General features: G+C 50.9%; 44 protein-coding genes. 37 read left to right on the top strand and 7 right to left on the bottom strand.

The window, feature by feature from the left end; genetic code table 11:
• Positions 1–196: 196 nt before the first annotated feature.
• The 4 genes from ACMP1L_RS11665 to ACMP1L_RS11650 form a co-directional block, all read right to left on the bottom strand.
• Positions 197–739 (bottom strand): NADH peroxidase, encoded by a 543-nt coding sequence (locus ACMP1L_RS11665; protein ID WP_118732595.1) that lies wholly within the window; start codon positions 737–739, stop codon positions 197–199.
• 104 nt (positions 740–843) lie between these two features.
• Complete coding sequence (locus ACMP1L_RS11660; RefSeq protein WP_118732594.1) at positions 844–1,239, bottom strand: Fur family transcriptional regulator; 396 nt, start codon at positions 1,237–1,239, stop codon at positions 844–846.
• Between the two features lie 106 nt (positions 1,240–1,345).
• Positions 1,346–2,284: a LysR family transcriptional regulator gene (locus tag ACMP1L_RS11655; RefSeq protein ID WP_118732593.1), complete on the bottom strand. Its 939-nt coding sequence runs from the start codon at positions 2,282–2,284 to the stop codon at positions 1,346–1,348.
• Positions 2,277–3,026 carry a phosphatase gene (locus ACMP1L_RS11650; RefSeq protein ID WP_475544545.1) on the bottom strand — a complete coding sequence of 250 codons (750 nt, stop codon included), beginning with the start codon at positions 3,024–3,026 and terminating at the stop codon, positions 2,277–2,279. The genes ACMP1L_RS11655 and ACMP1L_RS11650 overlap by 8 nt, the downstream gene beginning before the upstream one ends.
• 171 nt (positions 3,027–3,197) lie before the next feature.
• Between ACMP1L_RS11650 and ACMP1L_RS11645 the strand changes: the two genes are divergently transcribed.
• The 11 genes from ACMP1L_RS11645 (at position 3,198) to ACMP1L_RS11595 (ending at position 14,663) form a co-directional block, all read left to right on the top strand.
• Positions 3,198–3,923: a S1 RNA-binding domain-containing protein gene (locus tag ACMP1L_RS11645; protein ID WP_418453107.1), complete on the top strand. Its 726-nt coding sequence runs from the start codon at positions 3,198–3,200 to the stop codon at positions 3,921–3,923.
• 65 nt (positions 3,924–3,988) lie between these two features.
• Entirely contained in the window at positions 3,989–4,651 is a 663-nt protein-coding gene (locus ACMP1L_RS11640; protein WP_373242354.1) for a GTP pyrophosphokinase, read from the top strand.
• A gap of 3 nt (positions 4,652–4,654) precedes the next feature.
• Positions 4,655–6,457 carry a glycerophosphodiester phosphodiesterase family protein gene (locus ACMP1L_RS11635; RefSeq protein WP_418453106.1) on the top strand — a complete coding sequence of 601 codons (1,803 nt, stop codon included), beginning with the start codon at positions 4,655–4,657 and terminating at the stop codon, positions 6,455–6,457.
• Between the two features lie 27 nt (positions 6,458–6,484).
• Positions 6,485–6,943: a D-aminoacyl-tRNA deacylase gene (dtd, locus tag ACMP1L_RS11630; RefSeq protein WP_177303327.1), complete on the top strand. Its 459-nt coding sequence runs from the start codon at positions 6,485–6,487 to the stop codon at positions 6,941–6,943.
• A gap of 63 nt (positions 6,944–7,006) precedes the next feature.
• Positions 7,007–8,407 carry an aminopeptidase gene (locus tag ACMP1L_RS11625; RefSeq protein WP_177303328.1) on the top strand — a complete coding sequence of 467 codons (1,401 nt, stop codon included), beginning with the start codon at positions 7,007–7,009 and terminating at the stop codon, positions 8,405–8,407.
• A 107-nt stretch (positions 8,408–8,514) separates the two neighbouring features.
• On the top strand, positions 8,515–9,579 hold the full coding sequence (tig, locus tag ACMP1L_RS11620; RefSeq protein WP_418453105.1) for a trigger factor: 1,065 nt from the start codon (positions 8,515–8,517) through the stop codon (positions 9,577–9,579).
• Between the two features lie 49 nt (positions 9,580–9,628).
• Complete coding sequence (locus tag ACMP1L_RS11615) at positions 9,629–10,216, top strand: xanthine phosphoribosyltransferase (RefSeq protein WP_373242359.1); 588 nt, start codon at positions 9,629–9,631, stop codon at positions 10,214–10,216.
• Positions 10,213–11,013, top strand: coding sequence for an HAD hydrolase family protein (locus tag ACMP1L_RS11610; RefSeq protein WP_418453104.1), 801 nt, complete (start codon positions 10,213–10,215; stop codon positions 11,011–11,013). The genes ACMP1L_RS11615 and ACMP1L_RS11610 overlap by 4 nt, the downstream gene beginning before the upstream one ends.
• Positions 11,014–13,596, top strand: coding sequence for a hydroxymethylbilane synthase (gene hemC, locus ACMP1L_RS11605; RefSeq protein WP_418453103.1), 2,583 nt, complete (start codon positions 11,014–11,016; stop codon positions 13,594–13,596).
• Entirely contained in the window at positions 13,593–14,057 is a 465-nt protein-coding gene (locus ACMP1L_RS11600; RefSeq protein WP_418453102.1) for a precorrin-2 dehydrogenase/sirohydrochlorin ferrochelatase family protein, read from the top strand. The genes hemC and ACMP1L_RS11600 overlap by 4 nt, the downstream gene beginning before the upstream one ends.
• Before the next feature lie 12 nt (positions 14,058–14,069).
• A complete protein-coding gene (locus tag ACMP1L_RS11595; protein ID WP_177303333.1) occupies positions 14,070–14,663 on the top strand; it encodes a LysE family transporter in 594 nt (197 codons plus the stop codon).
• Between the two features lie 54 nt (positions 14,664–14,717).
• Here ACMP1L_RS11595 and ACMP1L_RS11590 read toward each other — a convergent pair whose 3' ends face one another.
• On the bottom strand, positions 14,718–16,127 hold the full coding sequence (locus ACMP1L_RS11590) for an alanine/glycine:cation symporter family protein (RefSeq protein ID WP_418453101.1): 1,410 nt from the start codon (positions 16,125–16,127) through the stop codon (positions 14,718–14,720).
• Positions 16,128–16,287: 160 nt separating this feature from the next.
• On the opposite strand from ACMP1L_RS11590, the gene ACMP1L_RS11585 reads away from it, so the two are divergent.
• From ACMP1L_RS11585 to ACMP1L_RS11575, 3 genes are all read left to right on the top strand, one after another.
• Complete coding sequence (locus ACMP1L_RS11585; protein ID WP_418453100.1) at positions 16,288–17,469, top strand: CCA tRNA nucleotidyltransferase; 1,182 nt, start codon at positions 16,288–16,290, stop codon at positions 17,467–17,469.
• Positions 17,470–17,569: 100 nt separating this feature from the next.
• A complete protein-coding gene (locus ACMP1L_RS11580) occupies positions 17,570–18,547 on the top strand; it encodes a spore coat protein CotS (protein WP_418453099.1) in 978 nt (325 codons plus the stop codon).
• 94 nt (positions 18,548–18,641) lie between these two features.
• Complete coding sequence (locus tag ACMP1L_RS11575; RefSeq protein ID WP_418453098.1) at positions 18,642–20,378, top strand: phospho-sugar mutase; 1,737 nt, start codon at positions 18,642–18,644, stop codon at positions 20,376–20,378.
• An 82-nt stretch (positions 20,379–20,460) separates the two neighbouring features.
• Here the strand turns inward: ACMP1L_RS11575 and ACMP1L_RS11570 are convergent, their stop codons facing one another.
• The gene (locus ACMP1L_RS11570) at positions 20,461–22,107 is read right to left on the bottom strand and encodes a L,D-transpeptidase family protein (RefSeq protein WP_418453097.1); all 1,647 of its coding nucleotides are present in this window, start codon (positions 22,105–22,107) and stop codon (positions 20,461–20,463) included.
• Between the two features lie 205 nt (positions 22,108–22,312).
• Here ACMP1L_RS11570 and ACMP1L_RS11565 point away from each other — a divergent pair, with 205 nt between their 5' ends.
• From ACMP1L_RS11565 to ACMP1L_RS11465, 21 genes are all read left to right on the top strand, one after another.
• Complete coding sequence (locus tag ACMP1L_RS11565) at positions 22,313–23,323, top strand: glycosyltransferase family 2 protein (RefSeq protein WP_118732663.1); 1,011 nt, start codon at positions 22,313–22,315, stop codon at positions 23,321–23,323.
• A 17-nt stretch (positions 23,324–23,340) separates the two neighbouring features.
• Positions 23,341–24,795, top strand: a complete 1,455-nt coding sequence (locus ACMP1L_RS11560; RefSeq protein ID WP_418453096.1) for a lipopolysaccharide biosynthesis protein — start codon at positions 23,341–23,343, stop codon at positions 24,793–24,795.
• The gene (locus tag ACMP1L_RS11555) at positions 24,792–25,880 is read left to right on the top strand and encodes an ATP-grasp domain-containing protein (protein ID WP_418453095.1); all 1,089 of its coding nucleotides are present in this window, start codon (positions 24,792–24,794) and stop codon (positions 25,878–25,880) included. The genes ACMP1L_RS11560 and ACMP1L_RS11555 overlap by 4 nt, the downstream gene beginning before the upstream one ends.
• Positions 25,877–27,001: a DegT/DnrJ/EryC1/StrS family aminotransferase gene (locus ACMP1L_RS11550; protein WP_118732574.1), complete on the top strand. Its 1,125-nt coding sequence runs from the start codon at positions 25,877–25,879 to the stop codon at positions 26,999–27,001. The genes ACMP1L_RS11555 and ACMP1L_RS11550 overlap by 4 nt, the downstream gene beginning before the upstream one ends.
• Complete coding sequence (locus tag ACMP1L_RS11545) at positions 26,998–27,720, top strand: glycosyltransferase family 2 protein (protein WP_118732573.1); 723 nt, start codon at positions 26,998–27,000, stop codon at positions 27,718–27,720. Before ACMP1L_RS11550 ends, ACMP1L_RS11545 begins: the two co-directional genes overlap by 4 nt.
• A 21-nt stretch (positions 27,721–27,741) precedes the next feature.
• Positions 27,742–29,040 carry a lipopolysaccharide biosynthesis protein gene (locus ACMP1L_RS11540; protein ID WP_418453094.1) on the top strand — a complete coding sequence of 433 codons (1,299 nt, stop codon included), beginning with the start codon at positions 27,742–27,744 and terminating at the stop codon, positions 29,038–29,040.
• On the top strand, positions 29,030–29,974 hold the full coding sequence (locus tag ACMP1L_RS11535) for a glycosyltransferase family 2 protein (protein WP_177303341.1): 945 nt from the start codon (positions 29,030–29,032) through the stop codon (positions 29,972–29,974). The genes ACMP1L_RS11540 and ACMP1L_RS11535 overlap by 11 nt, the downstream gene beginning before the upstream one ends.
• A complete protein-coding gene (locus ACMP1L_RS11530) occupies positions 29,971–30,321 on the top strand; it encodes a DUF2304 domain-containing protein (RefSeq protein WP_118732570.1) in 351 nt (116 codons plus the stop codon). Before ACMP1L_RS11535 ends, ACMP1L_RS11530 begins: the two co-directional genes overlap by 4 nt.
• Positions 30,302–31,966 (top strand): DUF2142 domain-containing protein, encoded by a 1,665-nt coding sequence (locus ACMP1L_RS11525; RefSeq protein WP_243025639.1) that lies wholly within the window; start codon positions 30,302–30,304, stop codon positions 31,964–31,966. The genes ACMP1L_RS11530 and ACMP1L_RS11525 overlap by 20 nt, the downstream gene beginning before the upstream one ends.
• 33 nt (positions 31,967–31,999) lie before the next feature.
• The gene (gene rfbC, locus ACMP1L_RS11520) at positions 32,000–32,566 is read left to right on the top strand and encodes a dTDP-4-dehydrorhamnose 3,5-epimerase (RefSeq protein ID WP_118732569.1); all 567 of its coding nucleotides are present in this window, start codon (positions 32,000–32,002) and stop codon (positions 32,564–32,566) included.
• A 3-nt stretch (positions 32,567–32,569) separates the two neighbouring features.
• Entirely contained in the window at positions 32,570–33,382 is an 813-nt protein-coding gene (locus ACMP1L_RS11515) for an ABC transporter permease (RefSeq protein WP_177303344.1), read from the top strand.
• 73 nt (positions 33,383–33,455) lie between these two features.
• Positions 33,456–34,490 (top strand): acyltransferase family protein, encoded by a 1,035-nt coding sequence (locus ACMP1L_RS11510; RefSeq protein ID WP_118732567.1) that lies wholly within the window; start codon positions 33,456–33,458, stop codon positions 34,488–34,490.
• Between the two features lie 89 nt (positions 34,491–34,579).
• Positions 34,580–35,191 carry an HAD family hydrolase gene (locus ACMP1L_RS11505; protein WP_418453093.1) on the top strand — a complete coding sequence of 204 codons (612 nt, stop codon included), beginning with the start codon at positions 34,580–34,582 and terminating at the stop codon, positions 35,189–35,191.
• The gene (locus tag ACMP1L_RS11500; protein ID WP_418453092.1) at positions 35,188–36,525 is read left to right on the top strand and encodes a M18 family aminopeptidase; all 1,338 of its coding nucleotides are present in this window, start codon (positions 35,188–35,190) and stop codon (positions 36,523–36,525) included. Before ACMP1L_RS11505 ends, ACMP1L_RS11500 begins: the two co-directional genes overlap by 4 nt.
• A gap of 36 nt (positions 36,526–36,561) precedes the next feature.
• Positions 36,562–38,022: a glutamate--tRNA ligase gene (gltX, locus tag ACMP1L_RS11495; protein WP_418453091.1), complete on the top strand. Its 1,461-nt coding sequence runs from the start codon at positions 36,562–36,564 to the stop codon at positions 38,020–38,022.
• 16 nt (positions 38,023–38,038) lie between these two features.
• Positions 38,039–39,970 (top strand): ATP-dependent helicase, encoded by a 1,932-nt coding sequence (locus ACMP1L_RS11490; protein WP_418453090.1) that lies wholly within the window; start codon positions 38,039–38,041, stop codon positions 39,968–39,970.
• Positions 39,970–40,506 carry a cob(I)yrinic acid a,c-diamide adenosyltransferase gene (locus tag ACMP1L_RS11485; RefSeq protein ID WP_418453089.1) on the top strand — a complete coding sequence of 179 codons (537 nt, stop codon included), beginning with the start codon at positions 39,970–39,972 and terminating at the stop codon, positions 40,504–40,506. The genes ACMP1L_RS11490 and ACMP1L_RS11485 overlap by 1 nt, the downstream gene beginning before the upstream one ends.
• 97 nt (positions 40,507–40,603) lie before the next feature.
• Positions 40,604–40,933 (top strand): DUF1292 domain-containing protein, encoded by a 330-nt coding sequence (locus ACMP1L_RS11480; RefSeq protein ID WP_118534011.1) that lies wholly within the window; start codon positions 40,604–40,606, stop codon positions 40,931–40,933.
• Positions 40,934–41,634: 701 nt separating this feature from the next.
• Entirely contained in the window at positions 41,635–43,674 is a 2,040-nt protein-coding gene (locus ACMP1L_RS11475) for a glucose PTS transporter subunit IIA (protein WP_418453088.1), read from the top strand.
• A gap of 25 nt (positions 43,675–43,699) precedes the next feature.
• Positions 43,700–44,971, top strand: a complete 1,272-nt coding sequence (locus tag ACMP1L_RS11470; protein WP_118534012.1) for a M20 family metallo-hydrolase — start codon at positions 43,700–43,702, stop codon at positions 44,969–44,971.
• Entirely contained in the window at positions 44,968–46,383 is a 1,416-nt protein-coding gene (locus ACMP1L_RS11465) for a M24 family metallopeptidase (RefSeq protein WP_418453087.1), read from the top strand. Before ACMP1L_RS11470 ends, ACMP1L_RS11465 begins: the two co-directional genes overlap by 4 nt.
• On the opposite strand, the gene ACMP1L_RS11460 is transcribed toward ACMP1L_RS11465, so the two are convergent.
• Complete coding sequence (locus tag ACMP1L_RS11460; protein ID WP_418453086.1) at positions 46,343–47,119, bottom strand: MurR/RpiR family transcriptional regulator; 777 nt, start codon at positions 47,117–47,119, stop codon at positions 46,343–46,345. The genes ACMP1L_RS11465 and ACMP1L_RS11460 overlap by 41 nt on opposite strands.
• A 168-nt stretch (positions 47,120–47,287) precedes the next feature.
• Here ACMP1L_RS11460 and ACMP1L_RS11455 point away from each other — a divergent pair, with 168 nt between their 5' ends.
• Both ACMP1L_RS11455 and iscB read left to right on the top strand, forming a co-directional pair.
• Positions 47,288–47,878: a PspC-like choline-binding domain-containing protein gene (locus tag ACMP1L_RS11455; RefSeq protein WP_178716699.1), complete on the top strand. Its 591-nt coding sequence runs from the start codon at positions 47,288–47,290 to the stop codon at positions 47,876–47,878.
• A 317-nt stretch (positions 47,879–48,195) separates the two neighbouring features.
• Positions 48,196–49,440: RNA-guided endonuclease IscB (gene iscB / locus ACMP1L_RS11450; RefSeq protein WP_418453085.1), on the top strand; the 1,245-nt coding region annotated here is incomplete at its 3' end.

Below are 49,440 nucleotides of genomic sequence, written 5' to 3'. Positions count from 1 at the left end.
GCTTTCCGGGATTTTCAGCATATCAGGTGTTTGCATCTTGAACACACGTGTACGAATGCAGCGGATGTAGTCCGATGCAGGCGAACGCGTGTTGTGAGAGCAAGCAAACAACGATATGTGAAAATAGAGGAAGGCGGTCTCATTCTCTTCCGGACCTTTATTAGTTCCGTCTAATTGCTATTTGGAAATCAGGCAATTAACCGAAGTATCTCTTTAACAGGCCCTCAAATGCCTTGCCGTGTCTTGCCTCGTCTCTTGCCATTTCATGAACGGTATCATGGATTGCGTCGAGATTTGCTGCTTTTGCGCGCTTAGCCAGGTCAAATTTACCCTCGGTTGCACCGTGCTCTGCGGCAACTCTCATCTCCAGGTTCTTCTTGGTGGAGTCGGTAACAACCTCACCTAACAGCTCTGCAAACTTTGCAGCGTGCTCAGCCTCTTCGTAAGCTGCCTTCTCCCAGTAAAGGCCGATCTCCGGATAGCCCTCTCTGTGAGCAACTCTTGCCATAGCCAGGTACATACCTACCTCGGAGCACTCACCCTCGAAGTTTGCTCTTAAATCTGCCAGGATATCTTCGCTGACGCCCTGAGCAACGCCTACAACGTGCTCTGCAGCCCATACCATTTCGCCTTCCTGCTCTTTAAACTTGGAAGCAGGTGCCTTACATACCGGGCAGAATTCCGGTGCAGCGTCTCCCTCGTAAACATAACCACATACTGTACAAACCCATTTCTTCATGACTTTTCTCCTTTACATGTGAATATTTGATATGGTTTTGGCCCGGATACCGGTACTGACCTGCCGGTATCTGTCCGTGATGCTCTGTGTAACCTGTGTGATACTTAATGGCCTTCCTTCTGAAAGCAGTTCGCGCAGCGTCCGAAAAAGAAGACAGTGTGGTCTTCAATCTGGTCTGCGGTACAGCTCTGTGCTTTCTGGTCGATGTCGGCAAGCGGTTCCATGGGAAGGTCTGTGACAGCACCGCAGCTTCTGCATACAAAGTGGTAATGCAGGCTGGTATCTGCGTCAAAGTGGTCCTTTCCATCTCCAAAGGCGAGCTTCTGTGCCTCTCCCAGTTCTACAAGAAGGTTTAAGTTTCGGTAAACCGTACCGAGACTGATGTTTGGGAACTCCTCGCGAATGCTTGCGTATACGGCGTCTGCGGTCGGATGATCCTTGCGGCTCATAAGACTTGCTTTGATGGATTCCCTCTGACGACTGTATTTTAATGTCTTCATGGCAGCTCCTTTTCATCAATAAATAATAGTAATAATTACTATGATTGAATTATAGCAAATGCGGAGCAGGATGTCAATCCTTTTCTCCGCATTTGCTATAAAAATTTTATATCATTTTCTTTGCCGTTTGTATGAATTCTTTGGTAGCCTGTGACATATAATGACCCTTGTGGTAACCGATGGCCAGAACGCCGTGAGCCTTTGGATGATCCAGGGAATAGAAGTTTAACGGACCCTGTCCGTTTTTCAGTTCCTCGATCTCAGCCTGTCCGGAGATGAACATGCGTGGATAGAAGGTGATGCCCATGCCTTTTTCAGCCAGGGCCAGCACCGTCTGGATATTCTCGGTTTCCAGCACGATATTCGGCGTGATCTGTGCTTCTTCGAACATTTCGTCTGCGATAGTACGGACGCGGTTTCCCTTGTTGATCAGAAGAAATGGGCAGCCGGCCAGAAGCTTTAAGTCCGTGTGTTCTGAAAGCTGTTGTTTTATCTCCTTTAAGCGGCCCGGGAACGCATGCTCCAGCACAATGTCAGGAACAGCCAGCAGGATTTCCTCTTCACAGATTGGTACGGTTTCGACATTTTCTACTTTAAAGGGAAGCATGTCAATGATCAGGTCAATATTTCCGTGGAGCAGGTCATTTGCCAGCTCGGAGGAATTGCCCTCCACCAGCTTCAGGTCGATATTCGGAAAGCGGTCCTTAAAGACCGGCAGGATTTCCGGCAGGATGACGCGACCTCTGGTGTGGGAAAGCCCCAGGGTGAGCTGACCCACAGAGAAGTCCTTGATATCGGAAAGCTCGCGGTAGGTCTCGTCCCGCAGCTCCAGCATTTGTCTGGCCTTAGCCTTCAGTGCCTGACCGGCATAGGTCAGGGTCAGGGGCGTGGTGCGGTTGAAGAGGATGACATCGAATTCTTTTTCCATATTGGAGATATGGTTGCTTAAGGATTGCTGGGAAATGAACAGCTTTTTGGCAGCCTTGGTAAAGTTCAGCTCTTCGGCGGCTACCAGAAAATATTCCAGGTTTAAAAAGTTAATCATGTGCCTGACCTCCCAGATAGAGTGGTTTATGTAAATACGGGATATACTCCGCAGCTTTTTCAATGGAGGTGTTTACGACCAGCTCCTCCGGGAAACCAATCTCATCTAAAAGTGCCTGTGCGCGGGTGTGGTTTCCAACGTCGGCATCGCTGTGCGCGTCACTGTCCATAATGACAGACACCTTGTACCTGTGGCACAGCTCCAGCATCGTGATATAATTCTCTCGTGCATTTAAACGATGGCATTCCGGGTGCAGGGAGCTGGAATTGACCTCAAGAAGCACATGGTGCTCTTTTGCGGCGCAGACTAGGGTTTCGTAGTCAATGGGGAAGCGGCCGTCATCCGGGTGGCCGATGATCTGGACCGCAGGATTCTTCATAACGCCGAGATAGGCAGCTGTGTTCTGTGCTGTGGTCCCGCTGTCATAGCAGGGTTCATGGATGCTGGCAACTGCATAGTCCAGGCCGGCAAGATAGCGCGGCTCAAGGTCGACATTGCCTTTGTAGTCGATGATGTTCAGCTCACAGCCAAGCATCAGCTTTACTCCGAACTGTTCCCGGGGAACAACCCTGAAATTGATGAAATAAAACGGATGGCAGGCGCCGGGAATGCGGGGGGCATGCTCGGTTATGCCAAGGAGCCTTACTCCCTTTTCGGAAGCGGAACGGATCATCTCCTGCATGGTGTTGTAGGCGTGACCGCTCATGATCGTATGGGTATGAAGATCTAAAATATCGTGGATCATAGTCATTTCTCCTGATAAAAATATCGTGTACAAACTAATAGAATTATAACACGCTTTCCGGCCAAAAACCAGAAAACTATAGCAAATCTATAGCAAATTCGCAGGAAATATGGTAAAGTTATTATTATGGAATCGTTCCATGCCGGAACGGGAAAAGGAGTAAACATTATGAGTGAAGTAAAAGAAACAATGGAAGATTTTGCCAGCGAGCTGGAAGCATCTTATAAGGAATATGACGCACGCCGCAATAACGCATATCAGGATCAGGAAGGTCCGGATGCTGAGAAGTGGGCAGAGCTTGCACAACAGATGGAAGACAAGACCGTTTTAAAGGTAAAGGTAAAAGAGGCAGTTAAGGGCGGTCTGGTCGCCTATGTTGATGATATTCAGGGCTTTATCCCTGCATCCCAGGCAGCAGATCATTACATCGAGAAGCTGGAGGATCTGGTCGGCCAGCATCTGGAGGTGGTTCCGATCACCGTTGACATGGAGAAGAAGAGACTGGTTCTCTCCGCAAGAGCCGTCCTTCAGGAGAAGAAGGCTGCTGAGCGTGCTGAGAAGCTGGCCGCTGTTGAGGTTGGCTCTGTTGTGAATGGTACGGTAGACAGCTTAAAGGATTACGGCGCATTCGTAAATCTGGAAAATGGTTTAAGCGGACTCCTGCATGTATCACAGATCAGCAATCAGCGTATCAAGCATCCGGGTGTTGTATTAAAAGAGGGCCAGAACGTGACGGTAAAGGTCACCGGCGTCAAAGACGGTAAGATCAGCCTCAGCATGAAGGCACTGACCGCAGAGGGAGAACCGGAAGAGCCGGTTGAGAAATTTGAGTACAAAGAGACCGGTGAAGCAACCACCGGACTGGGAGCACTGCTGAAGGGCCTGAAGTTCTAGAAATTTTCATCCGGCTGAAGTGCATCAATCGTTACTGTATATGGTAATCAAAGGAGGGATAGATATTGGTATATATCCCAAATGCCTACAGTCAGCTGGATCAGTGGAATTCTGTGATGTTTCTGTATGAATCAGCACTGAAGGCAATCAATACAAAAATCGAGATCTTAAACGAAGAGTTCATTCATATGTATGGGCACACGCCCATTGAACACATCAAATCCAGGGTGAAGACCCCGGACAGCATCGTCAAGAAAATGAAGCGCAATGGCTATGAGGTGACCATAGAAAACATGGTAGAAAAGCTCAGCGACATTGCAGGCATCCGCATCATCTGTTCCTTTAACCAGGACATTTACCAGATTGCGGATATGATCGCACGCCAGAAGGATGTTACGGTCCTCTATGTGAAGGACTATATCCGTAAGCCAAAGCCAAATGGCTATAAGAGCTATCATATGGTGGTGACCATTCCCATTTACCTGACGGAGGGTCCGGTAGAAACCAAGGTGGAGATCCAGATCCGAACTATTGCGCAGGATTTCTGGGCCAGCCTGGAGCATAAGATCTATTATAAGTTTGAAGGAAGCGGTCCGGACTCTCTGCAGGCTGAACTGAAGGCATGCGCCGATATGGTAGATATGCTGGACGCAAAGATGTTTTCTTTGAATCAGTCAATCCTGGAGACCCGAAAGGCCCAGGAGGATGAACTGGAACCGAAAGAGTAATTTATGAAGATACTGACAAAAGATACCTGGCAGATCATACGGCAAAACTGGAAAAATATTCTTTTGTTCGAATTTTTATACCGTGGAATCACGACACCGGTTTATATGCGGCTTGTCAGCCGCGGGATCCGGCTGGCGTTGCGGGCAGCAGGGTACAGCTATCTGACACCGGCTAATATCGGGAATTTTCTGATACAGCCGGTAACGCTGCTTGCCTTTGCAGCAGCGGCGTTTGTCGGGATCCTGATCCTGTCACTGGAGACAGCCGGACTGGTTACGGCATTTCAGGGGTCAGCCTATTATCAGAAGCTGACCCCTTTGCATATCCTCTGGGGCGGTCTTCAGAAAATGAAGGATGAGATGGAAAAACGTAACTGGCAGCTGCCGCTGTTTCTGGCAGCCCAGTATCTGCTGATCCATCTGCCCTTTATCCTGAGAACCATAGTCCGTTATAAACCGGCCAATTTCATTTTTCAGGAATTGAAGAAACAGCCGGTGGCAGTGACCTTTCTGATCATCCTGCTGATCTTCGGGATTCTGGCAGTGATCCCACGGTCACTGACCGTGTATGGCTGCATGATCGAACAGAAGCATTTCCACAGCGGCGTGGTGCGCAGCTGGCAGATGACCCATAAACGTAAATGGAGGATTGCTTCTCTTGCCATGTTCTGGGAACTGGCGGTTATCCTGCTGGCTTCGGCTGTTTATGCAGTTTCGGTGTGCGTGGCGGCGGTCTGTGTGGTATATTTTTCCAGACAAAGCCTGGCGATGGCCGTGCTGCTTTCAGCGGCGGACCGTCTGGAGACCGGCATCATTTATCTGGCCTCCATGCTGACATTTGTGATGGTATTTGCTGCGCTTTCCGTGGCGTATTACCAGTACGGGAACCGCAGATTTCATGCAGAGCGCTGGGATTTCGGTTATCCGGCCAGGGGAAGCATAAACCGCAAGACGATGGCAGTGGTGCTGGCAGCGCTGCTCGGTGTTGGACTGTTTTATATTTATGACCTGGTCCGCAATGGTTCCGAGCTTTCAGAGGAGCTCCTGATCGAGACTGAGATCACGGCACACCGCGGCAGCTCCGTGACTGCGCCGGAAAACACAATCCCGGCTATTGAGAAGGCCATGGAAGAGATGGCGGACAGTGTTGAGATCGATGTTCAGATGACTTCTGACGGTGTGATCGTGCTGGGGCATGATGCCAGCTTAAAGCGGGTAGCAGGTGTAAACCGTTCGATTGCATCCATGACCTTTGCACAACTGGAACAGCTGGACGTGGGCTCCTGGTTTTCCAAAAGCTATGAGGGAACGCGGATTCCGGCTCTCAGCGAGGTGCTGGAGCTATGCAGCCAGAAAATCGGTTTAAATATCGAGATCAAATACGTTGGAAAAAACAGTGAACTGCCGGAGAAGACTGCAGAGATGATCAAGGCCTATGGAATGGAGAATCAGTGTGTGGTAACTTCCACAAACCTTCCGTACCTGAGGCGGGTCAAAGCGGTTCTGCCGGAGGTGCGTACCGGATATATCATATCTGCGGCTTACGGAAATTTTTATTCCAGCGAGGATATAGATTTCATCAGTATCCGCTCCGGCTTTGTGACGTCTGCGCTGATGCAGAATGCTCATGAACAGGGTAAAGCTGTCTATGCCTGGACCGTGAACAGCAAAAGTGAACTGGAGCGGCTGACACTTCTCGGAGTGGACGGGATCATCACCGACCGGCCGGTCCTGGCGCGGGAGATCGTTTACCGTGAGGAGGCAACGGAGTCGCTGTTTGAATATCTGAAGCTGGTGCTTCGATAAAATAAGAGAGTTACAGGAGATACAACCATGCGTGTAGTTTTACAGAGAGTGACACAGGCCAGTGTCAAAGTAGACGGTGAGGTTATCGGAGCCATCGGCAATGGCTTTCTGATCCTGCTTGGCGTTTCAGATGAAGATAATGAGACCGTGGCAGACAAGATGGCAGACAAGATCTGCAAGCTGCGGATCTTTGCAGATGAGAACGGAAAGACCAATCTGTCTCTGACGGATGTGGGCGGGGAACTTCTGGTGGTGAGCCAGTTTACTCTGTACGCAGACTGTCATAAGGGCAACCGGCCGAGCTTTGTCAGGGCGGGAGCACCGGATAAGGCGAACAGGCTTTATGAATACTTTGTAGAGCGCTGTAAGCAGTATGTTCCGAAAGTGGAGCATGGAAGCTTTGGCGCAGATATGAAGGTAGAGCTGTTTAATGACGGACCGTTTACCCTGGTGCTGAATGCCGATGAGAACGGAATCGTTTCATAGTCAGATACAATAGAAAAAGGGCGTTCTGCCGGAAGCCGGCAGGAGCGCAGAAGGAGAATAAGCATGAGTGAGAAGGAGAAAACAGCAGGCAGACTGCTGGAAGAGCAGCTGACATTTTGCTTTCCGCATATCGGGAAGGAAGCCCCTGGGCAGATTGAAGAGGCGGCTGCATTCTGTGAGGGATACAAGGCATTTTTAAATGAAGGAAAAACAGAGCGGGAGTGCGTGGAGGCGGCCGTAAAGCGCCTGGAGGCAGCTGGCTACACAGCAGTCGATTTTACAAAACAGTATCAGCCGGGCGATAAGGTGTATTTTGTGAACCGGAAGAAAGCCATCATCATGACCACCTTCGGCCAGAAGCCGCTGAAGGAAGGCGTGCGCATCAACGGCGCGCACATCGACTCCCCGCGCCTGGATTTAAAACCGAATCCGGTTTATGAAAAAAACGATATGGCATACTTTAAGACCCACTATTACGGCGGTATCCGCAAATACCAGTGGGGTACCACACCGCTTGCCATGCACGGTGTGGTCATTAAGAAGAATGGTGAAAGTGTAAAGATTTCCATCGGCGAACAGGATGGTGATCCGGTCTTCTGTGTCAGCGACCTTCTTCCGCATCTGGCTGCAAAGCAGAATGAGAGAAAGCTGAGTGAGGGATTAAAGGGCGAGGAGCTGAATGTCATCATCGGTTCTGTTCCGTTTGTGGATGACAGCGTAAAAGAACCGGTGAAGCTGATGGCGTTAAAGCTGCTGAACGAGAAATACGGTATTACCGAGGCAGACTTTTACCGTGCAGAGATCGAGATGGTTCCGGCACAAAAGGCAGTGGATGTCGGACTGGACCGCAGCATGATCGGCGCTTACGGGCAGGACGACCGCATCTGTGCCTATACGGCCATGATGGCTGAGATACAGGCAAAAGCTCCGGAATACACCACCGTGACGGCTCTGGTAGATAAAGAAGAGATCGGTTCCGAGGGCAACACCGGTATGAATTCGGATTTCTTAAAGCATTATCTGGAGCGTCTGGCCCAGATGCAGGGTGCGGATGTCAAGGATCTCTGCCAGCATACACTGTGCCTTTCCTCTGATGTAAACGCAGCCTATGATCCAACCTTCGGGGATGTGTTTGAGGCAAACAACTCCTGCTACATCAATAAAGGCTGCGTACTGACCAAATACACCGGTGCCCGCGGCAAATCTGCGTCCAACGATGCAAGCGCAGAGACCATGGCGAAGGTGATCGGAATTATGGAAGAGAATGGCGTGTACTGGCAAGCCGGTGAGCTTGGTGCGGTAGACCAGGGCGGCGGTGGAACTATTGCCAAGTATGTAGCACATATGGACATCGATGTAGTAGATCTTGGTGTACCGATCCTTTCCATGCATGCTCCGTTTGAGCTTTCCTCCAAGCTGGATGTGTACAATACATACAAAGCCTTCTGTGCATTTTACAAATAATGAACGAGACCTGAAAAATTTATGAAATTGTCGTGAAATGCTTTTTTTAACGGCCACAATATGCTATAACATATAGAAATATAGAAAGACAAAATGAGGAAGATATTATGAAAAAATATGTGAGACTGACCCTTTGCTGCGCGGCAGCCGTAATGCTGGCATCAGGATGCGGCAAAAAGTCAGATACAGCGGAGGAGACCACCACCGCTGCAAGTGAGACTCAGGCAGAGATCACCGATAAAGGGGAAGTGACAAACCTTGGCCAGTACAAAGGTGTTGAGGTTACCAAACAGGATACCACGGTGACAGAGGCAGATCTTGATCAGCGGATCGCAAGCATTCTGAAGGCGAATCCGGAGGTGACCGAGATTACAGACCGTCCGGCCCAGAAGGGCGACACGGTCAACATTGACTATGTTGGAATGAAGGATGGTGAGGCTTTTGATGGCGGCACCGCAGAGGGTTATGATCTGGAGCTTGGTTCCGGCGTGTTCATTGACGGATTTGAGGATGGGCTGATCGGAGCAAATACAGGTGAGGAGCGCAGTCTGAACCTGACCTTCCCGGAGGACTATGCCAATGCAGATCTTGCCGGACAGGCCGTTGTGTTTGATGTAACCGTAAACAAGATTGAGGAGAAGAAAAATGCGGTATTAGATGACGCATTTGTACAGCGCGTTTCTGATTTCTCTACGGTAGATGAGTTTAAGGCAGATACCATGGAAACTCTTCAGAAGGAGAAGGAGCAGAGCGCGGCACAGCAGGTTGAGGATGACGCATTTGCGGCAGCTATGGACAACTCCGAATACAGCTTAAATGAGGCTGCAGTGGAGCAGCAGTATAACAACCAGGTAAGCTATTATGAGAATATGTTCTCCTCTTATGGCTTCACCATGGAAAGCTACGCAGAGATGATGGGCCAGACAGAGGATGAATTCAAGGCAACCTTACATACTGCAGCGGAAAATGCCATTAAACAGCAGCTTCTGATCGCTGCGGTAGCAGAAAAAGAGGGCTTTACCGTGGATGACGCAGATCGTGAGAGCCTTGCAGAGCGCTATGGTACTGACGTAAAGACTCTGCAGGACACTTATGGCGCTGACATGGTAGATGAGACTGCTATGATCTACAAAGTAGTTGAATTCATCGGCAAAAATGCCGTTGTAAAATAAATACAGAATCCAAACATAAAATACCAGAAAATATAAGGGGGATATCCAGATGCAGCTCTTAAAGGACAGAATTCGGAAGGACGGAAAGATCAAAGCAGGAAACGTATTAAAGGTAGATAGTTTTTTGAACCACCAGATGGACACCGATCTTTTTGTGGAGATCGGTAAGGAGTTCAAACGCAGATTCGCAGACTGCGAGATCAACAAGATCCTCACGATCGAGGCATCCGGGATCGGCATTGCCTGTGTCGTGGCACAGCAGTTCCATGTGCCGGTTGTATTTGCAAAGAAAACCCAGACCAAAAATATTGCGGGCGATGTTTATACCAGCAAGGTAGAGTCCTATACTCATGGACGTGTTTATGACATCATCGTCTCCAAAGAGTTCCTTGGAAAGGGTGATAAGGTTCTTCTGATCGATGATTTCCTGGCAAACGGAAAGGCTCTGGAGGGGCTGGCAGCTGTGGTTGAGGAATCCGGAGCAGAGCTGGTGGGCGCAGGCATCGTGATCGAGAAAGGCTTCCAGGTAGGCGGAGACATCATTCGTTCGAAGGGAATCCGTCTGGAATCTCTGGCAATTGTAGAGAGCATGGATGAGAAGACCGGAACCATCGTCTTCCGTGGAGATGAGGCGTGAGTAAAAGAAAAGCCCTGTTTTTCGACATTGACGGTACGCTGCTCAGCGAGGTGACAAAAACGGTCCCGGAAAGCGCAAAGAAGGCTCTTTCCCTGGCTCGCTCCCTGGGGCATCTGGTATTTATCAACACCGGGCGCTCGTACGGGGAGATTGGACAGGTCCGCCATATTGCGGAGGTGGACGGCTGGCTCTGCGGCTGCGGCACCTATGTGGAATCTGAGGGAAAAACCCTGTTAAACCGGCTGATGCCGGTGCAGCAGGTGCAGCGGATCGCCCGCCTTGCGGTAGACTGCGACGCAGATATTTTCCTGGAGGGTCCGGGGGTGTGCTACTACTGCAGCCAGTCCGGGCGTATGCCCTTTGGCCAGCAGCTGCGGAAAAATTTCGGAAATACCATTGAATGGCTGGAGCCGGAATCAGTATGCGGCGAAATCAACAAGTTCTGCATTCTGACAGATGATCAGAGCGACCGCACCAGACTGTTCCGGAATCTGGATCTGGATATCGCGGTGATCGACCGGGGGGAGGGCTTTTACGAGTGCGTTCCGGAAGGATTTACCAAAGCTACAGCCATTGATGTGGTGTTGGAAACCTACGGACTGACTCTGGAGGATGCCTATGTCTTCGGAGACAGTACCAATGATATTGCCATGTTCGAGCATGTGCCGAATGCGGTACTCATGGGAAAACACAGCCCGGAGCTGGAGCCCTATGCCAGTTTCCTGACAAAAAACGTAGAGCAGGATGGCATCTGGTATGCCATGGAGAAGCTAGGATTATTGAGTGAGGAAGTATAAATGAATAACAACACATTGCGGATCGGAACAAGAAAGAGCCGGCTGGCAATGGTTCAGACGGAAATTGTGCGGGAAGTGATTCTGGCACATTTTCCATTTTTAGAGATCGAAATCGTGCCCATGAGCACAAAGGGCGATAAAATTCTGGACCGTTCCCTGACCAGCTTTGGCGGAAAGGGTGTATTTACCAAGGAACTGGAGGACGCGCTTTTAAAGGGCGAGATTGATCTGGCTGTTCACAGTGCAAAAGATATGCCGATGGAATTTCCGAAGGGTCTGACAGTGGGGGCGGTTCTCTCCCGCGAAGATGCGTCGGATGTGATGGTGACAACAGACGGGACGCCGGTCAGGGACATGATACCGGGCAGTGTGATCGGGACCAGTTCTCTGCGCCGCCAGATCCAGATCCGGCAGATGAATCCACAGGTGAAGGTAAAGCTTCTTCGCGGAAATGTGCAGACACGGCTCGAAAAATTGAAGAGTGGACAGTATGATGGAATTCTGCTGGCTGCGGCAGGGCTGAACCGGCTGGGGATTGGTGGAGAAAATCTGGCTTCCGGGGCAGGTTCGGAGCGGTCCGGGAAGCTGTGCATGGCGGAAACGCAGACAGAAGCTGCAGATCCCCTGTATTTTGAACATCTGCCGATGCAGCAGTTTGTTCCGGCGGCCGGTCAGGGCATTCTGGCAGTGGAAATCCGTCAGGGCGAGCTGACCGAGATCATGCGGGCAATTCATTCTGTGGAAACTGAGGCGGAACTGACTGCGGAGCGGGAATTTCTGACTATTCTTGGCGGAGGCTGCAACGCACCGTGCGGAGCACACTGCAGGCTGGATGAGGCAGAAAACAAGCTTTCCATGCATGTGATGTATGCAAGGGACGGTGTGCATCCGGAGTACCGGAGTGAAGCGGTGCTACTGGATGGCAGCTTGAAGGATTTGCCGGAACAGCAGCGGAAATGGGAGCAGGCGCAGACTGCGGCTACAGGAGCAGCCTGTGCAGAAAGTACGGAATCTGTGCGAATGACACTGCTTACAGGTGCGAAGAAGCTGGCCCGCGACCTGGCAGTTCTGGTGCGCTGCAAACCGGTCTATCTGGTGGGCGCGGGTCCGGGAGACACAGGACTCTTTACAGAGAAAGGACTGGACTGTGTGCGCCGGGCGGACGTGATCGTCTACGATAACCTGATCTCCGGTTCAATTCTGAATGAAGCCCGGCTGGATGCGGAGCTGATCTACGCGGGGAAGCGCTCCGGAAGCCACCATATGAAGCAGGAGGAAATCTCAGCCCTTCTGGTGAAGAAAGCCCTGGAAGGATACTCAGTGGTGCGCTTAAAAGGCGGCGATCCGTTTATTTTCGGGCGCGGCGGAGAGGAAGCGCTGGAATTGTCGAAAATGGATATCCCCTTTGAGATTGTGCCTGGAGTTTCTTCCTCCTACAGTGTTCCGGCCTATGCCGGAATTCCGGTGACCCACCGGGGAATGGCCTCCTCTTTCCATGTGATCACCGGTCATGAGGATGGCAATAAGACAAGTTCCGCGCTGGATTACCAGACCCTTGCAAAGGAAGAGGGAACGCTGGTCTTTCTAATGGGACTGAAAAACCTGGACAAGATTGCAGACAACCTTATTGCAAACGGAAAGGATCCGAAGACTCCGGCGGCGGTGCTGGAGCGGGGAACGACTGCGGCGCAGAGAAGTGTAAGGGCGGATCTGGCGCATATCGCGGAGGCGGCAGAGAAAGCAGGACTCAGAACCCCGGCCATTTCCGTGATTGGTCCGGTGGTGGAATTAAAGGATACCCTGTCCTGGTTTGGGCGGGGTGTACTGTCCGGAAGACGGATTATGGTTACGGGCACCAGGGCTTTTGCACGGGAGATGGAGGAAGCTTTCCAGCCGCTGGGAGCAGAGATGGTGGCTTTAAGTCTGATAGAGGTACGTCCGCTTTGGAATGAACGGATTGCTGAGACGCTAAGGCAGCTTGGCAATTACCAGTGGATCGTATTTACCAGCGGAAACGGTGTGGAGCTGTTCTTCGCCTTACTCCGGGAACAGGGCATCGATCTACGTCGGCTGATGCAGGTGAAGTTTGCCGTAATTGGGCGGAAAACAGCAGAGATTCTGCTACGGCATGGCTTCCGGAGTGATTTTGTGCCGGAGCAGTTTTCTGGGGAAGATTTGGCGGCGGAGTGGATCCCAACTTTGAAACCAGATGAGAAGGTGGCATTATTCCGTGCGGAAAACGGATCGCGGGTATTGACGGAGGCGCTGGCAGCGGCCGGAATTTCCTATGATGATATTGGACTTTATGAGACCTGGACAGATCTGCGCCGCCAGGAAGAGTTAAACCGTGTGATCAGTGAAGTAGATTATGTGTCGGTGGCCAGCAGCTCTGCTGCCCAGGCGCTGGCGGCGATGCTGGAGCCGGAACAGCGGAAGAAGCTGACTGCAAAGCTCATTTCCATAGGTCCGTCCACCACAAAGGCCATGGAGAAGCTTGGTCTGCCGGTCTATGCGGATGCCGTAGAGTACACGGCGGAAGGTATTGCGTCAGTGATCCGGGCAGATGTGGAGGAAATGCTTTGAACTTTCCCTTGTTTATAGACTTGAAGGATAAAAAGGTACTGATCGTGGGCGCCGGAGCCATTGCGGCCCGACGCGCCACGGTGCTTACGGAATTTGGCGCAAAGGTGATGGTGGTAGCGCCGGAGGCAGGAAGCGGAGTGCAGGAGCTTGCGCAGGCTGGTAGAATCGTCTGGAGACAGCATGTATTTGGGGCGCAGGATCTGGAAGAACTGGCACAGCCTTTCCTTGTTATCGCTGCCACCAGTGATCGGGCGGTGAACGACCACATTGTACATCTCTGCCATGAGCGGCATATCCCGGTCAATCACGCCGGAGATCAGACTCAGTGCGATTTCCAGTTCCCGGCCATTGTGCAGAAGAACCCGGTGGTAATCGGTGTGAATGCAGGAGGAAAAGACCATGGACTGGTAAGGCGCGTAGCGGCAGGACTGCGGGAGTGGATTGCCAGAGAAAAATTTTAAAGGAGCGATGCCATGTCTCTATCTGTTTTTATAGAAATGACCCTTTCGGCCATTCTTACCGTATGGTCGCCGGGCCCCAATAACATCCTGCTGCTTTCCAATGCCAGTAAATATGGCGTGTGCGGAAATCTGCGTTTTATGGCCGGAATCTGGAGCGGTTCCCTGACGTTGATGTGTCTTTCAGGCTTGTTTTGCAGTACGCTTGGAAGTATTATTCCCGGAATTCAGCCAGTCATGAAATATCTGGGCGCCGCTTATATCCTGTATCTGGCCTGGCAGACCTGGCGCAGGCTTCCTCCGTCGGACCAGGTCCAGGAGAAGATGCCTACCTGGAAACTTGGATTTTTCCTTCAGATGATCAATGTCAAGATCATTATCTATGGACTAACCATGTTTTCTGCATACATTTTACCCTATGAAAGCAAAGTGCCTGTACTTTTTATCTTTGCTGTTTATCTGATGATTCTGGGAGCATTTGGAAACCTGCTCTGGGCTTTTGCGGGAAATGTGCTGAAAACATTATATGGTCAGCATTACAGAATTATGAATGGAATTATGGCACTGCTTCTGGTCTGGTGTTCTCTGAGGATTGTAGGTGTGTTGTAAACAAAAAAGGCTCTGTGCTTTCCGAAAGGGAGTACAGAGCCTTTGTTTTCATACTTACAGATTTTTGTTTTCTTCGTACTGCTTTAATAGTTCCAGTGCTTCCTTTGACATCGGATACAGCACCGCAATATTAAACAGCGTCATCAGTCCGATCCCGACATCGCCCAGATCCCAGACAACCGTGTACTGTTCAAGACCACCGATAAACAGCATGATAAGAGCCAGCACCTTGTAGGCAGTCTGGTAACACCAGCGGTTTCCAAAGAGGTATGCCACATTGGAACGGGCGTAGAAGAGAATGCCGATGAAGGTGGAGAAGCTGAACAAAGCCAGGGTCACTGCAATAAAAATGACACCGGCATATCCCAGGTGGTACTGCATGGCAGTCTGCAAGAGATCCATGCCGGTAAGGCCGCTTGTCAGCTCTTCCGGAACCAGCAGCATGATCATGGCAGTACAGCTGCAGATTACAATGGTGTCAATCAGAACACCAAGCGACTGGGTCAGACCGGTACGGACCGGATCTTTGCTCTGGGCGGCGGCAGCCGCGCAGGGAGCGGAGCCGGAACCGGCTTCATTGGAAAACAGGCCGCGCTTGACCCCGTTCATAAGAACAGCTCCGAAACCGCCGGATACCGCCTGACGCATGCCGAAGGCCTCTGAAAAGATACGGCTGAATACGGACGGAAGCTTTGGCAGATTGACCAGGATGATGAACAATGTAAGCAGGAAAAAACCAACCGCCATGATCGGAACCATAATATCTAGAACTTTTATGGTTGCGTTTTTCCGAAGCACAATGACTGCAGCCAGTAATACCAGAAGGATCGTGGTGACGATGGGCGGAATCCGGAATGCGTTGGCAAAAGCAGAGCTTACGGAATTGCTGATTACCTGGCTGATGCCGCACCAGCAGATCAGGCCGGAGATGGCAAACAGGGAGGCAGTCAGGGAATGTCTGAGGGTTTTTCCGGTTTTTGCTTCGACAAAATGGTGAATGTAGTAAGCCGGTCCTCCGTGATAGCCGCCGTAAAGAGGGTCCGGTTCTTTGTATTTTTGAGCCAGGGCAGCTTCTACAAAGGCAGTAGAAGCACCGAGAAGGGCAGTCACCCACATCCAGAATACGGCACCGGCACCACCCAGGGAAACTGCAGCTACGACGCCTACCAGATTTCCCATGCCAACACGGGTGGCAGTGGAGATGATGAGCGTCTGAAATGAGGACAGACTGTCCGGCGTTTCTTTTTTCTCTTTCAGGGCTTTCATCATGTCAGAGAACAGGCGAACCGGAAGCAGCCGGGTACGGATGGTAAAGTAGACTCCGGCCGGGATGAGCAGCAGAAGCATCAGGGAGATGCCCACAGAGCTTCCCATGACCGGAAGGGTAAACAGATCACCCCATAAAAAGGCATAAACGGTTTCAATGAGCTTTGTAATCAATGGTAAAAATCCTTTCTGAATCATGTTTTGGCAGCTGCGCAGGGAGGCGCAGCTGCTGCAATGGCTCTATTATATAATTTGTAGCGCAGTTTGTAAATCCGGAAGTCATTCTTGTTTTTTTTTAGGATGACCTTTATAATGATTCTGAAATGTTGGAACAAACAGGAAAGAGAGAATTTACGATATGAACAGCATGCAGATTCCTGCCCATGTGGAGCAGATCATTCATACCTTAAACAGTCACGGCTACGAGGCCTTTGCGGTAGGCGGCTGCGTGCGTGACACCCTGCTTGGACGCAAACCCGGCGACTGGGATATTACTACTTCCGCAAGGCCGGAACAGGTAAAGGCACTGTTTCGCCGAACCATCGACACCGGCATCCAGCACGGCACAGTAACTATCATGATGGATCGCACCGGTTATGAGGTGACGACATATCGCATTGACGGCGAGTATGAGGATGGACGTCATCCGAAGCAGGTGGAATTTACTTCAGATCTTCTGGAAGACCTGCGCCGCAGGGATTTCACCATCAATGCCATGGCCTACAGCCATGCGACCGGGATTGTGGATGCCTTTGACGGTGTGGCAGATTTAAAAGCTCGCCGTATCCGCTGTGTGGGTAATGCCATGGAGCGCTTTACGGAGGATGCACTGCGCATTTTACGTGCTATCCGTTTTTCCGCGCAGCTTGATTTTGAGATTGAAAAAGAAACCTTTGAAGCAATTTCCGTGATCGCGCCGAATCTGGCAAAGGTGAGCAAGGAGCGCATCCAGATGGAGCTTACCAAGCTTCTCTGCTCTGAGCATCCGGGAAAGATCCGCGAAGTCTATGAGACCGGCATCAGTACTTATGTGTCACCGGCCTTTGCCGCGCTGGACTGGCAGAATGCCCGGGTATCTGCAGCGCTGCCGAAAGAAAAATATGTGCGCTGGGCAGCCTTTCTTCGCTGCGGAAACAGTCCGGAAAACGCAGTGCGGGTACTTCGGGATTTAAAGCTGGACAATGAAACGGTGTCCAGGGTAAAGACCCTGGTGACCTGGGCAGATGTAACCCCTGCGGCCGATGAAGCTGAGGTACGCCGTATGATGAGCTGCATGGAGCCGGAGGTCTGGGACAGCCTGATGGAGTTAAATGGCTATGGAACGGAAATTCGTGCTCTGGTTGCCCTGATCCGCAGACGCGGCGATTGCTTAAGCTTAAAAGAGCTTGCCGTAAAGGGCCAGGATCTCATTGCCGCCGGGGTGAAGCCAGGCAAAGAGATGGGGACCATGCTGCATGAGCTGTTGGAGCATGTGCTTGAGGTGCCGCAGGATAATGAGAAGGAGACGTTGCTGAAGCTTCTTGCAGATATGCACAGATAGGAAATTTATGGCAGAAATGTATAATCCCTGAAATCTTTTCATAGGTTGGAGAGTAACAGTTGCGGCGCCGGACCGCCGCGCATGAAGTGGAGGGGTGAGCGTGAATGACAGCTATCTGGAGGTCTTAAAGCAGTACGAGGGAGAGGTGACAGGTGTCCGGCGCGGACGGGGTGCATGGATCTGTGAGTACCCGGACGGGCCCCGGCTTTTAAAAGAGTACCGGGGAACAGTAAAGCGCCTTGAATTTGAGGACGCGGTGCTGGGACAGCTGGAACAGCAGGGGCTCTGCAGGACAGACCGTTATGTGAGAAATCTGGAAGATGGTCTGGTGACAGCAGGGCCGGATGGAGTAAAATACATTCTGAAGCGCTGGTTTTTGGAGCGTGAATGCAGCCTCAGGGACCGGCGCGAGATCCTTTTTTGTGCCAGACAGATCGCGCAGCTTCACCGGGGACTGCAGGAAATTCCCTGGCAGGAGGAATGGAACTTAGGATCTACGGTTGCACCGGTTTTATCGGAGGAGATGGCGCGCCACAGCCGGGAGATGAGGCGGGTGAGAAATTTTATCCGGGGAAAACGCAGAAAAACAGAATTTGAGTTACAGGTCATGCAGAGCTTTGACGCGTATTACGCCCAGGCTCTGGAGGCAGAAAAGGGGCTGGAGCCGCTGGATCAGAATCAGGCGGGAAACCGGCTCTTTTTGTGTCACGGGGATTTAGATCAGCATCATATTTTACCGGGAGATCAGGAGGCAGTGTTCATTGAATTCAGCCAGATGCATCTGGGACATCAGGTGAGCGATCTGTACCGGTTTATGCGGAAGGTCATGGAGAAGCATGGCTGGGATGAATATCTGGGATGCTCTATGCTGGATGCTTATGATGCCATGCTTCCCATGAGCCGTAATGACCGGCGCTGCCTGTATTTTCTGTTTTTATACCCGGAGAAATACTGGAAGCAGTTAAACTATTATTACAATGCAAACAAGGCCTGGATCCCGGAGAAAAATATGGAAAAATTAAAGACGCTGGAGTCGCAAAGGGAGGCAAGAAGGAGATTTCTGTCGAGAATAAAATAAGTACCACAGACAGGTTCATCTTCCTTTTTTTTCCTCATTGCGGTATAATTAAAACAGTTTTAAATATGAGGGAGCACAGGAGGAATGTGTTTTTATGAAAGACTACATGAAGATTTACCGGGAATGGCTGTCCAATCCGTATTTCGATGAGGATACCAAGGCAGAGCTGAAGGCGATTGAGCATGATGAAAACGAGATTAAAGAACGTTTTTATATGGATCTGGAGTTCGGTACCGCAGGACTGCGCGGTATTATCGGCGCCGGTATTAACCGCATGAACATCTATGTGGTACGCCGCGCGACCCAGGGTCTCGCAAACTACATCATCAGGCAGGGCGGCAGTAAGAAGGGCGTTGCTATCGCCTACGATTCCAGACACATGTCTCCGGAGTTCGCTGATGAGGCAGCACGCACCCTGGCAGCAAACGGTATCAAGGCTTATAAGTTTGAGTCCCTGCGTCCGACTCCGGAGCTCTCCTTTGCAGTGCGCGAGTTAGGCTGCATTGCCGGCATTAACGTAACCGCAAGCCACAACCCGCCGGAGTATAACGGCTATAAGGTATACTGGGAGGACGGCGCTCAGTTTACTCCGCCGCATGACAAGGGTGTAACGGAAGAGGTTCTGGCCATTGAGGATCTGTCCACCGTGAAGACCATGAGCGCAGAGGATGCTATGGCGGCCGGTCTTTATGAAGTGATCGGCAAAGAAATTGATGACAAATATATTGCTCATGTAAAAGCACAGGTTGTAAACCAGGATGCCATCGACAAGATGCAGAAAGACATCACCATCGTTTACACCCCGCTCCATGGAACCGGTAACATCCCGGTACGCAGAGTGCTGAAGGAAATCGGCTTTGAGAATGTATATGTGGTACCGGAGCAGGAGCTTCCGGATGGCGATTTCCCGACCGTAAGCTATCCGAACCCGGAGGCAGCAGAGGCGTTTGCCCTCGGCTTAAAGCTGGCTGAGGAGAAGAACGCAGACCTGGTTCTGGCAACCGACCCGGATGCAGACCGTCTTGGCGTTTATGTAAAAGATACCAGATCCGGCAAGTACATTTCCCTGACCGGTAACATGTCCGGTTCCCTGCTGTGTGAGTATGTCCTGAGCCAGAAGGCAGCAAAGAATGCAATCCCGGCAGACGGCGAAGTGGTGAAATCCATCGTCAGCACCAACCTGATCGATGCAGTGGCAGCTTCCTACAACTGCAAGCTGGTAGAGTGCCTGACCGGATTTAAGTGGATTGGCCAGCAGATCTTAAAAGAGGAGCGCACCGGTGTTGGTCATTATATGTTCGGTATGGAAGAGAGCTACGGCTGCCTGATCGGCACCTATGCCCGCGATAAAGACGCGGTTTCCGCAACCGTTGCCCTGTGCGAGGCTGCAGCATACTACAAGACCAAAAACATGACCCTGTGGGATGCAATGGTAGCAATGTATGAAAAATACGGCTACTACAAGGATGCAGTCAAGTCCATCGGACTGTCCGGCATTGAGGGTCTGGCAAAGATCCAGTCCATCATGGAGCATTTCCGTAACAACACTCCGGAAGGTTTCGGCGAGTATAAGGTACTTTCCGCAAGAGACTACAAGAACGATACTATCCGCGACATGGCTACCGGTGAGGTAACCCCGACCGGCCTGCCGTCCTCCAATGTGCTCTATTACGACATGAACGACAACGCATGGCTTTGCATCCGTCCGTCCGGCACTGAGCCGAAGATCAAGTTCTACTATGGAATTAAGGGAACTTCCTTAGAGGACGCAGACGCGAAGTCTGAGGCACTTGGAAAAGCATTGATGGCAGAAGTGGACAAGCTGCTGTAAATTAAGAATACGTGATACAGAAAAATCCCCCGTGAACTGCCAGGCAGCTCACGGGGGATTTTTTTGTGCTTTTACAGGAAATTTACTGATTCTGGAATTTTGCCAGGATCCGTGCGGTTTCTGCATTGATCATATCCTGGGTTACGTTCGGGTCACTCGGATCCCAGGTCTGCTCAAACGGAATCTCTGCTGCAATGGTCGGACGCTCAAACGGGCCTGCAACGGAAGAATTGTAAACCTGTACGGTAGTTCCCAGTGCACAGTGGTCATAAACCCATTTTGCGTCACCGCTCACCAGTCGGATGCAGCCTGCGGAACGGGCGATACCCATGTTGTTGTAGGTGCTTGCCCATACAGTCATCGGGTTTGCGGCGTCGTAGATGATGGAGTGGATCAGAATCGGAAGTCCTGCACCGAGACGGGTTGCATACTGGGTGTATACATCATGGATCATCAGTCTCCAACGGTATTTTTCCGGAGTCTTGAAGGTGCCGACCGGGGTATCATCACCAACGGAGGTCAAGAAGGATTTTACCGGGATGATGTAGCCGTTTCCGCCATCCTGCGCGTAAATGGTCATGCAGTTCATTTCCTTGTTGATCTTGATGAGATACGGACCATCGCTGCCAAGCAGGGATTCGACATCGCTCCACATCTTGCCGTCTTCTCCGAAGTAGTATTTCAGGCCGTCGATGTACTGCCAGCCGGTTACCGGAACGGAGTCCTTAAAGTAGTAGCGGTCACTGCCAAGCCAGCCCCAGCCGGTGTAGCTGTCGCCGTTGCCGTGGATATAGCGCATCTGGCCGTCTACATACTGGATGCCATCTGCATGGGCAGATTTTAAGGTGTTGGAGGTATCAAGGCCGCTGGCGGTATTTTTGGCGAAATAAGCAAGACGGAAACCGGTCAGGTAAAGTCCGGTGTTCATGGTACCTACGGTCTCGCCGTTTTTACCCCATCCGGTCTGGGTGCCGTCGCTTAACAGGGCAGAATAGTAAATGTCATACTGGTCATTCACCGGGCCTGCGAAGCGGTACTGGATGGCCTCAACCGGATGCCAGGCATTGCCGTCAAAGAACGTCTGCTGACCGTTTAATGCCCAGCCGGTCCAGCCGGTGGAGGAGTTATAAGCGCGGTACAGCACGTTTCCGAAAATATTTTCCAGAAAGGTGGAAATGGAAGAAAACGGCACGCCGTCGGTTGTGATCTGCTGGTCGTTGACAAAGGCGCCGGACCAGTTATGGCTGTCATTTAAGAGAACCGTAGTCTGCAGGCGCGGCTGACGCAGAGGAACGGAAAGGGGGCCGGTGTGGCTGGCTTCTGCTTCAGCCTCAGCGGCAGCCTGCTCAGATTCCAGCTGGTTTGCCTGATCCTCGGTCAGGGCATTGTCCTGGCCGCTCGTAACGTCCTGGGAAGCTTCGGAAGCCGGGGCGGATTCCGGTGCGGTGGTCTGCACGTTCTCTGCCTGGGATGCGCCTGAAGTTTCCGTGGTGGTGGAACCGGGAGCTTCCGTGGAGAATGTGTGGCCGTCAGAAGTGGTTTCTGTGGAAGCTGCAGTGCTTCCCGGACCGACAGCTCCCGGACCGGTCACCTCGGTCTTTTTGGTAGTGTCAATGACGCCGCTGGTTGCTGCGGTGGCATCTGTTGCCGCAAGGGCGCTGGTAACAGATCCGGCCATCATTATGCCAGCCATCAGCAGTGCGAATCCTGCTTTTGTATGTTTACGCATGGTTAAAAAACCTCCTGAAAATAATAAATATACCATTCATTGTTAATCTATCATAAATAGGGTGAAAAGACCATATCTGATTTACAATTTATTGGCAATCATGTAAAATAAAAGGGATTAGCAATAAAAATGTAAGGGAATTGTCACAGAGTTGGGAAGAAAAGGAAAAAACAGGATCATGATGGTGCACGAAGAAAAAAAGGATATGGAAAATAAAAGGAGGGAACCTGGTTTTGAAGCAGAGTGCAAAGGCTCCGGCATTATGGTCAGTGTCTGCTGTATCACATACAATCAGGTCTCCTATATCCGGGACGCGCTGGAGGGCTTTGTGAACCAGCAGACAGATTTTGCCTATGAGGTCCTGATCCACGATGATGCGTCCTCAGATGGAACGGCAGAGATCATCCGTGAGTACGCAGAACGGTATCCGGACCGGATATTCCCAATCCTGCAAACGGAAAACCAGTACTCAAAGGGACTGACCAACGTCAGCGGAACCTTCAATTTTCCGCGGGCCAGAGGAAAGTATATTGCCATGTGTGAAGGGGACGACTACTGGACCGATATGCACAAGCTTCAGAAACAGGTGGATTACCTGGAAGCGAATCCGGGCTGTTCTCTTTGTTTCCACAGCGCAAAGATCGAGGTGCAGGGAAAGGCACTGACGGAGCATGCCATGCGTCCCTATAAGGGCAGCCGCATGATCTCTCCGGAGGAGATCATTGACAAGACCTCCGGATATCCCACGGCATCCCTGATGTTTTACCGGGAAATGGTAGCGGAGCTGCCGGAATTTTATAACAACGCACCCATCGCGGATATTCCGCTGCAGCTGCTTTCTGCAAACCGCGGCTGGGCCTGGTACATGGATGAACCCATGTGTGTGTACCGCCTGGGCGGTGCGGCTTCCTGGACTACTCTCATGAAGCAGGGGGATTACGAGAAAAAGCAGCAGGATTATGCGGAGGCCATGACGGCAATGTATCATGGCTTTGATGCTTTCAGCGGAGGCCGGTTCCACAACACGGTGGAGCATGCCATCCGGCGGCTTCTGTTCCTGACCCGGGTGAACACCAAACATTATGAAACTGTATTAAATAAGGAAAACCGGGAATTTTACCGGGAACTGAATGCAAGGACAAGGTTTTTTATCCGGTTTGAGACTTCGGCACCAAAACTGTATGGGTGGCTGCAGAAGCAGTTTCACCAGAAATAAAATCGAAAGAGATCATTATGAGTAACGAAACAGGAATGAAAAATAAAGTGGCAAGCGGACTGTTCTGGAAGCTTCTCGAAAACGGAGGAGCCCAGGGCATCCAGTTTGTGATCGCGATCCTTTTAGCCAGGCTGTTAACTCCGGCGGAGTACGGTGTGGTGGGGATCATCATGATCTTTATCACCATTGCAAATGTATTTGTCCAGAGCGGTTTTTCCACGGCTCTGGTGCAGAAAAAGCAGGCTGACGAGGTGGATTTCTCATCGGTCTGCTATTTTGAACTTGCGGCATCGGTGGTATTTTATGCGTTGCTGTATCTGGCGGCGCCGGCTATCGCGGAGTTTTACGCAATCCCGGTATTAAAGCCCATTGTGCGGGTACTGGGTATCGTGCTGTTTCCGGGGGCAGTCATCTCAGTGCAGACGGCCTATGTGTCCAGGAACATGGAGTTTCGCGGGCTGTTTTTTTCCACCCTGGCGGCTTCGGCTGTTTCCGGCGTCATCAGTATTTTCATGGCGTACCGGGGGTTCGGCGTGTGGGCTATGGTATGGCAGCAGATCAGCTACTACATCAGCCTGATGATCGTGCTGTTTCTCACGGTTTCCTGGAAGCCGGGCCTGTGCTTCGGCTTTGACCGGATCCGGACCATGTTTGCCTTTGGATGGAAGCTTCTCTGCGCTTCCCTGTTAGATACGGTATTTAATAATCTGTATGGACTTTTGATCGGAAAGATATATAATGAAGAGTTGTTGGGCAGCTATAACCGCGGAGAGCAGTTTCCGAAGCTGATCGCCACCAACCTGGGGGCGGCCATTCAGGCGGTGCTGCTTCCGGCTTTTTCTGCCTGTCAGGATGACAGGGATAAGGTGCGGGATATGGTGCGCCGGGCCATCCGCTTAAGTTCCTTTGCGGTGATCCCGATGCTCATGGGACTGTTTGCGGTGGCGGATACGCTGGTGCTTGCCCTTCTGGGAGAAAAATGGCTGATCTGTGTACCATTTTTGCGGATCATGTGTGTTTCCTACTGCTTCTGGCCGATTCATATCACGAATCTGCAGGCCATCAACGCAGTGGGACGCAGCGATATCTTTTTAAAGCTGGAGCTGGTGAAGAAGGCTTTGAGTATTCTGGCCCTGGTCATCGGCATGCAGTTCAATGTGTTTATCATGGTGTGCATCAAGGCATTTCAGGATTTCGTGTGCACCTTTGTCAATGCGGCGCCGAACAAAAAGCTGCTTGGCTATGACATTGCCCACCAGTGGATGGATGTGGCCCCTCCGGCTGCATTATCTGTTGTGATGTGCGGAGCTGTCATGGTCTTTGGCACGTGGCTTCCGTCTATGTCGGTATGGCTGAAGCTTGTACTGCAGATTGTTTGCGGGGCCTTTGTATACATTGTGCTGGCGGCAGCCTTCCGCCTGGAAAGCTTCTGCTTTCTGGCAGGCATGGTAAAGGAGAGGCTGAAAAAATGATGGAGAATGAGGTTATGAAAAAAACAGTGATCGTTACGGCTATCGGGTCGTTTTCTGCCCAGAACGTGATTTCTGCCTGCCACAAGGCAGGTATGCGGGTTGTGGGCTGCGATATATACCCGGCTGAATGGGTGGTAAACTCCCGGGATGTGGATGTGTTTTACAGGGCACCCTACGCCACCGGCCGGGAACAGTATCGGAATTTTCTGAAAGAGCTTTGTAAAAAAGAACAGGCCAGCGTGCTGATGCCGCTGACTGATGTGGAAATTGACGTGATCCAGCAGTGGAGGACAGAACTGGCGGAGGATTTCAAAATGCTGGACGCAGAGGTCTGGCTTTCCGATGCTTCTGCTGTCAGCCTTTGCCGGAATAAGGAGAAGATGGAAGTGTTCCTGCGGGAGCGGAAACTCTGCCGGACCATTCCGGGTGTGCGCCTGGCAGAGCTTGAAACCATATCATGTTCCTATCCGCTGGTGGCCAAGCCCTTTGACGGACGGAGCAGCCAGGGCCTCCGGATCCTGGAATCCAGAGAGGATCTGGAATTCCTGCTGCATACCTGTAGCGAGGAGCAGAAACAGCAGTATCTGGTGCAGCCGAAGATCGACGGACATGTTATCACTGTGGATGTGGTGAGAAATCCGGAAACCGGACAGATATCCTGCCTGCCGAGGCGGGAGCTTCTGCGCACCTTAAACGGTGCGGGAACCTCAGTCTGCGTATTCCGAAACGGACTGCTGGAGCAGCAATGCCGGGACATTGCGGAAGCGGTGGGTATCCGGGGCTGTGTAAATATGGAATTTATCGAGGCAGATCAGGAAAAGAACGAGTATTATTTCCTGGAATGCAATCCGCGGTTTGCGGGCGGTGTGGCATTTTCCGGCGCTGCAGGCTACGATATGGCAGATGCCCATATACGCTGCTTTACCGGAGAAAAACTGGATGAGCTGTCCGTGACCGGCGAGCAGTACATTGCAAGACGGTACGCAGAGTATTCCATGAACAGCCAGGATAAAGCAGCTGGCGCAGGGCAGACGGACAGCCCGTGCAATGCCACAAGTCAGGCGAAGGGAGAGAATGACAGATGATAAAACGACATGAAGAGCCGGTTATGGTGACCCGTTCATCACTGCCGCCTCTGGAAGAATATGTGGAAATGTTAAAGCCCATCTGGGACAGCGCCTGGCTGACCAACATGGGCGAATACCATGAAACCTTAAAGGAAAAACTGAAAGCATACTTAAAAACGCCGAATCTGGAGCTGTTTGTCAACGGCCATATGGCGCTGGAGCTGACGCTGCAGGCCATGAAGCTGACCGGTGAGGTTATCACGACTCCCTTCAGCTTTGCCTCCACCACCCACGCTATCGTGCGAAACGGCCTGACTCCGGTATTCTGTGATATCAATGAGGAAGACTATACCATCGACGTGGACAAACTGGAAAGCCTCATCACGGAGAAGACCTCCGCAATTGTTCCAGTCCATGTATATGGAAATCCCTGCGATGTAAAGCGCATTCAGGAGATTGCGGACCGTCATGGCTTAAAGGTCATTTATGACGCAGCCCACACCTTTGGTGAGGAGCTTGATGGCGTTGGTATCGGTGAGTTTGGCGATGCCTCCATGTTCAGCTTCCATGCCACTAAGGTATTTCACAGCATCGAGGGCGGCGCGGTGGCATTTCATGACCCGGAATTAAAGGATCTGCTGTATCAGCTCAAAAACTTCGGCATTACCGGTTATGAGCAGGTGGAGTATGTGGGTGCCAACGGAAAGATGAATGAGTTCCAGGCGGCTATGGGCCTCTGCAACCTGCGCCATGTGGACGCGGACATTGCTAAGAGAAAAGTTCTGACAGAGCGTTACCGAGAGCGCCTGGGCGGCGTGGAAGGCATCCGTCTCTGCAAAGAAAAGGCTGGTGTGCGTTACAATTATGCTTACATGCCGGTGGTATTTGAGGGCTACGGCGCAGACCGGGACGAGATCTTTGCGGCGCTGAAGGAGTACAACATCTTTGCTCGCAAGTATTTCTATCCGTGCATCAACGATTACGCATGTTACCGGGAACAGTTCTCTTCGGATGACACACCGGTGGCAAAGCGGATCGCATCTGAGGTGCTGACACTGCCGTTATACCCGGATCTTTCCCTGGAAACAGTGGACGAGATCTGCGATATCATACTGAAATGTGGAGAAAAGTCGAAATGAACAAGGTGCTGATCGTGATTCCCGCCTATAATGAGGAAGCGAATATCGAGAATGTGGTACGGGAGCTGGAGGATAAGTATCCGCAGTTTGATTATATTGTGGTCAATGACGGCTCCAGAGACCGGACAGCAGCCATTTGCCGGGAAAACGGTTTCAACCTGCTGGATCTTCCGGTGAATCTGGGCCTTGCAGGCTGCTTTCAGGCAGGAATGAAATATGCTTACCATAAAGGATATGAATATGCCATCCAGTTCGATGGTGACGGGCAGCATCGGCCGGAGTTCATTGAGCCTATGATGGAAAAGATGAAAGAGGGCTATGAGATTGTTATCGGAAGCCGGTTTGTGAATGCGAAGAAGGACTGGTCCATGCGTATGCTGGGGAGTCGTCTGATTGAAATGGCCATCCGCCTGACAACGGGCGTGACAGTCAACGATCCGACCTCCGGCATGCGGATGTTCGATCGGGAGATGATCAAAGAATTTGCCCTGAACTTGAACTATGGACCGGAGCCGGATACCGTGTCTTACCTGCTAAAGCAGGGAGCAAGGGTGGCTGAGATTCCGGTGCACATCGCGGAGCGGGCCGGTGGCGAGAGCTATTTAAAGCCGATGGTGGCTGTGCGGTATATGGCGAGGATGCTTCTGTCGATTCTTCTGATCCAGAATTTCAGGAACAGTTCAGCCATGCGTCGTGACAGAAGCAGCCAGAGAATATAAACGTAACGGAGTACAATCACTATGAAACACTGGACGCACCTTCTCATGAAGACAGGGCTGAGCCTGGAAAAAGAGAATATGATCTGGAATATGACAGGAAGCTTCTTCTATGCCTTTGCCAGCATGGTGCTTTCCTTTCTGGTATTGCGCATTGCGGGGGAGGAGCAGGGAGGCATCTTTTCCTTCGGGTTCAGTACCGTAGGGCAGCAGATGTTTCTTCTGGCCTACTTTGGAATCCGTCCGTTCCACATCACGGATGGGACAAACCAGTACCGGTTCGGGGATTACCTGCATCACCGGTATGTGACCTGCGCCATGGCGCTGCTTCTCGGGGCCGGATATCTGGCGTGTATCGGTTATTCCTGGCAGAAGGCGCAGATTATTTTCCTGCTGATCGTCTACAAGGTGATCGACGGTTTTGCTGATGTGTATGAGTCGGAATTCCAGCGTCAGGGTTGCCTGTACCTGACCGGACGCTCCAATACCTTCCGTACGATTTTGTCGGTGGGGATATTTCTGGCCACGCTGATTTCGGGGGCAGGACTGTTTGCCGCCTGCGCGGCAGCGGTTCTAGGACAGATTGCCGGTGTAGTACTGTTTGACATTGTGGTTTTAAGAGAACTGAAGCGGGTGGATTACGGATGGAGCGCAAAGCAGGGCGTTTCCTTAACGGCATCGTCTATTCTTTTGTTTGTATCGGTGTTTTTGGATTTTTATATTTTTTCCGCTGCAAAATATGCCATAGATGCCCATCTGGGCGATGCGGCCAGCGGCTATTTCAATGTGATCTTCATGCCGACCTCCGTCATCAATCTGGCGGCGGGCTTTGTCATCCGCCCGTTTCTGACGTATCTGACGGACTGCTGGAATGAACACCGGTTTTCTGATTTTAAAAAGAAGCTTCTTACCATCATGGCGGTGATCGGCGGCCTGACGGTGCTGGCGGTGGGAGGAACCGTGGTGCTTGGCAGACCGGTCCTGGCACTTTTAGAGTGGCTGCTTGGCAAATCCTACAGCGGAACGCTGACGGCGCTGTGGCCGGCATTTATCATGATCGTGCTGGGCGGCGGCTTTTATGCAGTGCTGAATTTATATTATTATGCATTGGTGATCCTGCGCAGGCAGAAGCTGATTTTTGGCATTTACGCAGTACTGACTGTGCTTGCGGCCATTCTGGCACCGAGGCTTACGGTGGCGCTTGGAATCTTCGGCGCAGCGTTTGCCTATCTCATTTTGATGATCGTGATGGCAGCAGGCTTTGTGGGCGGTGCCTGGTTTGAGATACAAAAAGAAATACGGGAGGTGCGTCATGACAGTTGATGTTTTGATTCCGGTGTACAAGCCGGACCGGCGGTTTGCGAGACTGCTTCAGATGCTCAGGAAGCAGACGGTGCTACCGAACCGGATCATCATTATGAATACAGAAAAATCTTACTGGAACGCGGACGGATACCGGAATATCCCCGGTATGGAGGTCCATCATCTGACGAAGGAAGAGTTTGACCATGGCGGCACACGTAATCTGGCGGCGTGGTATTCCGAATCGGATATCATGATATTCATGACGGATGATGCAGTCCCCCAGGATGAGCATCTGATCGAGAACCTGCTGAGGGGGCTGGAACAGAAGGGACCGGAGGGTGAGACCGTGGCGGTGGCTTACGCAAGGCAGCTTCCCGCAAAGGACTGCCGCACGATCGAGCGTTATACCCGCGCCTTTAACTACCCGGATAAGCCCATGGTCAAGACGAAAAAAAATCTGGAAACCATGGGGATCAAGACGTACTTTGCTTCCAATGTCTGCTGTGCGTACCGCAAGGACATTTTCCGGAAGCTGGAGGGCTTTGTGAACAGCACACTTTTTAATGAAGACATGATCTACGCGGCAACGGCCATGGATGCAGGTTACGCGGTGGCCTATGTGCCGGAGGCAAAGGTGGTTCATTCCCATAACCTGACACCCATGCAGCAGTTTCACAGGAACTTTGATCTGGCAGTATCCCAGGCAGAGCACCCGGAGATTTTTGCGGAGCTGAAATCCGAGGGCGAGGGCATCCGCCTGGTGAAGCAGACGGCAAAATATCTGCTGGCGCATTTCCGGGGCTTTCTGATCCCGGAGCTTGTGGTCAGCAGCGGCTGCAAATATCTCGGCTATAAGCTGGGAAAACAGTATGAGAAGCTCCCAAGGAAGATGATCCTCTGGTGCAGCATGAGCCCGCTTTACTGGGAAAAGAAATGGAGAAGAAAATCATGATGACCATAACCCTGCGAATTGCGCTGATCCTGGTGTCCCTTGGCACCTTTGCCATGATCATGCGCAAGATACGCCAGTCCCGGATGCAGATCGAGAGCGCGATCTTCTGGATCGTGCTGGCCCTGGTGCTGGTGGTATACAGCGTATTTCCGAAGGTGGCCGATGCCTGCGCCAGTCTTCTGGGAATCTACGCAACAACCAACTTTTTATTTTTGTTTGCGATCTTTGTGCTGATTTTAAAGGTGTTCTTTATGAGCATCCATATCTCCCAGCTGGAAAGCAAGATCAAGGAACTGGTACAGGCCATGGCGCTTGAGGAGAAAAAATATGAAGAAGAGAAGCACTAGCCTGATTGCCGGGATCATGTGCCTGGCGGCTGCTGCGGCCTGGCACAGCCTGGATGTGCGCGCCGGAATCCATGAGACCGGTGCCTCCTGGCAGATGGGGCGGTATCTGCTGCTGATCGTGCTGGTTCTGGTACTGACCACGGTCTGCGGCTATTTCCTGCTTGAAAAGGCTGTCCCCTGCTCTCTGCCGAAGCTGGCAGTGCTTATGACGGGCGGTCTTGGCATCCTTTATCTCTTTGTTCTGCCGCCGCTTACGGCGCCGGATGAGATCAGCCACTATGTCAGCGCTTACCGGCTTTCTTCACAGATGACCGGGCAGCCCCAGCGGGACCGGTATGGCCGGGTGCTCTTGCGGGCGCAGGATGCCTGGATAGAAGACCTGAACGGGGATTTTGTGTATGAGCCGGATGAGGACGGCAATCTGCAGGTGACGGCTGAGAGCCGGGAACAGGCAGCGAAGCTGGGCGAAACGCTGGAGGAGTCCACCTACGAGCTGCTTCACAGCCTGGGCCTGAACGGGCAGTACGCTCCGGAGCGCACCGCAGAGATTGAGGCGCTGGGATCCTATGTCAGCTCCACCTACCCGCCGGTTACCACCACGCCTCTTGCCTATGTGCCTCAGGCCATCGGCATCAGCCTGGCAAGACTTCTGGGCCTGAACACCGTCAGCCTGCTTTATTTCGGACGATTCTGCAACCTGCTCTTCTTTGTGGCCATGCTGTATTGGTCCATGAAGCGGATCCCTTTCGGAAAGGAAGTGCTTTTCGGTGTAGCCGTGCTTCCCATGAGCCTGCATCTGGCGGCATCCTTTTCTTACGATGTGATGATCCTGTCCTGCATGTTTTTGCTGACGGCAGTCTGTCTGGATCTGGCCTATGAAAGAGCACAGGTCCGGGCGTGGGATATTGTGCTGTTAGCAGTCCTGGCTGCTGTGGCAGGTCCCTGTAAAATGGTCTACGCACCGATGCTGGGCCTGTGCCTTTTGATCCCTATGCAGAAATTCGGCAAGGTGCGAAACTGGTTTATCAGTGCCTTTGCAGTGGGAATAGCCTGGGGCATGGCCATGTATCTGGTAAACAGCCAGGTTATTGCCACCTACGCAGCCGCTACGGAGGCTGACAGCTACGTGGCCTGGGCCGGGGAGACAGGCTTTAGCATGAGCCTTCTCATCCATGATCCTGTGCTGCTGGTGCGGATGTTTTACCAGACACTGCTCTGGAATGCCAAGGACATGCATATCACCATGATCGGAGGCTGGCTTGGCAATCTGGATCAGGTGCTGGATGTGCCGTACCTGGCGGTCTGGACGTTTACCCTGTGTCTGACCGGCCTGGCTTTAAAAATCCCGGGAGAGCAGCTTCGCATGAGCGGGCGTCACAGAGTCTGGACCGGATTTTTATGTGCGGCCTGCGCTGGTCTTACCATGCTGTCTATGCTGATTGCCTGGACACCGGTCAGCTCCCGGGTGATCCTGGGTGTTCAGGGACGGTATTTCCTGCCATTTCTGCCAGTGCTTTTATTGGCGCTGAAAAATCAGACAGTGGTTTTGACAAAGGATAAAAACCGTAGTATATTGTATCTGATGTGCTGTCTGAACGGTTACGCCCTGGTGCGCCTGTTCAGCATCGTGTGCATCCGGCTTTAAATTTTATATGAAGGAAAAGTGAGGAAGAAAACAATGGGAAAGATCAAAGTGACATCCTGCGACATAGAGGGACTTTATGTGATCGAGCCAACCGTATTCAAGGATGAGCGCGGTTACTTTGTAGAGACTTACAACCAGAATGATTTCAAAGAGGCTGGCCTGAACATGGTATTTGTACAGGACAACCAGTCCATGTCTGTAAAGGGCGTACTGCGCGGCCTGCATTTCCAGAAGCAGTATCCGCAGGGCAAGCTGGTGCGTGCCATCCGCGGTGCGGTATTTGATGTGGCAGTAGACCTGCGCGCAGACTCCAAAACCTACGGCAAATGGTTCGGCGTAGAGCTGACTGCAGAGAATAAGAAACAGTTCTATATTCCGGAAGGCTTCGCCCATGGCTTTCTGGTCCTGTCTGATGAGGCTGAGTTTGCCTATAAGTGTACCGATTTCTATCATCCGGGCGATGAGGGCGGCCTGGCTTATAATGATCCGGAGATCGGCATTGACTGGCCGTTTGAGGAAGGCGTAGAGCTGATCATCTCCGAGAAAGACAAAAAGTGGAGTGGTCTGAAGGACACCTTCAAATTTAATGAGGAAAATTAACGTATGAATTATGTAATTTCTCTGATGAAAGAAATCGTCAGGAAACGAAAACTCATCTGGGATCTGGCAAAGGCAGATTTTCGAAAACGCTTCGTGGGCTCCTATTTCGGCATGGTCTGGATGCTGGTCCAGCCTATCGTTACGGTACTTATTTATTTCTTCATCTTCCAGGTGGGATTTAAGAGTGTGCCGCCGGTTCCGGGTGTCCCTTACGTGCTGTGGCTGATTCCGGGTATTGTACCGTGGTTTTTCTACAGTGAGGCATTAAACTGTGTGACCGGATGTCTGCAGGAGTACAGTTATCTGGTCAAGAAGGTTGTATTCCAGGTAGAGATCCTGCCCATCATCAAGCTGATCTCCTGCATGCTGGTGCATGCGTTTTTCGCCGGGATCATGCTGGCAGTATTTTTGTGCTACGGACGTCTTCCCATGGCAACCTGGATCCAGATCCTGTATTACAGCTTTGCGGCTGCCATGCTGGCGCTGGCCTTTGGATATCTGACCTCTGCCATCAATGTCTTTTTTAAGGATATGGCGCAGATCGTCAGCATCTGTCTGCAGTTTGGCATGTGGCTGACTCCGATCATGTACCAGGAGACCATGTTTGCTGACAAGGCACCATGGTTTGTGACAATTCTGAAACTGAATCCGTTCTACTATGTGGTAGCAGGCTACCGGGACAGCATGCTGACCGGAAACTGGTTCTGGGAGCGGCCAAAGCTCGGCATCTACTTCTGGGTGGTGACTCTGGTGATCGGACTTCTGGGACTTCGGGTGTTTAAGCGGCTGCGCCCGCATTTTTCCGATGTATTGTAACAGGCGGATGAATCTGGTGTCCGGTTTTCGGATTGCAGACTGATAAAATGTGTGACAGACGAGGGGGAATCATATGACCGAGTTAGAATTTCGCAACAAAGTCACATGGTTCTCTTTTGCACTCAGTCTGCTGGTGATCTGGGTTCATTCCTACAACGCGGAGCTGTTTCTGGGATATCAGGCAGCCACCGGTATGGTCTATGTGCTGGAACACCGGATCGGAGACTGGCTCGGGCAGATTGCGGTGCCGGGCTTTTTCATGATCTCCGGTTACCGGTTTTACCGGGATTTTGACTGGGGAAAACTGAGAGGAAAATGGCAGCGGCGTATTAAGAGTCTGCTGGTCCCCTATATCGTGTGGAATTTTCTGTATTACCTCAGCTATGTCATTGCCAGCCGTATTCCTGCGGTGGGGGATGTGGTAGGAAAGGGTGTTGTGGAATTTTCGCTTACGGCTGTGGTGGATGCCGTGGTGGCCCACACCTATAACAATGTATTCTGGTATTTATACCAGCTTCTGTGGCTGGTGCTGCTGGCTCCGGTGCTTTATCCGCTGTTAAAGCGGGTATGGAGCGGCCTTTTGCTTCTGCTGTTTTTCTGGATCCTTGTGCAGGTAAAGCCAGATGGCTTTCCGGTGAATCCGGATGCGATGATCTATTATGGAAGCGGAGCCATGCTTGCGCTTTACTGCCGGGATACGGTGGAGGGCGCGGGAAATGGAAAACGTCTTGCAGCCGGGCTTTTCAGCCTCCTGGCAGCAGCGGCGATTTATTATATCGGGCTCTGGCGGGCCTGTGTTCCATCCTTTGTCCTTTGCCGGTTATGTGCGGTGACGGGATTCTGGCTGGTGCTTCCGGGCAAGTCTCTTCCGGAGGCAAAGGATTTTATGAAGCATAGCTTTTTCCTGTATGCGGTGCATTTTGCCCTTGTACGGCTGATCAACAAGGGAGCGGCCATGCTGATGGGCGGCGCAGTGCCGGAATGGTACGGTCCGTTTGGCCTGTTTCTGGTAATGCCGCTTCTGGTTCTTCTGATCAGCACAGTGATGGAAAAAACTCTGCGGCGGTATATGCCGGGACTTTGGAAGCTGCTGACCGGAGACCGCTGATGCAGGAAGTGTGTCAGCTGCAGAAAAAACAGCAAAAAGGTGAAAAGAAAAAGCGGGGGAGTCTGACAGAAAATAAAAGGAGAGGGATAATGATCAAAAATATCGTATTTGATATGGGAAAGGTCCTGATTTATTATGAGTCTATGCGGGCCTGCCGTCATTTTATAGACAATGAGGCTGACCAGAAGGCCGTCTGTGCGGCGGTGTTTGATTCACCAGAGTGGGTCCTGCTGGATATGGGCGTGATTTCCGAAGAAGAGGGCTTCAGAAAAATGTGCGCCCGGCTGCCGGAACGTCTTCATGAGGCAGCAAAGCAGTGCTTTGACAACTGGGACAAATACTGCATGTGGAAAAATGAAGAGATGGAAGCGCTGGTGCGGGAATTAAAGGCAAAGGGCTATGGCCTTTATGTCTGTTCCAACGCATCTATCCGCCTTCCATCCTGTTATAAGGAAGTCATTCCAGCAGTGGAATGCTTTGACGGACTGCTCTTTTCTGCGGAAGTGAAATGCATAAAGCCGCAGAAGGAGATGTATGAGCATTTCTTCAGACGGTTTGGATTAAAGCCGGAGGAGTGCTACTTTATTGATGACCTGCCGATGAATATTAAAGGGGCGAGAGCCTGCGGCATGGACGGTCACTGCTTCGCGGATGGAAGCGTAGAGAACTTAAGAAAGGATTTAGAGAAGGTATTATCATGAGCAAGGCAAATTTAAACTTTGACGAGACCAACAGAGAGCTGCTTGCGTTTCTGGATCACAGCCCGAGTGCGTTCCACGCAACCGCAAACATGTGCGAGATGCTAAAGGAGGCCGGCTGCACCCGCCTGTATGAGGGGGAGAAATGGAAGCTGGAGGCCGGCCGTGGCTACTATGTCACCAGAAATGATTCTGCCCTGATCGCGTTTTTCATTCCGAAAAAAGACTTTACCGGTTTTCAGATCATGGCAAGCCACAGTGATTCTCCGGTCTTTAAGATCAAGGCTAATGCAGAGATCGAGGTGGAGAACCAGTATGTAAAGCTGAATGTGGAGAAATACGGCGGCATGATCTGCTCCACCTGGCTGGACCGTCCGCTTTCCGTAGCAGGCCGTGTGATCGTGCGAACCGCTGACGGCATCGCCACCAGGCTGGTAAATGCAGACCGTGATCTCATGATCATTCCGAATCTTGCTATCCACATGAACCGTCAGGTGAACGATGGATATGCGTTCAACCCGCAGAAGGATATGCTCCCGCTGTTCTGTGAGGCAGCAGAAAAGCAGGTGAAGGGCTGCTTTACCGAGCTGATCGCAAAAGAGGCCGGTGTGAAGGCAGAGGATATTCTGGATACCGACTTATTCTTATATAACCGCATGAGAGGTACCCTGCTGGGCGCGGATGGTGAGTTTCTGGCAAGCCCGCACTTAGACGATCTGCAGTGCGCATTCTCTTCCCTGAAGGGATTTTTAGCAGCAGAGCCGAAGGACAGCGTAGCTGTTCACTGTGTATACGATAACGAGGAAGTTGGCAGCGGAACCAAGCAGGGCGCAGAATCCACCTTCTTAAAGGATGTCCTGCGCCGCATCAATACCGGCATGGGACGCACCGGGGAAGAATATCTGACCGCGCTGGCATCCAGCTTCATGGTATCCGCAGACAATGCCCATGCCATCCATCCGAACCAGCCGGACAAGGCTGACCCGACCAGCCGCCCGTATTTAAACCAGGGCATTGTCATTAAGTACAGCGCAAACCAGAAGTACTGCACCGATGCCGTATCCGCAGCGGTATTCAAGACCATCTGCGAGAAGGCAGAGGTTCCGTACCAGGTATTTTTAAACCGCTCTGACATTCTGGGCGGCTCCACCCTGGGAAATATTTCCGGTACCCAGGTAGCGCTGAACACGGTAGATATCGGCCTGCCGCAGCTGGCCATGCATTCCAGCTATGAGACAGCAGGAAGCCGTGACACCGCATATCTTATTGAGGCCGCAAAGGTGCTCTTCTCCGGAAGCTTTGCCGGAAAGGGTGACGGCAGTTACAAAATTGGTTAATCAAAAAATTCATATATCAACAAAGGAGCTTCTATCATGACAAAGATCAGAACAAGATATGCACCGAGCCCGACCGGCCGTATGCATGTAGGTAACTTAAGAACCGCGCTGTACGCATACCTCATCGCAAAGCATGAGGGCGGCGATTTCCTTCTGCGTATTGAGGATACCGACCAGGAGCGTTATGTAGAGGGCGCTACCGAGATTATCTACCGTACCCTGGAGGAGACCGGACTCGTTCACGATGAAGGCCCGGACAAGGACGGAGGCTGCGGCCCGTATGTACAGAGTGAGCGCCAGAAAGCCGGCATTTATCTGGAATACGCAAAGAAGCTGGTAGAAAAAGGCGAGGCCTATTACTGCTTCTGTACCCAGGAGCGTTTAAACTCCTTAAAGAAGACCGTTAACGGAGAAGAGATCATGACCTATGACAAGCACTGCCTCCACTTAAGCAGGGAAGAGGTAGAGGCAAACCTGGCAGCAGGCATGCCGTATGTCATCCGTCAGAATAACCCGACTGAGGGAACCACTACCTTCCACGATGAGATTTACGGAGACATCACCGTAGACAACTCTGAGCTGGATGATATGGTCCTGATCAAGTCCGATGGCTATCCGACCTACAACTTTGCAAACGTAGTGGATGACCATTTAATGGGCATCACCCATGTGGTGCGCGGCAATGAGTATCTGTCCTCCTCTCCGAAGTATAACCGTCTGTATGACGCGTTCGGCTGGGAGATCCCGGTCTATGTACACTGCCCGCTGATCACCGATGAGTTCCACAAGAAGCTCTCCAAGAGAAGCGGTCATTCCTCCTTCGAGGATCTGATCGACCAGGGGTTTGTATCCGAGGCAGTTGTCAACTATGTGGCACTGCTGGGCTGGTCCCCGACCGATAACCAGGAGATATTCTCTTTAGAGGAGCTGGTAAAGGCATTTGACTACCATAACATCAGCAAGTCTCCGGCTGTATTCGATATCACCAAGTTAAAATGGATGAACGGCGAGTACTTAAAGGCTATGGATGCAGACCGCTTCTATGAGCTGGCAGAACCGTACTTAAAGGCTACCATCACCAAAGAACTGGATCTGAAGAAGATCGCAGGCATGGTCAAGACCCGTATCGAGATCTTCCCGGACATTGCTGCACAGGTAGATTTCTTCCAGGAGCTGCCGGAATATGATGTGGCAATGTACACCCATAAGAAGATGAAGACCAATTCCGAGAATTCCCTTGAGGTATTAAAAGATGTGCTGCCGATCCTCGAAGCCCAGGAGGACTTCACCAACGACGCTCTTTACGCTGCATTATCTGCTTATGTATCTGAGAAAGGTTACAAGACCGGTTTTGTAATGTGGCCGATCCGTACCGCAGTATCCGGAAAGCAGATGACTCCGGCCGGCGCGACCGAGATCATGGAAGTACTTGGAAAGGATGAGTCTCTGGCGCGTATCCGCAAGGGTATTGAGCTGCTCGGAGCAGTGAACGCATAAGAAAGGAACCGCATACATGGCGTTTCATGAGGCACAGCTGCAGGCAATCCATCATCGGGAAGGCCCGATGATGGTGCTGGCAGGACCGGGATCAGGCAAAACGACCGTTATTACCCACAGGGTCAAGTATCTGGTGGAGCAGTGCGGAGTGGAGCCGGGCAGCATCCTGGTGATTACATTTACAAAAGCCGCTGCGCAGGAAATGAGGCAGCGATTTGAAAAGCTGATGGAGGGGCGCAGGCTCCCCGTCAGCTTTGGTACGTTTCACGCGGTATTTTTTTCTATTTTAAAGCGTGCCTACCGCTATGACGCATCTAACATTGCCCGGGAAGAGCAGCGCACCCGGATCATCCGGGAGCTGGTAGATAAACTCCGCATGGATGTGGAGGACGAGGCAGAATTTACGTCCCAGATCCTCACCGAGATCAGCCTGGTAAAGGGCGAGATGATGAATCTGGACTACTATTATTCCAAAAACTGTTCGGAGGAGCTGTTTAAGAAGCTGTACCAGGGCTATGAGAAGGCCATGATGGACAAAGGGCTTCTGGATTTTGACGATATGCTGGTACTCTGCTATGAGCTGTTTACCCAGCGAAAGGACATTCTGGCGGCGTGGCAGAACAAGTACCGGTATATTCTGATCGATGAATTTCAGGACATCAACCGGGTACAATATGAGATAGTCCGGATGTTGGCAGCGCCCGGGAATAATCTGTTTATTGTGGGCGATGATGACCAGTCCATCTACCGGTTCCGGGGCGCAAAGCCGGAGATCATGCTGGGCTTTGAGAAGGATTATCCCCAGGCAAAACGGACACTTCTGGGGATAAACTATCGCTCTACTTCAAACATTGTGGATGACGCCGGAAAACTGATCCGGCATAACAAGACCAGGTTTGACAAGGAAATCCGGGCTGCGAGAGGTGCGGGAAAGCCGGTGGTTACCGCTGGCTTTGCCGATGCCCAGGCGGAGACCCGCAAGATCGTGAAGGAAATCCAGGATTATGTACAGATGGGATATCCATATTCGGATATTGCGGTGCTCTACCGCACCAATCTGGAACCGCGGCTTCTCATGGAGCGGCTGATGGAATACAACATTCCGTTTCAGATGCGGGATGCCCTGCCAAACATTTACGAGCACTGGATCACCCAGGATCTTCTGACCTACATCCGCATGGCGGCAGATCCGCTGGCGGAACAGCACCAGGCAAAGCGGGCCGATGCCCTGCGCATCATCAACCGGCCGAAGCGTTACATCAGCCGGGAAGCGCTGGACGGAGCCGTCATTTCCTGGGACAGTGTGAAATCCTGGTACAGGGCGAAGGACTGGATGGTGGAGCGGATCGAGGATCTGGAGTATGATCTGAAAATCTTAAAGAAGTTGGCGCCGGTGGCGGCAGTGAATTATATCCGCAAGGCCATCGGCTATGATGAATATCTGAAGGATTACGCGGAATACCGGCGCATGAAGCCGGAAGAGCTGTTTGAACTGGCAGACCAGATCCAGGAGAGCGCATCCGGCTATAAGACTATGGAGGCCTGGCTTCTCCACATGGAGGAGTACGGCGAGCAGCTAAAGCAGCAGGCCCAGAACCTGGGCGAACGGGATTTGAACTGTGTGGCACTCATGACGATGCACAGCTCCAAGGGCCTGGAGTTTCCGGTGGTCTACATCATGGACGCCAATGAGCGGGTAACGCCCCATCATAAGGCCGTGCTGGTGGCAGACTTAGAGGAGGAACGTCGCATGTTTTATGTGGCCATGACCCGGGCCAAAGACCGTCTCCATGTCTATTACACGAAGGAACGGTACGGAAAGCCCCAGGAGAGGTCAAGATTCATTGATGAATACCTGTATCCCGATGGCGCACCGCCCGGGGAGTTCAGGCCTGGGCCGCAGCAGAATGGAGCTGCGGGAAGCTATAACAGAAAGGCGGTGCGGTGATGGAGAAAAACAGACAGGGTCTGCTTCACATTTATTGCGGTGACGGCAAGGGAAAAACCTCCGCAGCCGTGGGAATGGCGGTCCGTGCAGCAGGCTGTGGCATGAAAGTCCTGGTGATACGTTTTCTGAAGACCGAAAACTCCGGGGAAGTGGAAGTGCTCCGAAGCATTCCCGGCATTACCGTAACCCCCTGTGACCGTACCTTCGGCTTTGTGTTTCGCATGACCGAAGAACAGAAGCAGGAAGCCGCCCTCTATTATCAGAGCCGGTTTGAGGCTGCGGCAAAAGAAGCTGTGCAGGGACAGTACGACCTGCTGATCCTGGATGAGATTCTGGCCTCCTGCAATTACGGTATGGTGCGGGAAACGTCGGTTGTAGAATTTCTGCAGAACAGGCCTGAAAAGCTGGAGGTTGTGCTGACCGGGCGGAATCCGTCAGAGACATTTCTGGAACTGGCAGACTATGTATCTGAAATCTGTATGCGCAGGCACCCCTATGAGAAAGGAATTCCGGCCCGCAGGGGAATCGAATTTTAGTTATTGCTTTTGCGTCAGCTATCTGATAAAGTGGAGAGGTAATATGTTTACCAGACGAAACCATTGAAAACCAATTTTAAAAGTGAGGTACATTTTTATGGCAAAGAACCAGAACGAAGAGATGGATTTAGAGCAGGAGGAGATGACTGTTACCCTGACCTTAGATGACGGCAGCGAGGTAGAGTGCGTTGTGCTCACCATCTTTGAGGCAGGCGACCGTGACTATATCGCACTGCTCCCGACCGAGGGTGCAGAGGCAGACGAGGGCGAGGTATACTTATATCGCTACGAGGAAGACGCAGACGGCAATCCGAGCCTGGACAACATTGAGGACGATGACGAGTACGAGGTAGTTGCAGACGCATTCGATGAGCTTCTGGACGACCAGGAGTTTGACGAGATCGTAGGAGAAGACGAGCTCGACTAAAAATTTAAATCATGTTCATGAAAGGTCCGAAGCAGGCCGGGGCGGTATCCCGCTGCGCAAAATAGAAGTGCCGTGTTCGGACGATGTGGCTGACAGCCGTTTGCGGACAGTCGGACTGACCGTCCGCCTCCCGAAAACGTCAGTCGCTAGCCGGACACATTGCACTTCTATTTATGCTGCGCAGGATACCACCCCGTCCTGCTTCTGCTTTCCTGGCTATTCTACTACAATAAAAGACACAATCGGAGCGGTACTGATAAAGCTGAAATTTCAGGCTTTTATCAATATCGTTCTGGCTGTGTCTATCTTTTCTTAGTGAGGCCAATACAGTAGAAGCCGGTTATCCCGGGATTCCGCGGAGCATAAATATGGGTATACGTGTCCGGCTATGCAGCGACTGGTGTTTGAAGTAGGCGGACATCTTGTCCGACTATCCGCAAACATCTGTCAGCTGCATCGTCCGAACACAATATCCATATTTTGCGCAGCGGTATGCCGGAATAACCGGCTTCGGACCTATATTGGTATTACTTTCAAATTGTTATTCCCCTGTAAAAAGTTTCATAAAATGTAAAAAATGTCAGAAGACGGCAGGATGAGTCAGAATGCTGTCTGCATATTTACTTCCGGCTGACGGTTTGTTATGCTCTATTTATCATTAAAATGATTTTGCGCGCAAATATAATGAAATGGAGGGTAAAATGAAAACATTTATACAAAAGCTGGGAAAATCTTTGATGGGGCCATTATCCATTATTGTAGCAGCCGGTTTATTATTAGGACTTGCATCAACACTGCAGAATCCGAATGTATTTGGTAATGTACTTCAGGATGTAGCGTTTGTAAACAATTTTGTCAGTCTTGTAAATGCGCTGGCAGGCGCCTTGTTTGGTCTTCTTCCGATTCTGTTCTGTATGTCTGTGGCACAGGGTATGTCAAGGGAAGACCGTGAAGTGGCAACATTTGCATCCATCATTGGCTTTGCACTGTTTCATACCACAATCCGCTTCTTCTTAAGCCTGAAAGGAATTACAGCAGATACAGTCAGCATTGACTATCTGATGGGACAGGGGTATTCCTTGCTGGAGGCAACACAGCAGAACGCGGCCTATGACACGGTTATGGGTATCTTTACCTACCGTATGAGCATCTTTGGCGGTATCATTGTTGGTCTCTGGACCGCAATGATCCACAACCGTTTCCATGAGACACAGCTTCCGGTAGCATTCAGCTTCTTCAGCGGCAAGCGTTTCGTTCCGATCATGATGGTTGTGACGATTCCGTTCTTAGGCCTGCTTATGTTCTTTGTATGGCCGGTATTTAACGTAATCATCAATGGTTTCGGTCATCTTCTTGCATCTGCGGGAGCATTTGGCACATTTATTTACGGATTCCTGGAGCGTCTGCTGATCCCGACCGGACTGCATCACATTTTGAACCAGCTGATCCGTTTCACTCCGATCGGAGGAACCGCAGAGATCGACGGCCAGCAGGTATCCGGCGCACTGAATATCTTCAATACTCTGCTGATGCAGCAGAATCCGGATATGGATGTTATGCGTCAGGCAACCCGTTTCCTGACACAGGGAACTCATCCGTTCATGGTATTTGGTCTTCCGGCAGCATGCTACGCAATGTATAAAACTGCATATCCGCAGAATCGTGAAAAAGCAAAAGGTATTTTACTGGCAGCTGGCCTGACCAGTTTCTTTACCGGCATCACCGAGCCGATTGAGTTTTCCTTTATCTTTATTTCGCCGCTTTTATGGGTCTTCCATGCATTTATGGCAGGTACGTCTTTCCTGATCAACACCTTCCTGGGTGTCTGCATCGGTAACGCAGGCGGCGGCCTGGTTGACCTCATGCTGTTTGGTGTGCTTCGCGGACCGCAGACCAAATGGATCCTGAATGTGGCAGTAGGACTGGTTTACGCGGTGATCTACTACAATGTATTTAAGTGGGCGATTGTGAAGTTTAATATCAAGACTACGGGCCGCGAGGACGAGTCGGATGCAGTGGACTATAATGAAGAGATTACCGAACTTGGCGCTGCAATCATGGAAGCACTTGGCGGAAAAGAAAATATTGTTGAGATCGATAACTGTATTTCCCGTCTCAGACTGATTCTGAAGGATTCCGCGAAAGTCAATGAAAAGGCATTAAAGGCAACCGGTTCACTTGGACTGATCCGCATCAATGAGGAGAATGTCCAGGTTGTATACGGCGCAAAGGTTGAGAAGGCAGCAGCAGAACTGAAGCGTGCTGTGAAAAAAGCAGGGGGCAGTGCGGCAGAAAAGCACGCAGGCTTTGAGGCTCCGGTAGCAGGAACCCTGATTCCGATCACGGAAGTGAAAGACACCGCATTTTCCCAGAAGATGGTAGGGGATGGATTTGCCATCATTCCGGAAAGTGATACCGTATACGCACCGTGGAGCGGAACAGTTGCAGCCTGCTTTGAAACAAATCATGCAGTCGGCATCGTAACAGAAAACGGAGATGAAGTGCTGATCCATATTGGCATTGACACCGTGAAGCTGAAAGGGGAAGGCTTTAAGGCCTTTGTAAAACAGGGACAGAAAGTAAAACAGGGAGAAAAGCTGATTACATTTGACCGGGAACTGATCCAGTCAAAAGGATTTGATCCAGTGGTAATCCTGATCTTCCCGAATAAAGCTGTGAATGTAAATGCAGCACATCAGAATCTTAAGGAACATCAGGGAATTGATGTAAAAATCAACTAAAAGCCATACAGGGAGAAGAGAAAATATGAAAACAAATAAGGCGAGAATACAGCATGACCTGGAGGTACTGGCAACCTATACTTCCACACCGGGACATGGTGTGACACGGTCTTCTTATTCCAAAGAAGATAAGATGGCCAAGGAATATCTCAAGGAAGAAATGAAAAAACTGGGGCTTCAGATTTATGAGGACGGATTTGGAACGCTGTTCGGAAGAAAAGAGGGAAAGCTAAAAGACGCGCCGGTTGTCATGTTTGGATCCCACTATGATTCCGTGGTAAACGGAGGCGCTTTTGACGGTGCGGCAGGCAGTGTTGCAGCACTGGAAACGATGAGGGTGCTCCATGAATGCGGATATGAAAATGATTATCCGCTGGAGCTGATCCTGATGAATGCAGAGGAGGGGGCCACCTTTGGCCCCTGCACCGGAGTTTCCAATTCACGCGCGATGGTGGGCACCATGACGATGGGAGAGCTGGAGACGGTGAAGAACCGCTTTGGACAGACAAAGCTGGAGGCCATGAAGGAGTACGGACTGGTTCCGGATCTGGAATCTGCAAAGCGTGCGCCTGAATCCATCAAAAATTTTGTGGAAATGCATGTGGAACAGGGACCGGTTCTGGACCGCGAAAATATGGAGATCGGCCTGATCAAATACTTGGCCGGAATCGGACGCTATACGATCCGTTTCCACGGGCAGACTGCGGATTCTACCGCTCCGATGGACAACCGGAAGGATGCACTGGTTGCAGCAGCCCGTTTTATCACCATGTTTGATGAGCAGATCAGGGCTCTTGGACCGGATGTGACCGGTATGGTGGGCAAGCTGGATATCACGCCGAACTCCAATCAGTTTGTACCGGAGTTGGTGGAAGGAAAGATTGAGATTCGCACATTCTCCAAAGAATGCATTGAGAAGACGGATTTCAAACATATGATTCAGGAGCTTCTGGACCAGGTTGCAAAGCAGTATGGCATTACCTGTGATCTGGAAGAAATTCGGCGGATCAATTATCCGAATCCGACGGGGCCGAGTGTTATGTGCTGGGAAAATGTAAAGAAAATGGAAACCATCTGTGATGAGCTGGGTTACAGCCACTGCATCATCAACAATGGAACCGGACATGATTCCATGATCATGACAGACTTCGCGGATACGAATATGATCTACGTTCCAAGCCGGAATGGCGGCGTTTCACACTGTCCGGAGGAATGGAGTGAATACGAAGATGTGAAGAAAGGCGCTGATGTTCTGCTGAATCTGATCATGGAACTGGGCAAAGAGGAAGAAAAATGAGAGAAGCTGGACAGATTTGCTATGGAACCGTGACACCTCCTGAACCGGATTGTACCGGAGTCCCGGTTCTGATCAGCGATGAGGTCATGGAGAAGCGCTGCGCGGCAGTGATGGCACGCATGGAAGAAGAAAACCTGGATTCCCTGGTGGTTTACGGGGATCTGGAACATGGGCAGAATTTTGCCTATCTTACGGGATTCCTTCCAAGATTTGAGGAGGCGCTGCTGGTTTTGAACAGAAACGGGCATCATACCATGCTGATGGGCAATGAAAACCTGAATAAAGTATCCTGCGCCAGGATCAAAGCCCAGGCTGTTCATGTTCCGTTTTTTTCCCTGCCCAATCAGCCGATGATCGGCGAATGCAGTCTCACGGACTGTTTTCAGAAGGCCGGACTGAAAAGCGGAAGCCGGATCGGAATTGCCGGATGGAAGCATTTTACCAGCCGGATTCTGGATAACCGGCAGTTGTTTGATGTGCCGTTCTATATTGTGGAGGCAGTTCGGGAAATCGCGGGAACGGATGGAACCGTGGGGAATGCAGCAGATGTTTTTATTGGAAATAAGGGTGTGCGATGCATCAATACAGCCAATGAACTGGCCCATTATGAGTTTGGCGCGGCGCTGGCTTCAGACTGCATATTAAAAGCAATGGATCATCTGGACATTGGAGTAAAGGAAACAGAACTCGGGGCAGACCTGCAGGCGCTGGGTCAGAAAAACAGTGTAGTGACCATTGCCGCGGCAGGAAAACGATTTGAGAAAGCAAACCTTTATCCTATGGACAAAGAAGTGAAGCCGGGGGATCCCATCAGCCTGACAGTCGGATATCGCGGAGGACTTTCCTCCCGCTGCGGTTATGCGGTTCGCAGTGCACAGGAACTGCCGGAAGAGTCGAGGGATTATCTGGAACAGGTAGTAAAGCCATATTATCATGCGATGGTGATCTGGCTGGAGGAAATACGCTGCGGAATGAGCGGCGGGGAACTGTATGACCTGATTGAGCAGGTGCTGCCGAAAGAGAAATACCGTTGGTCACTTTGTCCGGGACATCTGACGGCAGATGAAGAATGGATGTCCTCTCCGGTTTATGAGGCGAGTGAGGAAATCCTGGAAAGCGGAATGATGCTGCAGACGGATATCATTCCATCGGTTCCCGGCTATGCGGGAACCAGCGCGGAAAGTACAATCGCGCTGGCAGATGAATCCCTGCGCATGGAAATCCGGAAAGAAGAGCCGGAACTCTGGGCACGGATTGAGAAACGCAGAAACTATCTGGAACAGGTACTGGGAATCCAGCTGCATCCGGACGTACTGCCGATGTGTTCCACAGTCGCGTATCTGCGCCCGTTCCTGTTAGAAAAGGGCAAGGCTATGCATGTGAAGAATCTTCCGGCTGATTCAGATAATTGATATACTGATCGTACAGCAGGTGAAGAACCAGGTGCAGGGTCAGATAGGAAGAACGGTTGATGTTCATCTCCTTATTGACAGCTGTACTTTGGTAATAGAGATTGTAGGCAGAAATCTCAGCCAGCTCATTGTTGGACATGGTTGTGACAGAAACCAGCGGAATCTTCATGAGACTGAGATTCAGCAGGGTCTCGCGGTATTTTTCGATATTGCCGGACCAGGATGCAACAAATAAAAGGTCATCCGGCCGCATGTACTTTTTAACGATTTTCAACTCGGTGTGAGTCGGAATAATCACGATATTTTTATTTACATTCAAGAAACAACGGGCCAGTTCCTGGAGCATCAGGCGCTGGCCCTGTCCTGTTCCATAGGCATAAATCCGGCTGGACTGTTCGATCAGCCGGCAGATATCCAGAACCTGACTGTTCTGGAGGAAGAGTTTCGTTGTCTGCGAGATATCCTGATTCAGAATCTCAATCAGGTTCAGAACTTCTGCATTCTCTGCGGAATCAGAACGCAGAAAATATTTGAATTCGCTGTAGCCGCTGAAGTTCAGCTTTTGCGCTGTGCGAAGGATGGTTGCGGTGGAAACACTGCAATGTTTGGCCAGATCCGCAATATTCATTTTTTTGCATGATTCCAGATTGGCCTGAACAAACTGCAGAATATGTTGGTCCACTGTATTCAGTTTTTCATAGTTTTCGTTGATGACTCGATCAAGCTGAATTCCCATAATATTCCCCCGTCTTCGTAATATGAAAGATTATAACACAGAATACCAGGAATTGAAAGAAAATCGTCAGATAATCGCCCGGCAAATTCGTTGACAAATGCCATTGGAAAAAGGTATCATAAGCTATAGCAGTAAGAGTGTTCTGACGGAAAAAGGAGAATGATCGTTATGAAGAAAAATATGTTTAAGGTTATGGCGCTGAGCCTGGCGATGGCTACGTTATCTACCACTGCGGCTTTTGCGGCAGGCTGGGGCAAGGTTGGCAGTGAGTGGTATTATTACCAGGAGGACGGAACCGTGGCAAGAAATACCTGGATCAACACTCTGGTCAGCAACGATGAATCCGGCGAACTTACCTATCAGGTAGGCAATAAGGATTTTGCGACCGAAGAGGGCAAGACCATCGCTGCGTCCTACTGGGTACAGGGAAATGGCACTATGGCTGCCAGCTGCTGGGTAGCAGACGGAGATGCATGGTATCGTGTGGATGCAAAGGGTCTGATCCTGAAAGACCAGGTTTATAATGAGAACAAGGATATGTACTATCTGGGCAAGGATGGCAGAATGGTGACCAATTCCTGGTATCAGAATGAGGAAGGCAAGTGGTATTACTTTGCCGAGAATGGCAAGGCAGTTAAAAACGGCTGGAAGACCATTGATGACGCAGAGTATTACTTCTTAAAGAGCGGCACTATGGCAACGGATGTAAATATTCCGGGCGGCGGACATGTCGGAGCAGACGGAAAGCGTGACCGCTAAAGAAAGGACAGATGCGTCAATTACCCACCACTTAGCCTAACGGCTTGAAGTGGGGGCTTGTAAAAGCCTGATTGACTAGCTTAAGTGTTTCGAGCACTACGTTAGGAGAGAATGTGTAATCATTAGATTACGTAAATAGGTACCTGCAGGTGTTATACCTAGCTTGCAGCTCTACGGTATGTGGTTAAACAGTCTTGATGGGACGAGACAGTGCCGCATGCAGCAAAACCTCTCATTAACATTGGCGAAGGTATCATTACGGCAGGTGTGGCCGGCTTAAAGCATTGACACACCAATTTAAGAAAAGAGTGCCTGTTATGGTATACGTATTAGATAAAAACGGACAACCACTGATGCCTACCGACAGGCATCGTAAGGTCCGACTGATGTTACAGTCAGGCCAGGCCAAAGTAATCAAACGGTGTCCGTTTACAATACAACTGAATTATGATTCCGGACATCAAACACAGGAAATTTCTCTTGGAATTGATGCCGGAAGCAAACATATCGGAGTATCGACAACCACAAAAATCAAAGTGTTATATGAGGTAGATGTAGAACTGAGAAACGATATCGTAGATTTATTATCGTCCAGACGGGAACTTCGCCGTGGGAGACGTAACAGGAAAACCAGGTATCGTCAGGCAAAATTTAATAACCGGAGACGTGGAAATGGCTGGTTAGCACCTTCAATCCGACAAAAGATCGGGACACATCTTACCGTTGTAGAAAATATTTGTAAGATGCTTCCGATAAGCCGGATAATGGTTGAGACAGCTTCCTTTGATATCCAGAAGATCAAGAACCCGGATATCCAGGGCGCGGAATATCAGCAAGGTGATCAGCTAGAATTCTGGAACGTCAGGGAATATGTTTTATTCCGTGACGGCCATACCTGCCAGTGCTGTAAGGGTAAGTCCAAGGACAAAATTCTGAATGTGCACCATATTGAGAGTCGTAAGACTGGGGGCAATGCCCCGAACAATCTGATTACACTATGTGAGACCTGCCATACCGGTTACCACAAAGGTACCGTACAATTGCCAAAGGCCATTAAACGCGGCATGCGATTTAAGGATGCTGCATTTATGGGAATTATGCGATGGGCTTTCTACGAAGCACTAAAGCAACAGTACGAACCAGTTGGTACCCCAGTGCATAACACATACGGATATATCACGAAACATACTCGTATTGCGTATAACTTGCCAAAAGAGCACTATGTTGACGCAAGATGTATCAGTGGTAATCCAGAGGCATCTTCAAACGGTGAGTATTACTATCAAAAGAAGGTCCGTTGTCATAACCGTCAGATTCACAAACTAACAGTTTTGAAGGGTGGAATACGGAAACAGAATCAAGCCACATATCTGGTAAAAGGTTATCGGTTATTCGATAAAGTCTCATATCAGGGAAAAGGATATTTCGTTTTCGGACGACGGCAAAGCGGATTTTTTGATATACGGACATTATCTGGAGAGAAAGTAAACAAAGGTAGTTTGAGTTGTAAAAAATTAAAGTTCATTGCAACGAGAACGTATTATTTAACAGAAAGGAGAGCC

Origin of the sequence: Ventrimonas sp. (assembly GCF_048380235.1) — a bacterium.
Classification (GTDB): Bacteria; Bacillota; Clostridia; order Lachnospirales; family Lachnospiraceae; genus Brotaphodocola.
This window is presented reverse-complemented; position numbering and strand designations above follow the sequence as displayed.

What these genes read in the sequence shown, in the direction of transcription:
- ACMP1L_RS11665 (WP_118732595.1), bottom strand. Translation starts at nt 739, where the DNA reads ATGAAGAAATGGGTTTGTACAGTATGTGGTTATGTTTACGAGGGAGAC.
- ACMP1L_RS11660 (WP_118732594.1), bottom strand. Translation starts at nt 1,239, where the DNA reads ATGAAGACATTAAAATACAGTCGTCAGAGGGAATCCATCAAAGCAAGT.
- ACMP1L_RS11655 (WP_118732593.1), bottom strand. Translation starts at nt 2,284, where the DNA reads ATGATTAACTTTTTAAACCTGGAATATTTTCTGGTAGCCGCCGAAGAG.
- ACMP1L_RS11645 (WP_418453107.1), top strand. Translation starts at nt 3,198, where the DNA reads ATGAGTGAAGTAAAAGAAACAATGGAAGATTTTGCCAGCGAGCTGGAA.
- ACMP1L_RS11635 (WP_418453106.1), top strand. Translation starts at nt 4,655, where the DNA reads ATGAAGATACTGACAAAAGATACCTGGCAGATCATACGGCAAAACTGG.
- dtd (WP_177303327.1), top strand. Translation starts at nt 6,485, where the DNA reads ATGCGTGTAGTTTTACAGAGAGTGACACAGGCCAGTGTCAAAGTAGAC.
- ACMP1L_RS11625 (WP_177303328.1), top strand. Translation starts at nt 7,007, where the DNA reads ATGAGTGAGAAGGAGAAAACAGCAGGCAGACTGCTGGAAGAGCAGCTG.
- tig (WP_418453105.1), top strand. Translation starts at nt 8,515, where the DNA reads ATGAAAAAATATGTGAGACTGACCCTTTGCTGCGCGGCAGCCGTAATG.
- ACMP1L_RS11615 (WP_373242359.1), top strand. Translation starts at nt 9,629, where the DNA reads ATGCAGCTCTTAAAGGACAGAATTCGGAAGGACGGAAAGATCAAAGCA.
- hemC (WP_418453103.1), top strand. Translation starts at nt 11,014, where the DNA reads ATGAATAACAACACATTGCGGATCGGAACAAGAAAGAGCCGGCTGGCA.
- ACMP1L_RS11595 (WP_177303333.1), top strand. Translation starts at nt 14,070, where the DNA reads ATGTCTCTATCTGTTTTTATAGAAATGACCCTTTCGGCCATTCTTACC.
- ACMP1L_RS11590 (WP_418453101.1), bottom strand. Translation starts at nt 16,127, where the DNA reads ATGATTCAGAAAGGATTTTTACCATTGATTACAAAGCTCATTGAAACC.
- ACMP1L_RS11585 (WP_418453100.1), top strand. Translation starts at nt 16,288, where the DNA reads ATGAACAGCATGCAGATTCCTGCCCATGTGGAGCAGATCATTCATACC.
- ACMP1L_RS11575 (WP_418453098.1), top strand. Translation starts at nt 18,642, where the DNA reads ATGAAAGACTACATGAAGATTTACCGGGAATGGCTGTCCAATCCGTAT.
- ACMP1L_RS11570 (WP_418453097.1), bottom strand. Translation starts at nt 22,107, where the DNA reads ATGCGTAAACATACAAAAGCAGGATTCGCACTGCTGATGGCTGGCATA.
- ACMP1L_RS11565 (WP_118732663.1), top strand. Translation starts at nt 22,313, where the DNA reads ATGGAAAATAAAAGGAGGGAACCTGGTTTTGAAGCAGAGTGCAAAGGC.
- ACMP1L_RS11560 (WP_418453096.1), top strand. Translation starts at nt 23,341, where the DNA reads ATGAGTAACGAAACAGGAATGAAAAATAAAGTGGCAAGCGGACTGTTC.
- ACMP1L_RS11555 (WP_418453095.1), top strand. Translation starts at nt 24,792, where the DNA reads ATGATGGAGAATGAGGTTATGAAAAAAACAGTGATCGTTACGGCTATC.
- ACMP1L_RS11550 (WP_118732574.1), top strand. Translation starts at nt 25,877, where the DNA reads ATGATAAAACGACATGAAGAGCCGGTTATGGTGACCCGTTCATCACTG.
- ACMP1L_RS11545 (WP_118732573.1), top strand. Translation starts at nt 26,998, where the DNA reads ATGAACAAGGTGCTGATCGTGATTCCCGCCTATAATGAGGAAGCGAAT.
- ACMP1L_RS11540 (WP_418453094.1), top strand. Translation starts at nt 27,742, where the DNA reads ATGAAACACTGGACGCACCTTCTCATGAAGACAGGGCTGAGCCTGGAA.
- ACMP1L_RS11535 (WP_177303341.1), top strand. Translation starts at nt 29,030, where the DNA reads ATGACAGTTGATGTTTTGATTCCGGTGTACAAGCCGGACCGGCGGTTT.
- ACMP1L_RS11530 (WP_118732570.1), top strand. Translation starts at nt 29,971, where the DNA reads ATGATGACCATAACCCTGCGAATTGCGCTGATCCTGGTGTCCCTTGGC.
- ACMP1L_RS11525 (WP_243025639.1), top strand. Translation starts at nt 30,302, where the DNA reads ATGAAGAAGAGAAGCACTAGCCTGATTGCCGGGATCATGTGCCTGGCG.
- rfbC (WP_118732569.1), top strand. Translation starts at nt 32,000, where the DNA reads ATGGGAAAGATCAAAGTGACATCCTGCGACATAGAGGGACTTTATGTG.
- ACMP1L_RS11515 (WP_177303344.1), top strand. Translation starts at nt 32,570, where the DNA reads ATGAATTATGTAATTTCTCTGATGAAAGAAATCGTCAGGAAACGAAAA.
- ACMP1L_RS11510 (WP_118732567.1), top strand. Translation starts at nt 33,456, where the DNA reads ATGACCGAGTTAGAATTTCGCAACAAAGTCACATGGTTCTCTTTTGCA.
- ACMP1L_RS11505 (WP_418453093.1), top strand. Translation starts at nt 34,580, where the DNA reads ATGATCAAAAATATCGTATTTGATATGGGAAAGGTCCTGATTTATTAT.
- ACMP1L_RS11500 (WP_418453092.1), top strand. Translation starts at nt 35,188, where the DNA reads ATGAGCAAGGCAAATTTAAACTTTGACGAGACCAACAGAGAGCTGCTT.
- gltX (WP_418453091.1), top strand. Translation starts at nt 36,562, where the DNA reads ATGACAAAGATCAGAACAAGATATGCACCGAGCCCGACCGGCCGTATG.
- ACMP1L_RS11490 (WP_418453090.1), top strand. Translation starts at nt 38,039, where the DNA reads ATGGCGTTTCATGAGGCACAGCTGCAGGCAATCCATCATCGGGAAGGC.
- ACMP1L_RS11485 (WP_418453089.1), top strand. Translation starts at nt 39,970, where the DNA reads ATGGAGAAAAACAGACAGGGTCTGCTTCACATTTATTGCGGTGACGGC.
- ACMP1L_RS11480 (WP_118534011.1), top strand. Translation starts at nt 40,604, where the DNA reads ATGGCAAAGAACCAGAACGAAGAGATGGATTTAGAGCAGGAGGAGATG.
- ACMP1L_RS11475 (WP_418453088.1), top strand. Translation starts at nt 41,635, where the DNA reads ATGAAAACATTTATACAAAAGCTGGGAAAATCTTTGATGGGGCCATTA.
- ACMP1L_RS11470 (WP_118534012.1), top strand. Translation starts at nt 43,700, where the DNA reads ATGAAAACAAATAAGGCGAGAATACAGCATGACCTGGAGGTACTGGCA.
- ACMP1L_RS11465 (WP_418453087.1), top strand. Translation starts at nt 44,968, where the DNA reads ATGAGAGAAGCTGGACAGATTTGCTATGGAACCGTGACACCTCCTGAA.
- ACMP1L_RS11460 (WP_418453086.1), bottom strand. Translation starts at nt 47,119, where the DNA reads ATGGGAATTCAGCTTGATCGAGTCATCAACGAAAACTATGAAAAACTG.
- ACMP1L_RS11455 (WP_178716699.1), top strand. Translation starts at nt 47,288, where the DNA reads ATGAAGAAAAATATGTTTAAGGTTATGGCGCTGAGCCTGGCGATGGCT.